The organism is Paraburkholderia sediminicola (genome assembly GCF_046027355.1).
GTDB lineage: Bacteria > Pseudomonadota > Gammaproteobacteria > Burkholderiales > Burkholderiaceae > Paraburkholderia > Paraburkholderia sediminicola_B.
Genome location: NZ_JAQQEK010000002.1, coordinates 111,421 through 169,091, shown reverse-complemented (window position 1 = coordinate 169,091; position 57,671 = coordinate 111,421). Strand labels below are relative to the sequence as shown.

The following is a 57,671-nucleotide window of genomic DNA, read 5'->3' as shown; positions in this document are numbered from 1 at the left end:
CGCTGGCGCCGTCGCTAGACGAAGCGCCCGCTACCGACGCGGCGCATATCGGCAATCCCGGCTCGGACTTCATGGTCGATCTGCTGCGGATCGCCGGCATCGACTATGTCGCCGCGATGCCCGGCTCGACCTTTCGCGGCATTCACGAATCGATCGTCAACTACGCCGGCGATACGCATCCGCAACTGATCGTCTGCACGCACGAAGAAGCGTCGGCTGCCATTGCGCATGGCTACGCCAAAGTCGCGGGCAAGCCGATGGCCTGTCTCGTCCATAGCACGGTCGGTCTGCAGCACGCCTCGATGGCAATCTACAACGCGTGGTGCGACCGCGTGCCGATGATGGTGCTGGCAGGCAACATTGCGGACGCCGCCAAACGCCGCCCCGGCGTGGAGTGGTATCACACGGCCCAGGACCTTGGCGCGCTCGTGCGCGATTATACGAAGTGGGACGACTACCCCGTGTCGCTTCAGCATTACGCCGAGTCGTTCATGCGCGCTTACACCATGTCGGTCACCCCGCCAATGGAGCCCGTGCTGATTGTCGCGGATGCCGAACTCCAGGAGCAGCCGATTGCCGATCCGCGCGATATCCGCGTGCCCCCGCTCCGCGAAGCGACGCCGCCCGTTGGCAGCCCCGATGCGCTGGCGGCGGCAGCCTCTTTGATATGCGACGCAAAGGCGCCGGTCATCGTGGCCGATCGGGCCGTCAGGACGCAGACGGCGATGGACACGCTGGTCAAGCTCGCGGAGTCGCTCAATGCGCCCGTCATCGATCTGCTCGGGCGCATGAACTTCCCGACCAACCACTACCTCAACCACTCTTCGCTGCAGGCGCGGCTGCTCGAACAGGCGGACGTCATTCTGGCGCTGGAAGTCGGCGATGTATGGGGACTGACGGGAAGCGTGCCCGATACCATCAGCCGCCCGTCGAAGCCGCGCGCAAACAGCGACGTCAAGGTCATCAGCCTCTCCACGGCCTACCTGTACGGCAAGTCGAACATGCAGGACGCCGAGCGATATTTCGCCGCCACGCTGCCCATTGCCGGCGATGGGGAGGCGTCGCTGCCCGGACTGCTGCATGCCGTGCTCACGGCGATGACGCCGGCGCAACGCGACGCTGCTCGCGCACGCAAAGAGCCGATGCGGCAGGCGTTTGAAAGGATGCGAAATAACGCACGCGAAGCCGCGACGCGGGCATGGGATGGCAGCCCCATCAGCACCGCGCGACTGTGCCAGGAAGTCTGGAACGCCATCCGCCATGAGGACTGGGCGCTGGTGTCTCCGCCCAACCCGATCAGCATGTGGCCGCAGCGGCTGTGGGACTTCACGAAGACCTATCAGTTCATCGGTTCCGGGGGCGGCTATGGCGTCGGCTACGGCGCGCCCGCCGCGGTAGGCGCCGCCCTCGCGCATCGTGACGCCGGCCGCATAGCGGTCAACATTCAGACCGACGGTGATCTGATGGTGCTTCCGGGCGCGCTTTGGACCGCTGCCCATCATCGCTTGCCGCTGCTGACGGTGATGCACAACAACCGGGCGTGGCATCAGGAGACCATGCACATCCAGCGCATGGCGAGCCGCAGAGACCGGCATCCTGAACGCGGAACGATCGGCACGGTGCTTCACGATCCACCGATCGATTATGCGGCGATGGCGAAAAGCATGGGCATGTGGGCGGAAGGTCCGATATCGCAGCCGGCCGATCTCGGACCGGCACTCGCGCGTGCAATGGCGCAGGTTAGAAGCGGCAAGCCTGCGCTGGTGGATGTGCTGACTCAACCCAGGTAACGGAACCGTCGATGAAAGCTCATGCTGGTTCAACCGTCCGCGCTGCCCGGGTCTTTGCAGCGGCTATCGTCTGTGCATGGCCGATCCTGTCACATGCCGGCACGGATACCGATATCGAGGCCGGACGCACCCTCTACATGCAGAAAGGCTGCTACGAATGCCACGGCATATTCGGGCAGGGCAGTGTCACGACCGGACCGGCTCTGGCACCCCACCCCATACCGCTCCCGGCGATGCAAGCGTATGTGCGCAATCCCAAAGGCCAGATGCCGATCTTCAGCGAGAAAATTCTCTCGGATGACGATATCTCACGCATTCACGCGTATCTCGCTTCGCTGCCCCCGAGTCCGCCGGCCGACAGTATTGCGCTGTTGAACAACGGTATGCCGTCAGCAAGCGCACCGGCCAACGGTCCGTCGGTTCCGCGGACCTCCATGCCGGCTGCGCACGGCGCATCGATCTATGCCGCACATTGCGCGGCATGCCATGGGCAAAACGGCGAAGGCGGAGTGGGTCCGCCACTGATCGGCATTTCGAGCCGCTATCAGACAGCCGATATCGAAGCGCGCATCCGGGAACCGTCGGGCATCATGCCGAGGTTGTTTCCCAAACCTCTGAACGCCGAGGATGTTCAGGACGTGGCGCATTATGTCGCGTCCTTGAATGGGCTTACTCCGACATCCCGCCGCGATCGATAAAGTCACTGCTACGTTCATCTCATGGCGATCCCCAGTCCGCCGCACGCAGGCAATCCACCGCCACCCGTACCGGACACCATCTCATAAACCGTATCGGTACTGTACCGGCAACGCTCGCTAGAATGCTCCAATGTCCTTCCGACCGACACCGGAGCTTTCCATGTCTTATCTCAGTCTCAGCGCGCTGCCCGCCGGCATCCTGTTCGCGCTCGTCACCACCATCACACCCGGTCCGAACAACACGATGCTGCTGGCCTCGGGGGTCAATTTCGGGTTCCGTCGCACGTTGCCGCATCTGTCCGGCATCAGCGCGGGCGTCGTGCTGTTGATGCTGTCGGTCGGGATCGGTCTGGGCGAAGCCTTCGTGCATTTCCCCGTGCTGTACACGGTGCTCGAAGTCGCGAGCGTCGCGTATCTGCTGTACCTCGCATGGAAGATCGGCACCTCGGGCGAATTGAAGGTGAAAAAAGGCGAGCGCCGGCCCATGAAGTTCTACGAAGCGATCGCCTTCCAGTGGGTCAATCCGAAGGCATGGATGATGGTGCTGACCGCCGCCACGACGATCCATCTCAGCGAGAGCTACAGCATGAACGCAATCGCCATGGCGGTGATCTTCTACGTGATCGGCTTTCCGTGCATCTGCCTGTGGGCGGGTTTCGGCACCGCCATGCGGCAGGTGCTGTCGGATCCGAAGCGGCTGCGCGTCTTCAATGTGGCGATGGCTTTATTGCTGGTGCTGTCGCTGTATCCCATCGCGCTGAAGCTGATCGGGCAGTCTGCCTGAACGCGGTTGCTACAGCGAGCCCTGCCCCACCCGCTCGATGAACCGCCACAACGCATCATCCGTCGAATACGGTGCGTTGAAGCGGAACCAGGCACTTGGGGCATCATCGGGACGGAAGTAGGAGCCCGGCGCGAGCCAGATACCGTGAGTAAGCGCGGCCGTCGCCACTTCGCCGGCGCGCTCCGCTTCGATCGGCAAGCGCGCCCACAGGAACAGCCCGGCGCGCGGCCGGTGAAACAGTTCGAGACCGAGTGAATCGAGCCGTTCTTCGACGGTGGCATGCGCGAGCTTGAGACGCTCGTTGACGGCTTCCACGTGACGCGCGTAGCGCCCCTCCAGCAATACCTTGTCGACGATCCGCTCGATCGCCTCCGACGACGTCAACCCCACCGCCATTTTCGTGCGCGCCAATTCGCGCAGCACCGCGCGCTCGGCGACCACGTAGCCGCAGCGCAGCCCCGGCGTCACCGTCTTCGAAAAGCCACCGACGTACAGCACGCGCTGCAAGCCTTCCATCGCCGCGAACAGCGGCGCGCCGGTCGGCGCGAGTTCGCGACTCACATCGTCTTCGATCACCCACATGCGCTGACGCTCGGCGATCTGCAGCAGGCGGAACGCCGCCGACATGCCGAAGGTCGCGCCGGTCGGATTCTGCAGCGTCGTGTTGACGAAGATCGCCTTCGGCTTGTGCTCGGCGACCAGCGCTTCGAGCACGTCCGTATCGACGCCCGCCGGCGTGCGCGGCACGCCATGCACCACCAGGCCGGCCAGTTTGAGGATCTGCAGCAGATTGCAATAGCCGGGATCTTCGACGATCACGGCATCCCCCGCGCGCAGCAAGGTGCGCACGATCAGATCCAGCCCCTGCGTCGCGCCCTGTGTGAGTAGGATGTTGGACACATCGACCGGCAGGCCGCGCCGGTCGAGTTGTTCGGCGATCCGCTCGCGCAACGGCGCGAATCCGTACGGATGCCCGTAATCGCCGAGGCGCGCCGCCGGCACCCGGCTCATGGCCCGCAGCGCGTGCTGCAAACCGGTCTCGTTGATCCACTCGTTCGGCAGCCAGCCGCCGCCTGCCTTGATCGGCACCGAATGGTCGGCGAACACGTCGGACAGGAGCCAGGTCGCGGTGATACTCGGCGGCTGCCAGTCGGTGGCGGCGACCCGCGCGGACTGCGAGCGCGCCGCCACGCGATAGCCGGAGCCGCGCCGCGCGACCACGAGGCCCATCGACACCAGCCGGTTGTACGCCTCCGTGACCGTGAAGGTGCTCAGGTCGTGGCTTTGCGCCAGTTGCCGCACCGACGGCAGCAGCGCGCCCGCGCGCAACGATTGCCCTTCGATGGCGCGCGCGAAGCCTTGCACCACCTGCTCGACAAGCGTGGGAGCGGCGCGCCGGTCGCGCTCGAGTTGTAGTTCGATCATGGTCAGGACGAAAAAGCAGGCCGCGCAGGGCGGCTGAGCGTATGAGTACGTGCGAAATGTGGCGCCGGCGAGCTTGCCGACCCGCTACGGCAAGCATCGACACAGTTGGTGCAAATCCACCAACACAGTTAGCGCCACACTGCGTCAACTGTTTATGCCGCCATTAAACCGCGAACGCTACAGTTTCGCCATGCCCCGAAGGAAGTCCTTTTGGGGGACTACTTCGATTCAAGGAGATATTCATGACTTCGCGCCCCGTCATCGACGATCTGTCGTCTTTCTGGATGCCCTTTACCGCCAACCGCCAGTTCAAGGCCGCGCCGCGCCTGCTGGAATCGGCCAAGGGCATGTACTACCGCAGCACGGACGGGCGTGAAGTGCTCGACGGTTGCGCGGGTCTATGGTGCGTGAACGCCGGTCACGGCCGCGAGGAAATCGTCGCGGCAATCACCCAGCAACTCTCCACGCTCGACTTCGCGCCGACCTTCCAGATGGGCCACCCGCTCGCCTTCGAAGCGGCCACGAAAGTTGCGGAACTGATGCCGGAAGGCCTCGACCGCATCTTCTTCACGAACTCGGGCTCGGAATCGGTCGATACCGCGCTGAAAATCGCGCTGGCGTACCACCGTTCGCGCGGCGAAGGCCAGCGTACGCGCCTGATCGGCCGCGAGCGCGGCTATCACGGCGTGGGCTTCGGCGGCATCTCGGTCGGCGGCATCGCACCGAACCGTAAGACCTTCTCGGGCGCGCTGCTGCCGGCGGTCGATCATCTGCCGCACACGCATAACCTCGAACACAACGCGTTCTCGAAAGGCCAGCCGGCGTGGGGCGCGCACCTCGCCGAGGAACTCGAGCGCATCGTCACACTGCACGACGCGTCGACCATCGCCGCGGTGATCGTCGAACCGGTGGCCGGCTCGACGGGCGTGCTGATTCCGCCGCAAGGCTATCTGCAAAAGCTGCGCGAGATCTGCACGAAGCACGGCATCCTGCTGATTTTCGACGAAGTGATCACCGCTTTCGGCCGCGTCGGCAAGGCCACGGCGAGCGAGTACTTCGGCGTGACGCCGGACCTGATCACGATGGCGAAGGCCATCAACAATGCCGCGATCCCGATGGGCGCGGTGGCCGCGAGCCGCACGATCCACGACAGCATCGTGAACAGCGGCGCGCAAGGCGCAATCGAACTGTTCCACGGCTACACGTATTCGGCCCACCCGGCCGCGACGGCTGCCGCAGTCGCCACGCTGGACCTGTATAAGCGCGAAGGTCTGTTCGAACGCGCCGCGACGCTCGCGCCGACGTTCGAAGCCGCCGCCCATTCGCTGCGCGGCGCGAAGCACGTGAAGGACGTGCGCAACTTGGGCATGATTGCCGGCGTGGAACTCGAATCGCGCGACGGCGCGCCGGGTGCACGGGCTTATGAAGCCTTCGTCAAATGCTTCGAGGCGGGCGTGCTGGTGCGCTTCACGGGCGATATTCTCGCGTTCTCGCCGCCGCTCATCATCGACGAAGAGCAGATCGCGCACCTCTTCAAGACCGTGGGCGACGTGCTGGCTACGGTGCAGTAATCAACTCGCGATAAGCAGCAGCAAGAAGGCGGCGCGTTATTTGCGCCGCCTTTTTTTTCGAGCGCGGTATGTGCCTTACACGCTCAAACAACGCACGCCGAGGGTGGCGGCATCGCGCAACGCAGCGCGGCCGCCGTGCCGCGCGACTGCAGCGAAGCTCAGTGGTGCGTACGCGAAGCGCGCGTATGAGCGGCTTTCTTCGCAGCCGCCGAACGGCCTGCGGCGCCCTTCGTCGCGGCCGCCTTCTTCGCCGCAGCGGAACGGCTGGCGGCCGGGCGTTTGGCCGCGGCGGTTTTGGTCTGCTTCGACAGCGCCGCGCGCGATGCGCCCGCGCTGCCCTCACGCTTCAACGCATTGGTAGCGGCGCGTGAACGCTTCGCTGTCGACTCCGTGCTCTTTTTCGTGGTGCTCTTGTGCTGGCCCGCGGCGTTATCCGTCGCGGCTTTCTTGCGGGTGGCCTCGCTTGCCGTGCCCTTCTTCGGCGACTTCACGGCGACGCCCGCGCGGCGCGCTTCTGAAAGGCCAATCGCGATCGCCTGCTTGGCCGACCTGACGCCGTGCTTGCCGGCACGCACCTTGTCGACCTGTTCCTTGACGAATTCACCTGCTTGGGTGCTCGATGCTTTGCCGGCGCGTTTGTCGGCGCGAGCACGTTCGACGGTTTTCTTTTCAGGCATGACGGTTCTCCAGTTGGCTGTGGCCTATGTCATGCAGCAACGGCTGTGCCGCGCAGCGTTGCGCGAGTGAATCGGGGCGAAAATGCCGTCTACCGCGAATGTTCGGCGTCCTGACGTGGCGCAAGGAATGACCTATCCGCGCAACAAGCTTCGATAAAAATTCGACGATCGCGCTGAATCAATGCAGAACTTCAGGAAACAGGCAACGGGACTCGCGCCGCTCATCTGGACGGCGTATGGTGTTGGTAAGGGTCGGCGTGTGGTCCGGCCCGACGGGAGACGTCCATGAAGATACCTACCGTACGTGCCGGCGCGCATATCGAAGGCGTGCACTGGATCGCCGAGTACGCCGAAGACGTTCATGAGATTCGCGTCTTTCGCGAAGGCCAGGAAGTGGATGTGCACAACGCGCCTTCCACTCTGTTCGGCGACGAGGAGAATGCGGGCTCCAAAAGCACCGCGGATCATCGCGCGGTCGAAGCCGCCGTGCTGGCTTATCTGAAACGATTCGTGATCGAGCACGACGCAGAGGAGTAGTCCTCCGCTTATCGCCGTGCTTTGCCGTGCGGCGGCGGCGTTCGTTGCTCTAGATGCCTGCGGCGTCGAACACCGCAGGCATCATCAAGTTCTTACTCGGCAGGCCGCAGCTTCTTGACCTCGGCATCCGACGGCTGAACACTCGCGCCATCGATATACCGGTACGACGTCATCATGCCCTTGCCGTCCTTCAAACCCGTCACGCCGACATACGCGCCCATGGTCGACTGATTGTCCTGCGCGCGATAGCTGATCGGCCCAAACGGTGTATCCACGCCAAGGCCCTTGAAGGCGGCGGCGAGCTTATCCGGATCGACCGACCCCGCCTTCTTGATCCCGGCGGCAATCGACATCAACGCCGAATAACCCACCACCGAGCCGAGCCGCGGATAGTCGTGATACTTGGCCTGATAGGCATCGACGAACTTCTTGTTGGCCGCCGTATCGATCGAATACCACGGGTAGCCCGTGACGATCCAGCCGGTCGGCGCTTCAGCGCCCAGCGGGTCGAGATAATCCGGCTCGCCCGTCAGCAACGACACCACGCTGCGATCCTTGAAGAGCCCGCGCGTATTGCCCTCACGCACGAACTTGCCGAGATCCGCGCCGAATAGCACGTTGAAGATCGCATCCGGCTTCGCGTCGGCGATTGCCTGCGTCACCGCGCCCGCATCGACGTTGCCGAGCGGCGTGGCCTGCTCGGCGACGAACTGCACGTCGGGCTGCGCCGCCGTCAGCAGCTTCTTGAAGGTCGCCACCGCCGATTGCCCGTACTCGTAGTTCGGATAGACAAGCGCCCAGCGCTTCTTCTTCAGCTTGACCGCTTCCGGCACCAGCATCGCCACCTGCATATACGTGGAAGGCCGCAGACGGTACGTGTATTTGTTGCCGTCGGCCCACACGATCTTATCGGTCAGCGGTTCAGCGGCGAGGAAGAAAATCTTCTTCTGCTTCGCGAAGTCGGTCAGCGCAAGGCCGGTGTTCGAGAGGAAGCCGCCGAACAGCAACTGCACCTGCTCACGCGCGATCAGCTCCTGCGCGACGCGAATCGTGTCGCCCGGATTGCCGTTGTCGTCGCGCGACACCACTTCGAGCTGTTTGCCGAGCACGCCGCCCGCGGCGTTCACCTGCTCGAGCGCGAGATTCCAGCCGTTCTTGTAAGGCCCGAGAAAGGCGGGCTGTGCCTTGTAACTGTTGATCTCGCCGATCTTGATGGTCTGCTGTGCGCTCGCGCTCAAGGCGGCGAACGAGAGCACCGTCGGCACCATGAGGCGAGAGATCCATCCTGCGCGCGTGGTCATGCGTTTTCTCCGTTATCAAAAGGATTGCGGGAATGCGGTCGTTGTTATCGGGCGTTCGAGCGGCTCGCGATTCAGTCGGCCCGCGGCGTCGCGCGAATCCGGGCGACACTCGCCGTGACGTCCTGCCATGCCGGCTTGCCGCCGGCGAACTGCTGACGCAGGTACGACACGAGTTCGGCGACCTGGGCGTCGTTGAAACTGTCGCGGTAAGCCGGCATCGTACCGAGTTCGGGCCGCGCAGGCGAGCCGATGCCGTCGAGAATCACGCGAATCAGGTTATCAGGCGTCGTGCTATGCAGATTCGTGTTAAGCGCCAGCGAAGGATGCGCGCCGAACAGTTGCGGCCCGCTGCCCGTGTGATGACAGGCGGCGCACGCGCCGTCGAAGAGCCGCGCGCCGAGGCCCGCAGGCGCACCTGAAATCGCGCTGGCCTGTTCATACTGACGCGCCACCGCAGCCGGATCGGCGTTGGGTTCCAACGGATTGAGCGACGCCAGATACGTCGCCATCGCGCGAATATCGCTGTCGGGCAGCGCCGCCAGATCGCCGACGACCGGCGCCATCGGCCCGGCCGCGACGCCATGCAACGGCGCGTGGCCGTTGCGCAGATAGCTGAACAGTTCGTCCTCGCTCCAGGGTACGGGCGCGCTCGAAAGCGTCGACAACGCGGGCGCTTCCCAGCCATCCGCCATCCCGCCGCCCATGAACGCCGCGCCGGTTTTCTCGGCGCCGAATGCGTTGCGCGGCGTGTGGCACGCGGTGCAATGGCCGAGTCCGTTCACCAGATACGCGCCGCGATTCCATTGCGCGCTTTGCGTCGCGCGGGCGGTGAAGGCCGTGCGCCCGAGAAAGAGACCGTTCCATGCGGCCATCAGCGGACGCACGCTGAATGGATACGCGAGCTTCGTTTCCGGCGGACGTGAGCGCACCGGCGTTTGCGCCATCAGATAGGCGTAGAGCGCTTTCAGATCTTCGTCGGAGGTGTTCTGAAACGATGTGTACGGAAAGGCCGGATAGAGACGATGACCATCGCGGCTGATGCCTTGCCGCATCGCCCGCACGAAGGCTTCGAGCGACCAGTTGCCGATGCCGGTCTGACCGTCCGGCGTGATGTTGGTGCTGTAGACGGTGCCGAAAGGCGTGTCGAGCGGTTTGCCGCCGGCGTTCGGCACGCCATTGTGCGCGGTATGACAAACCGCGCAGTTGCCGAGCGACACCAGCAATTTGCCGCGCGCCACGAGATCCGGCGCAAACGCGCTCGCGAGCGGCGGCGTGATCGGGGCGATAGCGTGCGGCGCGAGCGACAATGCACCGAGCCAACCCGCCGCTCCTGCTGCCAGCGCGCCGAGAAACCCAAACCGCCAGCGCTTCTTTTTACGCGCCGCCTTGTCTTCGGCTTGCGCATCGGCGAGCGCGGCGCGGATCGTTTCCGGCGTGAACGGCGGCCGTCGAAAACGCACGCCCGTGGCATCGAATAGCGCATTGGCAATCGCCGCCGCGCCGGGCAGCGACGCGGATTCGCCCGCGCCCATCGGCGGCTCGCCGTGGCGCGGCATCATCACCACGTCGATCACGGGTACTTCACGGAAGGTCAGGATCGGATACGCGCCCCACTCCTGGCTCGTCACCGCGTTCTCGCCGAACGTCACGCGCTCTTTCAGCGCGCGGCTGGTCGTCTGGATTACGTTGCCGTGGATCTGATGACGCACGCCGTCGGGATTCACCATCGTGCCGGTATCCTGGCCGACCACCACGCGCGTCACCGCAAGTTCGCCGCTCTTGCGATTGACTTCGACGTCGGCGACCCACGCGGACCACGCCGCGCCGAAGCCGGGGAATTTGCTGTGCACGTAGCGGGCGTAAGCGATACCGCGACCGCGTGCGATGTCGCCCTGTTCTTCTTTCAGCTCGGTATTGCGGGGTTCCCAGCCGGCCTTTTCAGCGACGGCTTTGACCAGTTCGATCGCACGTGGATCGGTCAAATGCTTCAGGCGAAACTCGAGCGGATCGACGCCCGCTTCCGCGGCTAGTTCGTCGATGAACGACTCGTGCGCGAACGTGTTCGGCAACGCGGAAACGCCGCGCAACCACGACGCCCGCACGATCGGCGGCGTGTCGTCGCAAACGATGCGCATGGTGCGGTAGTCGTACGGCGGCACAGCCGTGCGGTCGCCCATTTCGAACACTTGCGGCTGCGCGGAGATCGTGCCGGTCAGCAGCAGCGCCAGCGTCGGCGCATCGTTCGACGGATAGCGCGTTGCAAAGTCGTACGCGGCCAGTTCGCCCTCGGCATTCAACGCGCCGCGCACGTCCATCAATTGCGCGGCGCCTTTCGGCTCCCACGCATGCTCGTCCTCGCGCGAGAGTTGCACGCGCACCGGACTGCCGGTGGCACGCGAAAGCAGCGCGGCGTCGGCGGCGACATCGTCCGCGCAATTGCGGCCGTAGCAGCCCGCCGCTTCCATCCGCACGATCTCGATGTGCGCTTCGTCCATGCCCATCAACAGAGCAAGATCGGCGCGCAGCGAATGCGGATTCTGCGTGCCCGACCAGACCTTCAACGCGCCCTCGCGATAGTCGGCCACTGCGCAAGAAGGCCCAATCGACGCATGCATCTGAAACGGCCACACATAGGTGCGTTCCAATGTGCGAGCGGGATCTTGTGCCAGGGCTGCATCAACATCGCCGTCGATCACCAGATCGCGTCGCTTGGCGGGATTCGCGCGCAAGGCCGCTTCCACTTCCTCGCTGGTTTCGAGCGACGGCAAACCTTCTACCGCTTTCCATTGCACGTGAAGCCGCTTCACGGCCTGCTGCGCGACTTCCTCACGCTCCGCCACGATGCCGACAAAATCGCGAATCACCACCACCTTGACGATCCCGGGTAAATCGCTGACGGAGTCTTCGCCCACTTGCAGCAGACTGTTGCCCATGAAGTCGCCCTGCGCGACACCGGCGTACGGCGGGCGAACCACACGGCCATGCAACATGCCCGGCACGCGCACGTCGTGGACGAAACTCAATTCGCCGGTGGCCTTCGCCGGAATATCGACGCGCGGTGCGCTCTTGCCGACGATCTTGTACGTGTCTGGCGATTTCAAAGGCGCATCGGTGGCGAGCTGCAATTCGACGCGTTTTCCGCTGATCAGATCGCCGTAGCCGATGCCCTTCGCTGCGCCGCCGTCACGCTGATAGATAACGCCATCACGCACATCGAGTTGCTCGACGCCCACATTGAATCGCGCCGCCGCTTCCGCCAGCAGAAATTGCCGCGCCTGCGCCGCGGCGTGCCTTAATGGCACAGCCGAGATCTGAATTGTCGCGCTGGCGATCGTCGGCCCCTGATTCGGCGCTTCACGTGTATGACCGAGCACGATCGACACGCGCGTCAACGGCACATCCAGTTCTTCCGCGACGATCTGCGCGAGCGCCGTCCCGATGCCCGTGCCGAGATCGACGTGACCGTTGAACGCGACCACGCTGCCGTCGTCGCGCACCACGAGGAACATATCCGCTTCGGTCGGCACGAACGATGAACGCGAGCCCGGCTGACCGATCGCCGGCTTCACCGGCGCTTGCGGCGGCCGCGTGACGATCAGCACGCTCTGCGCGTCGTAGAGCTGCTGCCGCGACGGCGGCGCGCTGCGTCGGTCGACGCTGAAATCCGGCCCGGTCATGCGCGCACTCCTTCGTGCACGGCTGATTGCGCCGCCGTTTGAGCGGCAAGCAATTCAGCGGCGCGCTGCACCGCGCGCACGATCTCGACATGCGTGCCGCAGCGGCACAGATTGCGCGACAACTCGCGCCGGATCGTCTCGACGCTCGGATGCGGATCGCGATCGAGCAGCGCCTTGGCCGTCATGATCATGCCGTTCAGGCAATAGCCGCATTGCGCGGCCTGTTCCTCGATGAACGCCTGCTGCACCGGATGCAGCGCGGCGCGCGTGCCCAGTCCTTCGAGTGTAGTGATCTCGCGGCCCAACGCGACCTTCGCGGTGGTGACGCACGCGCGCGTCGGCATGCCATCGAGCAACACCGTGCACGCGCCGCATTCGCCGAGACCGCAACCGAACTTCGGACCGTTCAGCGCGAGGTCGTTGCGCAGCAGGTAGAGCAAGGGCGTGTCGGCGGCGGCGCTGACAAGGTGCGTCGCGCCGTTCACGTTCAGCATAAGAGGCGCCGGGCGGTTCATGATCGTGCCGGCCTCGTTTTGCGGCACGTGCTCACAGCACCACCGGCACTTCGGTGGCCGGTGGCGTGTTGCGGCTGCGCCGGCAACGGATCAAGCCGTCGATCATCACCATGCCCACGCCCGGAATATCGCCAAGCTGCACGCTTTCGAGCAGCGTATCGGCCGCCGTGTGCTGCGCGCGGTCCATGAACACGAGGTCGGCGGGACGGCCCACTTCGATCAACCCCTGGCGCAGGTTGCGTTGACGCGCGGTGTTGCCGGTTGCGAAACAGAAGGCGATTTCCGCGGGCACGTCGGCGAGGCTCGAAATCAGCGCGATCATCCGCAAAATGCCGAGCGGTTGCACGCCGGAACCGGCGGGACTATCCGTGCCGAGAATGATCCGGTGCGGACACTTCAATTCGATCGCATGCCGCGCGGTCAGCAAGGCGATCCGTTCGTTGCCGTTGTGGACGATTTCCAGCGCGCGGCTCGACTGCTCGCACAGATCGCAAACATGCCGGTAAGAGAGCGACGTATGCCCGCCGTTGATGTGGCCGATCACGTCCGCGTCGGCGGCGAGCACCACGTCGCGATCGATCAGACCCGAGCCGGGAATTGACGGACCGCCCGTGTGAATCGTGCTCTGAATGCCGTACTTGCGTGCCCACGCGACCATCTGCGCGGCTTCCTCGCCGCCCTTCACGCTGCCGAGCCCGACTTCGCCGAGCAGTTTCACGCCCGCTTCCGAGAGTTCCTTGAAGTCCTCCTCGACCATGCCTTTCTCGATCACCGGCGCGCCCGCCATCACCTTCACGCCGCCGCCGACACCCGCGCCGCGCATGCCTTCGAACGAACGTTGCGCGGTAATGGCGAGCGCCTTCACGCCGAGCACGTCTTTCGGGCGGCCGGGCAAATGCACTTCGCCGGCGGAAATCATCGTGGTGACGCCACCGTTCAGATTCGATTCGATCCAGCCCATCTGATTCTGGCGCGGCGTCCAGTCGCCGAACACGGGATGCACATGCGAGTCGATCAAACCGGGCGCGACCGTCGTGCCTTTGCAATCGATCGTCGTGCGCGCGCCCTCGAGATCGCAGTCCTTTTCGCGGCCGACCGCGACGATCACGCCGTCGTCGATCACGAGCGTGTCCGCGTCGAGAATCGGCTGATCGATGTCGCCGGATAACAGCAGCCCGATGTTCGTTACCGCGAGCTTGCCCGACAAGCCTGTCAACGTCTCTGCTGCCATCTGCCTCTCCTTTCGCAACGCGAGTTTGGAACGACTACCCGGCGCCGCGAATCGCGCCACTTGGTGCGCGCCTCGCCGGCCGATGAATCACACGCTCAGATAAGCGCGCCTCACTGTTTCGTTCTGTGCGAGCTCACCGATCGTGCCGCTAAAACGGATCTGCCCTTTTTCAAGCACATACGCGCGGTCGCTGACCAGCTCGGCGAAGTGCAGGTTCTGTTCGGACAACAGAATCGACAGCCCTTCGCGCTTGAGTTCGAGAATCATGTTCGCCATCTGTTCGACGATCACGGGCGCCACGCCTTCGGATGGTTCGTCGAGCAGCACCAGATACGGATTGCCCATCAGCGTGCGCGACACGGTGAGCATCTGCTGCTCACCGCCGCTCATCTGGCCGCCCGGACGTTGCGGCATTTCGCCGAGATTGGGAAAGAGGCGGAACAGTTTTTCCGGCGTCCATTGCGGTGCGCCATCGCGTGGCGGCTGGCGGCCGGTGTCGAGGTTTTCCATCACGGTCAGATCCGCGAACACGCGCCGATCCTCGGGCACGAAGCCCATGCCCATGCGCGCGATCTTGTACGGCGGCATCGCAGTGATGTTTTGCCCACGAAAATTCACTTCGCCCTGACGGCGCGGCAGTAGACCCATCACCGCTTTCATCGTGGTGGATTTGCCGGCGCCGTTGCGGCCCATCAGCGCGACGACTTCGCCGCGCCCGACTTCGAGGCCGACGTCGAACAGAATATGCGCGCGGCCATAGAACGCGTTGAGGCCGGAGACTTTCAGCATCGGCTCGCTCATTGCAGCGCTCCTTGTCCCTGATGGCCGCCATGGCCGCCCGCCGCGTCGTGCAGTGGCGCGTGCGGCTGGAAGGTCTTGCCGGTGCCGAAATAGACTTCCTGGACGCGCGGGTCGTTGCGGATCGTGTCGGCGTCGCCCTCGGCGATCAGCTTGCCGCGCGCGAGCACGATCAGGCGATCGGCGTAGGCGAATACGACGTCCATGCTGTGCTCGGTAAACAGCACGCCAATCTTGTGTTCGGTGACGAGACGCTTGGTCAGCGCCATCAATTCATTGCGCTCCTTCGGCGCCATGCCGGCGGTGGGTTCGTCCATCAACAACAGCTTCGGGCGGTTGGCGAGCGCGATCGCGAGTTCGACGCGCTTCACGTCGCCATAAGCGAGCACGCCGCAAGCGCGGTTCGCGTCCGCGGCCATGCCGACCTGGTCGAGCAACGCGAGGGCTTCATCGGCATAGCGCGAGCCCGCGGATTTCCATAGGCCGAAGGTTTTGCGTTCGCGCGAGACCAACGCCATTTGCACGTTCTCGATCACGGTCATGGAATTGAAAGTCGCGGCGATCTGAAACGTGCGGCCCACGCCGAGACGCCAGATGTCGCGCGGACGCATGCCGACCAGTTCGTGACCGTCGAGACGAATCGATCCGGACGACGGCGGCAACTGCCCGTTGACCATATTGAAACAGGTCGACTTGCCGGCGCCGTTCGGTCCGAGCAAGGCGAGCAATTGACCGGCTTCGAGATCGAACGAGACATCGTCGACCGCTTTGAGGCCGCCGAACGATTTGGAGAGGCCGGAGACGCGCAGCAAGCTCATAGGCCCTCCTTGATCGCGGCGCGTTGGGAAGGCGAGACGGCGCTCGTTTCCGCCTGATCGACACTGTCGTCGCCGAAACGCTCGCGAATGAAGCCGGCGATCCCCTGCGGAAACGCGATCACCAGCAGCAGAATCGCGAAGCCCAGCAGCGCCTGCCAATAGTCGGTTTGGCGCGCGACGGTGTCCTGCAGCCACGTGAACACGGCCGCGCCCACAATCGGCCCGGTGAGTGTCTGCAAGCCGCCGAGCAGGACCATCACGAGGCCGTCCACGGAACGGCTCACGCTGATCACTTCCGGCGAAATCGTGCCCTTGGAGAATGCATACAACGATCCCGCGAGCCCGCAGAACAGCGACGCGATCACGAACGCGGCCCATTGCACGCGCTTCACGTCGATGCCGATCGCTTCGGCGCGCAGCACTGAGTCACGCGAGGCCCGCATGGCGTAACCCAGCGGCGAGAACAGCATCTTGCGCAACAGCCACACGCCGACCACGGCGCAGACGAGCGTCACGTAGTAAAAGGCCACCGGCGAGGACAACCAGTTCGACGGCCACAACCCGAGAATGCCGTTGCTGCCGCCCGTCACATCGTCCCACTGGAACACGACGGACCAGACGATCTGCGCGAACGCGAGCGTCAGCATGGCGAGATAGACGCCGGAGAGGCGCACGCAGAACCAGCCAAACACCAGCGCGCCGGCCACCGCCAATAGCGGTCCGAGCAGCAAGGCGGCTTCCATCGGCAGATTCAGCACTTTGAGGAACAGCGCGGCGCCATATGCACCCAATCCGAAGTACGCGGCGTGGCCGAACGAATGCATGCCGCCCGGTCCCATGATGAAATGCAGACTCGTTGCAAACAAGACGGCGATCAGAATCTCGACCAGCAGCACGGGCATGTACGGAAACGCGTTGGCCGCCAACGGCGCAAGCACCAGAACGAGCAAAGCGATGACGGCCAACCACTTGAGCCGTTTGCCCGCCGGACGCAAAGGCGTTTCCGGCGCCGCCATGCCGCGCACCGCGGCGCTCGCGCGGCCGAGCAAACCCCACGGGCGCACCACCAGCACGACCGCCATCACGACGAATTCCGCCACCAGCGTAAAGCGGCTCAACGACAAGCCGACGCCGAAGATCGTCACATGGCCAATACCGATGCACAGCGCCTTGATCTCCGCGATGATCAGCGCGGCAATGAACGCACCCGGAATCGACCCCATGCCGCCGACCACCACGACGACAAACGCGTTGCCGATCGTCTCCAGATCCAGCGACAGATTCGCCGACATGCGCGGCCCTTGCAGCGCGCCGCCCAAGCCGGCGAGAAACGCGCCGACGAAAAACACGCCGGTAAACAGCCACGCCTGATTGATGCCGAGCGCACCAAGCATCTCGCGATCCTGCGTCGCGGCGCGCACCAGCGTGCCCCAGCGCGTGCGTGTCAGCGCGTACCAGAGCAGCAGCAACACCACCGGCCCGATCACGATCAGCGCGATGTCGTAGGTAGGCAGCGGATGACCGAGGAAATCGACCGCGCCCGCCAGATGCGGCGCACGCGGTCCGAACAGGTCTTCCGGACCCCACAGCCACAGCGCGGCATCGCGAAAGATCAGCACCAGGGCAAACGTGGCGAGCAGATGGAACAGCTCGGGCGCCTGATAGATGCGCCGCAGAACGATCATCTCGACCAGCGCGCCCAGCACCGCGACCACCAGCGCCGCCGCCAGCACCGACAACCAGAACCCGCCCGCCGTGTGTCCGAAGCGGCTCGCGATGCTGTACGCGACATAGATGCCGAACATATAGAACGAGCCGTGCGCAAAGTTGACGATGCGCGTCACGCCGAAGATCAGCGACAAACCGGCGGCGACGAGAAACAGCGTCGACGCGTCGGCGAGTCCGTTGACCAGCTGTACCAGCAAATTCGAAAGCATCGCGACCCTTGGCAGTGTGCTGAACGGCGAAGGCGCGGCTTGGGCGCATTCAACGCGATCGGCAGACATTGCAGCGCGTGCGGCACCATGCGCGCACGCGTCAACGGCAGGACAATACAATACGCCCCGAAGAAAGTCCCTTAGGTCCTTTGGAGCGCCGGCGAAATCGCCTCAAACAAACTCAGCGCAAACCGTCTTCGCCTTTGATCTCGCTCACCTGCAAGCCGCCGATGCGCGGCAGCGGCCGCCCCGACGCCGTCACCGCGACGGCCACGACGATTTCATTCGCGCGCGGCGCGTCCGACACGCGCGCTTCGATCGCGTCGAAATGACTGCGCACGAAGGCGGCGTCCTTGTGGCCGAGCGGCACGTCGATCGCGGTGCCGAGCGTGCCCATTTTCTTCGCCGACGGCACCAGTGCCGCGCCCTTTTCAACCGCGACCCGCAGCGGCGCGCCGAGCTTGGGATGCAAAATCGCCGCAGCATGTTCCAGTTCGCCCGCCTCGCCGACAATGGCGGCCTTGCCGTAGCTTTGCGCCTCGCCCGGCGCGATGCCCAGCGCTTGAACACACTTGTTGCCGAGCAATGCGCCCAACTCTTCGCCGGCTTCGATCAGCGCGTCGAGTTTGGCTTCGTAACGGCCGGCATAGGGATTATCGATCACCGCGATCGCGACCGCGCGGCGCGCCGGCGGATCGACCGCCTGGCCCATTTCAATGCGTGTTTCGTCCACTTGCACGACCAGCTTGCGAAGCTTGATTGCCATTTCGCTCTCCGAGTTTCGATGCCTGTTCTGCTTCGTTTCAATGCTTCAGCGCGATGCGCCAATCAGGCGCTGCTCAGCGCAAACCGTCCTTGCCCACGATCGCCTCTTTCTCGAGTCCGCCGACGCGCGCATGCACGCGCTGCCCCGTGCTCATCACGAGGATATACACCAGCTCGTCCGCAGCGGGCGCGCCGGGCACGCGCACCTCGATCGCGTCGAAATGGCTGCGCACGTAGCTCGCATTGACGTGCGTGAGCGGCACATCGAGCGCGGTGGACGGCGCGCCGACCTTCTTGGTGGACGGCACGATCGCGTTGGTCGGCACGCCATTCTTCTCCAGCAACTCACGCATCGCATAGCCGCCGGGAACATGCCACAGCGCGCCATGTTCGAGCTCGCCTCGCGCGCCGACAATCGCACCCTTGCCGTAACTTTCGATCGATGCATGCGGCACCGCCATCGCGGCCAGCAGCCGTTGCGCCATATCGAAGCCGATCGGTTTGAGCGCTTCCATCGCGTGCTCGATGTTCGCCTCGTAGCGGCCGGCGAACGGGTTCGTCATCACCGCGGCAATCGCGCCGCGTCTGAGCGGCTGCGTGGGCGCGGGGCCGAACTCGTGGAAGATATCTTCGACGTGCGTCAGCACGCGGCGTATTTCGAACACGGAGCCTCCGTTGTGATCTGCGCGCGCTGTTTAAGCAGCCCGCTTGTGTCATGAATGCCGACGATCCGCACGCGTCCTTGCAGAAAGAGCGCGGCGCCTTCGATCAAGCCTTGTTCGAGCAGACGCTGCGCGGCTTCGACGCCACGTGCCAGCGCGAAGTCGATCAGCGGCTGCGGCAAGGACGGCACGTCGACGGTGACGAGCATGTCGCCAAGGTCGCTGTCGTCTTTCAACGACGAAGCCGGACGCCGCAGAATTTCCGCATGCTCCAGGTTGACGGCGTTGGCGATCATCGTCGCGGCGGCGTCGGCGGCGGCGGCGTTGCGCGCGAGCACGGTGACGCTGTCGGCAATGCCGAGGCTGAAGCTGCGGCCACGCCAGCCGCTCGTCGCAATGCCGCGAACCGGCAGACTGGCGTCGAGCGTCAAGTTGGCGTCGAGCGCCTGATCGCGCGACAGCCGCACAGGTGAAAACGACGCCAGGTCCGCAAACACGCCGACGCGGTATTGCTGCCCTTCGGTCAGATACAGCGCGATGTCGCCGCCGTTGTTGATGAAGGCGCGCGAGATGCCTTCGCGTGCGAACGCGGTGATCAGTTCATCGGCGACGCTGCCCGCGACCGCGGCCATCGGCGTGATGTAGCGCGCGCGGTGAGCATGGCAAGCCGACCACATACGGCGGGCAACCGAGCCTTGCAATTCAGCGTCGTTCAACGCGGCCTCGGCCGGCACGGGTTGGCGAAGCCGCTTCAGCTCGCCGACCAACTCCGGCAACACGTCGACAAAGCGCGCCCAGCACGCCTCATACGCGGCCTGCACCGCCTGCGGCACGCCGTCCGCGCTGAGGATCAGATCGATCGGCCCATGCTGCCAGTGCCAGCGGGTCGAATCGAGTCGGGTGCGGGTGGGGTTCATCGTGTCCGTTGCGTTCGTTTTTGCATGAGTTGCATTAGCGCTGTCCGCGCGGTCAGCCAAGCATCGGCGGCATGGCGAGCGGCCATGGGTTGTCGGGATTGCGCGCCAGCGTACGGCGTGCGAGCGGCGCGCCTTCCGTATGCTCCGGTCCGTTCGCGAGCACGCTCTCCAATGAACGCACCGCGTCGAGATGGCCGCCCAGATCGCAATACGCGTCGTACGTCATGGTGAATTCGATCGGCGCGACGATCGCGGGCGTCGGCACCGTGCCGAACGAACGGTCGGGCATGCGCGAGACATCGACCATCACGGTGATCCCGCCGCCCGGCCACACATAGGCCGGCGCGCCACCACAAGTTACGTTGACGAGTTTCTGTTTGATCGCACGCGTGAGCAGCACCGGATTCTCCGTGGCGCCCGCTCGCAGACTGCCGCCCGCGCCGCCGAGAAACAGCACGGTAGCGAGCGACGGCTCGCAGTTCTCGCCGATCCGCTCGACCGTGTGGCGCACCGCATCCGGCATGGCTGTGATGCGCGGCACGAGGTCCTGATCCAGTTCGTACCACTGCGCGTGTTCGCCGGTGGTCGATACCATCAGGAGGCGCATGCCAGGCTTGGCGACGGCGGGGTCGAAGCCCTCGACAATCGCGAGCGGGTCCTGAATGTCGGTGCCCCCCCAACCGGTGCCCGGATTCGCCACCTGGAAATAACGGCCCGGCGTCGACTTGCGTCCGCGAATCTTCACACCTGAGCGCGTCATGCCGAGACAACGTCCGGCTTGATGTTCGGTGAGCACGCCCGTAATGTGATCGTCGACGACCACCACTTCGTCGGCGTGACCGAACCACTGCTTCGCGAAGATGCCGATGGTGGCCGACCCACAGCCCACGCGCATGCGCTGTTCCTCGACGCCGTCGACGACCGGCGCCGCGCCCGCGCGAATCACGAGACTCGCGCCGCCGTCGATACTCAACTCCACCGCTTCCTTGTTGCCGAGCGCGAGCATCATGTCGCACGTCACGCGGCCTTCTTTCTTGCTGCCGCCGGTGAGATGATGCACGCCGCCGAGGCTCAGCATCTGCGAGCCGTATTCGGCCGTCGTCACATGGCCGACGATCTCGCCGTGGCAACGCACGTTCGATTGCTCCGGCCCGAGGAAGCGGTCGGTGTCGATCTTCACCTTGAAACTGCAATAGCTGAAGATGCCTTCCGTGACGACGGTGATCATGTCGACGTCGTCGAGCTTCGAGGCAACGATAAAAGGCGCGGGCTTGTAGTCGGGATAAGTCGAGGAAGCGCCGACGCCGGTCACGAACAATGCCTGTTCGGCAGCGGGGCCGCGCACTTCGGAAGATGCGCCAAATTCGATTGCGGCGTTCGCATTGCTCGCGCCGGCTTCGGACGTTGAAGGTGAAGACGCGCGCGACAGGAACACCACCGGATCGACGCGAATCAGGCGCCCGTCCGCGTTCGCATAGCGGTCACACGCGCCAGTCCGCCCTTCGGATATCTGGCACAGCACCGGGCAGGCATTGCATTCGATCTTGTTCGACGCCATCCGCTCGCTGCGCGGCGCCGCCTTTTCGAGCACGGTCGGACCCGGCGTCGAGGCGGTTTCGCCGTCGACGCTGTCCGCACCGAAATCGACCTTCGTATGTTCTGTCATGGTGGGGTTCCCATACGACGACATTACAATCGGTCCCGCTTCGGCTGACGAATCGTGCCTGTTTTCAGGCACTTTCGCGTGATCCGCCGATTTCCATGTTGCGGTCACTCACCGTTCGTGTAGTATCCGCTACACCAAACTCGTTAGAAATCTACTCGATCAATTTAGTCTGTGCAACGTATTTACCGGCGTGCGCGTGATTGGTGCAATGCCACATTGCCGTGTGAGTGACGCTTCAATCTACGCCGAAGTGAATGATCGCGCAGCGCATGCCGCAGCGGCCCATGCGGGCTGTATGATGAAGGCGTGTTCATGCCTTGGCCGGCTGCGGCGCATGCCGTTCAACCTGACGCTAACAAGAGATCCGAGACCGCCATGAGTCCCACCGCCGCCCGCAAGCCGGGCGCTACCGGCATCCGTGCGAAACAGGCGCAGGACACGCGCGCCAAGATTCTGAAAGCGGCCATCAAGGTCTTTGCCAAGCAGGGCTATGCGAGCGGACGCGTGGAGAGTATTTCGAAGGCGGCGCGCTCGCACGATCGCATGATTTACTACTACTTCGGCAGTAAGGAACAACTGTTCGTCGAAGTTCTCGAAACCATCTATACGCAATTCAACGAGGCGGAAAGCAAGCTCGATCTCGATCTGGCGGATCCCGTGCATGGGCTCGAACAGATGGTCGAATTCGTCTGGCAGTATTACCTCGATCACCCCGAGTTCGTCACGCTGCTCTCCAGCGAGAATCTGCACCAGGGCAAGCACGCGAAGAAATCGTCGAAGCTAAAGGAGATTTCCGGCTACGCGATTTCGGTGGTGCAAAAGTTACTGGACGCGGGTCAGGCGCAGCACGTCTTTCGTGCGGATGTCAAAGCGCGCGACGTGTATCTGATGATCGCGTCGCTCGGCTATTTCTATAACGCCAATCAGTACACGTTGGGCGCGTTTCTCGGCGAGCCGATGATGGACAAGGCGGCGCTCGCGCATTGGCGCGAGGTGATCAAGGACACGGTGTTGCGCGCGGTGCGGTTGCATTTGCCGGTGGAGAGGGAGGCGGCGGTGGTCGCGGTTGCGGTGAATGAGGCGAGCCAGAATAGCGAGGCGTAGCGCTTCACCGCAAGACGGCGTTACACCTGAAAGTGGTCTCTCAACACGCTTACGATTCGTCCGGACGCCAGGCCGTCACCGTAAGGCGACACGCCGCGCGCCATACGCTTGTATTCGGCCGGGTCGTCGAGCAGCCGTTGGGTGTTCGAGACAATGTCGGCATATTCGGTGCCCACGAGCTTGACGACCTCATGCGCTACCGCCTCCGGCCGCTCTGTCTCGCGCCGCAGGACGAGCACGGGTTTGCCGAGCGCGGGCGCCTCTTCCTGCACGCCACCGGAGTCGGTCAGGATCAGATAGGCCCGCTTCATCGCGGCAACGAACGGCAAATAATCCAGGGGTTCGCAGAGCGTGATCCGCGGATGTTTGTCGAGATGGGCGTATGCCGCCTCACGCACGTTCGGATTGGGATGAACGGGATAGAGGATATGGACGTCGGGATTGTCGTCCGCGATCGTTTTGATCGCGCGCAGAATGTTCTGAAACGCCTCGCCGAAATTCTCGCGACGGTGCGACGTCACCAGAATCAGCCGGCTGTCGCCCTTGAACGGCGCGGCGCCGTCGCACCGCCCGGCCACGTCCAGCAACGCGTCGATGACCGTGTTGCCGGTGACGAACACGCTCGTAGCATCAATGCCTTCCGCGAGGAGGTTCCGTTTCGCGGTCTCCGTCGGTGCGAAATGCCAGCGCGCAAGTCGGCTTGCAACGACACGATTCATTTCTTCCGGAAACGGATTGGAAAGATCGCCCGTTCTCAGCCCGGCTTCGACATGTCCGACCGGCACGCGCCGATAAAAGGATGCGAGCGCCGCCGTCAGTACGGTGGTCGTGTCGCCCTGCGCGAGCAGCACATCGGGCTGTTCGGCGGCAAGCACTTCATCCAGCCGGATCATGAGCCGCGAAGTCAGCATGGGCAAAGACTGATTGGGCAGCATGATATCGAGGTCGATATCGGCTTTGATCTCGAACAGACGCAACACCTGATCGAGCATGCCACGATGCTGCGCAGTTGCGAGAACGCGGCAGTCCGCCCATTCTTCGCGCTGCAACTGTTTGACGAGTGGCGCCATTTTGACCGCTTCAGGACGGGTTCCGATAGTAACGATAATCTTACGTTTTTTCACAGCGTGTTCCGATATGGGACGTGATAAAGGGTAGGCAAACGTGGTCGATGGCGGGTCTTAACGCGGTCACGCTCTACCGACGAACCGGCAGATCGCACTTCTGAGCCGCCATGTCTTCGAGCGCAGCATCATGTCCAATTGCCTCTCGACGTCGTCCGCACGTGCTCGGACTTCGGTCAGGAGCCTCGCGTGACGCTCGCCTTCGATCTGCAACCTTTCGATGCATGTATGAAGCGAGGCAGTCTCCGTGGAGAGGGCGCCACACTCCTGCTTCACTTCCTCGATTGTGTGCTCGCGCTCGGTGATTGCCTGCGTCAATTCGGCGAGCGCTTGATCCCGCTCGGCGAGTGTCTCTTGCGACCGCGTCAGTTTTTCTTTCTCTGCATCGCGTTCCGCGCGTACATCCTGCAGCGCCTTTTCCGTGGATTCGAGACGCACGTTCGTCGCAGCTTGCTCGCTATGAGTTTGAGCCAACTGCGACGCGAACTGCTGTCTGTCCGAGGCGTGCTGTTGGGCAATACCTTGACTACGCTCTTGCGCGAATGCCTCGTAGGTGTCGTCGCCAATAAAGAAATTGCGCAGATCGGGCCGGGTGTCTCCGAGCGCCGAGAGCCGCGCGTAGACGAGCAATATCTGCTTTCCGTTCCAATAGTTGATATTGATTTTCGCCGCGTCGACGACGCGGCAGGCGACAGCGGCGAAACCGGGCACCGGGCAAACGGGAATGTTGTCGAGGTCAAACGTGAAGAAATGCTCGGGAATCCGGTCATATTCCTGAAACGGCAGAAGCAGAACCAGAAAGCGCTTCGTATGCTCCGCGAGGCGTGCAACGACGTCAAACGGGCTATCGAAATGTTCCAGCGTATTCGACGAAAAAATGACGTCGTAGTCGTCCAGGTCGTCGAGCGACTGCGCTTTGAAACGCCTATGCGGAAAAGAGGCCCGGGCCTTCTCGATCGCCACTTCTGAAATATCGACCCCGGTGATGGAGTTCACGCCGAGCCATTTGCTCAGTTCATCTACCCCCTGCCCTTCCGCACAACCCCAGTCGCAGATATTCGATTGCTCCCGCAACACCAGGCCTTTGAACCAGTCCGGCATCAGCCTGGCCGCAACCGTCGCGAAAAATCGCGTTTGCCCATGTCCGCCGGCAGAGACCCAGTCAGTCGAGAAACGATGGTCCCAGTATTGCTTTGAGTTGATGTCTGTCATAAGAAGGCTTATCGGTCTGTCCATTCCATCGAATGCAATGCACGAACGCCGCCAATGCGCAAGCGTTCACGATAGGCATCAAAGAAGCCTAGTCGGCAGTGAGCGTGCTTTCGATGACTTCGCGCCAGCGGTTTTCCCATTCCTTCTTCGCAAACGCGGCCGAGGATTCGAGCCCGTGCGCTGCAAGTCTGGCGAGCTTGGCTCGATCATCGGCCAGTTCTTCGATAGCGGCAGCAAGCTCGATATAGTCCGCACGGATCAGCTTGCCGTTGTAACCGTCGACGATCAGGTTCGGCAGTCCGCCGACGTTGGTCGCTATGACTGCGTTATTGGTCGCCAGAGCCTCGATGCAGGACAGCGATGTTCCTTCCGAATACATGGTCGGCACCAGCGCGATGTGGCTATCGACATAGGCTTTGTACATGTCCTCCATGTCATATTCGATCCACGTCACCTTGCGTGGGTGACGCGCCATGAACGCTTTCACCGCTTCCGCATCACGGTCGATCGCCTGACCGCACAGGACGAGGCGAATATCCGAGCGCCGCGAAAACAAAATATCGAAGGCGTTGATGGTCAGATAGAGACCTCGCGCTTCATAAAGCCGGCGCGGCAGCAGAACGCATAACTCCTCTGTTTCGAAATTCTTCGGATTGCTCCTGAAAGACTCGAGATCGACGTAGTTCGGGACGTACGTCAGCGTATTGGCGAGTGCCCAGTCATAGGTTCGCACCCAGTTGATAAAGTTCGTATCGACACAGACGCATTGGTCGCTGTTGCGAAGTGCGCGGAACAGTGTTTCATAACGTCCCCGGTCAAACGTCGCCAGGTTATTGGACGCTCCGTCCCAATGGATGCCGTGGTTGATCGAGATGACGCGCTTGTTTTTTCCGAGCGACGCGGCAAGTTCAGTCGGCGACGCGATAATGAGATCGGCGTCCGCGCAGAATTCAGCATATTTGCTCGACATCATGTCGAAATCAAAATTGTCCACGGCGTGAACCCCCACGACCTTGACGCCCCGAAATTCGCGCTCGAAAGGCTCCAGCGCATTTTGCAGCAGGCGAACCTCGCACCCCATGCCATGGAGCACGACCGCGAGATCGTAGACGTAGCGTTCCGCCCCGCCCTTATAGACGGTTTCGCCGTTCCAGTCGTAGAAGTTGACATTGACGATGTCCACTTTCACCGTGCGTCGCGTGGAAGGGGTCATCAGCCTCGCAACGTTCCTGGCGTTGACCTGTCTGAGCAACGGCGCGTGAAGCACCGGCCAGGCGTGCGCGCGCGCGACCTCCGCGGACGCCTCGGTATACGCGGTCGACCACTGCCCGCTGGCGACTGCATCGACGAAGTCGATTCCCGAGGCGACGATGATGGCGTGTTCGTATTCCCTGATGGTCCGGGTCGGCGTTCCGATCACCGGTTTCCCTGCGGCCAGATACTCGAACAGCTTCAGCGGCGAAACGGGATCGGTTTTCTCGCTGACAATGAACGGCACGATGCCGACATCGATCCAGGCGAGATAGTGCTTCAATTCGGCATACGGTTTCGGGCCGAGGTGAATGAAATTGTCGAACGTCTTCAGACGCGCCATGCGCTCCTGAACCTCAACGGCGTACTGCGGCTCGAAAGCGACGACGGGACCGACGAACAGCAGCACGACATCGTTGAGTCGCACGATCTCGTCGAGCAAATCGAAATCGAGCAGTTCGGAAATTGCGCCGTGGTAGCCGACAACCCACCGGTTCGCCACCATCTCATACAGCTTCGCCGGCACGTCGCACCGCTCGCGCTCGCCGTGAATGAAGTCTTCGGGATAGACGCCGTTTTCCAGCAGCAAGGCATTCGTGACCTTTGCGCGGTTCGCTTCGTACAGCCGATTCGACGAGAACAGGCAGACATTCGCTATCTGCAGCAAGACCTCATGATCGCTGCGCATGACGTCGGAATAGTTCGCGAAGATGGTGAGGTCATCGAGAACATCGTAGATGGTCAATGCAGTGCGACAGATATCGGCGACGTACTTGAAGCCCGGCCAGTGAAGATAGAGCGTGACCGGTTCGTCCTGAAAATAGCCGAGGAAGTCCTCGACCATATTGGAAACGTACAGGTTGTTTGCCTTGGGCTGGATAACGGGATATAGGCCGCCGAACTCCAGCATCACGCATAGATAACCCGCCTTTGCGAACTCGGCCATGATGTGGTCGGGACGCTGCTTGAGCGAGAGATCGTAGGCGACCGGGCACAACACCACACCTCGACGGTCGGGATGGGTCGCGAGCAGGCGGCTGATCTGGTGCCTTCTTTGTTTCGAGGGGTCCTTGGCGTAGTTCCCAAAGTACGCCGCCTGGGCGCGCGTGTGGGCTTCGTAGCCTCCGCTGGCCACGGGCAGGACGTCAGTCGCGGTGATCTGCTGCATGGGAACACCGGCAGCAACCGGCGTTCGCGCTTTGCCGCGCGCCGCTAACGCGTAAACCGCGCTCGCAATCCGCCGCATTGGCGCGGTCAACTTCCACGAACTGCTTTCGAAGACTTTGCCAAGGGTGCCCTGCACCCGCTCGCGCTCGCGAACCTCGAGCGCAAGTTCGCTCGCTACGTCATTCAGCGAGCGCTTGAGGCTATGGATTTCCGACAACGCATCCGACAACCTTTTCGCAAGCGTGTAGCGATCCCTGCGCGCGAGACTCTGCTCCTCTGCAAGTTGATTGTGTTGCCTGATGAGAGCATCCGCGTCGGGGATCGAAGCGCTCAGCTTCGTGACCGATGCGTGGGTTTGTCTCCGCGCTACGTCCAGCATTGTTTCTTGTCCTTCCATGGCCAACCTCTCGAGTCGCCGTTATTCCCAATTTCTCTTTCTGGTGCTGTCACCGCCTGTCTACAGGCGTTTCTTCCATACGTATTTTTTCTGTGATGTCCGGCAGGAACAGCCCGTATCTATCGCTTTCAACATAGGAAGAGAAATAGCAGGCCCCCTCGATGTACTCGTAGTACTGCGGCACTGCCGCAGACCGGTCTTCAAGGGCTGCCACAAGCAGATATCGGCCGGTGTTGAGCTGGTTTCTCAGGCGAAACTCGATTTCGAACTCGCTGCCGTCGAAATCGAAGTCAATGCCTTTCTCGTCGTGCGTGGTTCGGACGATCAGATCCGTGCCTTTTGTGTCTTTGATGGAGAAGGCCACGCTCAGAGCACGTCGATCGATGCCTTCGGGGAGTTGGATCGCGAAACGAACGATCATCGGCTCGAATGCCGTGAACACGCTCTGGCGCCGACCGGCCGAGTCCAGGACCTGGGCCGACACGATCGATCCGATATGCGTCCCCCAGTGGTTGATGGATTCGTCATTGGCGGTCGAGGCGAGCGGCCTCGCGCTTTCCGCGATCTGATCGTTTTGCTTCGCTTCTTCAACAACACCAGCCGCGCTGTCCGCCGGCTGACTGGAAATTCCGATCGCCTCGCTTTCGCCGATGCCTTCGGACATGAACTGCGTGTATTGCGCGGTAACGGCGAACGCATTGCCCTCCATCCGAACCCGTCCGTCATCGAGCCAGACGGCACGTTCACACAAGGTTCGCACCGAGCCGACGTCATGCGACACGAAAAGAATCGTGACGCCTGATTTCTTGAGTTCCTTGATCTTGTTGAAGCATTTGGCCTGGAAGCGCGCGTCGCCCACGGCAAGGGCTTCGTCGATGATCAGGACCGCAGGGTCGACGTGAATGGCCACGGCAAACGCGAGCCGCACATACATGCCGCTCGAATAGGTTTTGACCGGCTGATCGATGAAGTCGCCGATTTCCGCAAACTGCTCGATGCTGGCGAATTTTCGTTCGATTTGGTCAGCCGTCATTCCCAGCATGGCGGCGTTCAGATAGACGTTTTCCCGGCCGGAGAACTCCAGGTTGAAACCGGCTCCCAATTCGAGCAGCGCGGCCACGCGACCGTTGATCGCGATGTCACCCTCAGTGGGACGCAGTGTTCCGCAAATGATTTGCAAAAGCGTGGATTTGCCGGAGCCATTGCGCCCGATGATGCCGACCGTTTCGCCACGCGTCACCGAAAGCGATACGTCCCGAAGCGCCCAGAACTCCCGTGAATAGCCGGTGCGTTTGGGGAAGACGATATGCTTGAGACGGTCGAGCGGCGTTTCGTATATGTCGAAGCGCTTTGAGGCATCTGTCACCCGAATCGTGGTTTCAGGCTTGCCAACTTGATTCATTTCCATGAGCACCGGCATTTACAGAACGTCCGCGAACCCTTCGCGTGTCTTCTGGAACCAGGCCAGACAGAGCCACGCGAAACCGATGCTGCATGGCAGATAGATCGCTATCCCGGCGAAGTCAGGTAGATCGCCCGTGATCATGACCGCCCGTGCCTGCTCAATGATGAAAGTCAACGGGTTGGCCAGAATGAGCGCCCTGAAAGCGGGCGTCAAAGTATTGAGGGCGTAAAAAACCGGCGACAGGAACATCAACATGGATGAAAGCAGCGTCGTGACATACGTCAGGTCACGCACGTAGACACCGGTGGCGGCGAACAGCCAACCCACACCCACGCCGACGAAAGCGAGTGGAATGAAGAGCGCCGGTAAAAAGACAATCGTCCATTGCAGCTTTCCATAGACGCACAGTGCGAAGACAATCCAGACGGCAAAACTCGTGAGGAAGTGAAAAGCCGCCGAGGCCACCGCAATCCACGGCAGGATCTCGAGCGGAAAGACGACCTTCGTCACGTAGTTGGCGTGGGTCGTGATAATGGTCGGCGCTCTATTCAGGCACTCAGCGAAGAAATTGAAAAGGATGAGCCCTGCGAACAGGATCACGGCGAACTGAAAACTGTTGTCCGTTCCAGGCCAGCGCGATTTCAAAAGTGTGCCGAAAACAACCGTATACATGGCAAGCATGATCAACGGCTGAACGATGGACCACGTCAGTCCCATCACCGAACCGCGATATCGGCTCTGTATGTCGCGTTTGGTTAGCGCGACAATAAGCTGGCGTTGTTGCCAGGGCAGTAAAAAGAGAGAACTAAAATGGGCACGAGGATGGGATTCCTCGCGGCCATCATGTTTATAGGTAAAGCTCATATTGGCAGATCGCCTTGAACGACGCCGGCTGGTTTAACGGTCAATGAAGGGGCGCGAATCATGCGGCGTCAAATGAACCTGCCAGGATTCCGCCAGTCGCCCGCCGGGGCCTGCTCCATTGCTCTTGCTAAGTCCTACGGACCAGCCAAACCCGCGCAAACGAATACCACTATCTTAAAGTGATTAAACCCACATCTAAAATGTGCAAAAGATTAATAACTTCGAATTAACTGATATTCACATTATCAGCGAATTTGATCAGCAAAATTTTTGGAAAATGCTGATATACAAACAAGAAAGGCAGGAATGTTTGCAAGAAAATTCAGCTGCAACGTAGGAATTTTCTGCAAAAATCGAGAAGAGTGGAATTCGCGGGCGAATCACGCAGTGCGCAGCGTCCCTGTCGAACGCCGCCGGATACCAGGTATCCGTATCACAGCCCGTTGCAGGCTGGATATTAGCCAAACATCGTCGATGCTTAAAGGCAGCGTGCATTCGCACGCTGCCTGGCACGTCATCTCTATTGCTTACGGCTGCGCTGCCGCCGCGTCATCTTCGCGGAACAGCTTGTCCGCAAGGTGAAACGCCGAATTCGCCGCCGGCACGCCGCAATAGATCGCGGTTTGCAGCAGCACTTCCTTGATCTGCTCGCGCGTCACGCCATTGTTCTTCGCGGCGCGCAGATGCAGTGCGAGCTCTTCGCTGCGATTGAGCGCGACCATCATCGCGATGGTCAGCAGGCTGCGCGTGTGGCGCGGCAAGCCATCACGCGTCCAGATTTCGCCCCACGCATAGCGGGTGATGAAATTCTGAAACTCTTCCGTCAACTCAGTACGGTTCGCAAGCGACCGGTCGACGTGCGCACTGCCCAGCACCGCGCGGCGCACATCGAGTCCGGCTTCATAGCGATCTTCGTCGTTCATTTCTGCTCCGTCAGGAAATCGATCACGGTCTTCGTGAAAGCGTCGGCTTTCTCGATGTTGGAAATATGCGAGGCGTCCAGTTCCACGTAACGCGCGCCGGGAATCGACTGCGCCAGTTCGCGGCCTTGCGCCGGCGTCGCGGCCAGATCGTGCGTGCCGCTAATCACCAGCGCCGGCAGCTTGATGCCGGGCGCTTCGGGGCGCAGATCGGCGGCGTCGATGGCGTCGCAATTCGAGGCGTAGCCTTCCTTGTCGGTATGCACGAACACGTCGCGAATCAGGGCCAGCACCACCGGTTCACGCTCGATATAGTCAGCCGTGAACCAGCGCGGCAGGACGGCATTGGACAGCGCGAGCATGCCTTCGGTGCGCGCTTTTGCGGCGCGCGGCACCCACACTTCCGGTGAACCGATGCGCGCCGCCGTATTGCACAGCACGACGCGGTCGAAACGGTTGCCATGACGCGCGGCCAGTGCAACGCCAGTCAGACCGCCCATGGAAATTCCGCAGAAATGCGCGCGGGCGATCTTCAGCGTATCCATCAGGCCGAGCACATCGCCGGCCAGTTGTTCGATCGTGTACGGGCCTTTCGGCGCCTCCGAGTGGCCGTGGCCGCGCGTGTCGTAGCGCAGCACGCGAAAGTGTTTCGACAGCGCCGCGACTTGCGGCGCCCACATGGACAGATCCGTGCCGAGCGAATTCGACAAGACGATCCACGGCGCGTTGCCGTGACGGTCGCCATCGATTCGATAGTGAAGCTCGGTGCCGTTGACTGCGGCGTAAGGCATGCCGGTTACTCCCTGGAATGGTCGCGCTGCGAGCGCGTGGTGTGAAGTGCCAGCGCGGCGTCCACATAAGCGTGCGCCTGGCCGACGTATTGAGCCGGATCGAGCAGTTGCTTCAGGCGCTCGAGCGGAAGATGCGCGGTGACGGCCGGGTCCGCGGCAAGCACGTCGAATAGCTTTTGGCCGTCGCGGATCGCGGCTTTCGATGCGCGCTCCACCAGATGATGCGCGTCGAGCCGGCCGATGCTGTCGCCGAGCGCGAGCATCACCGCTTCGCCGAGAATCAGGCCGTGCGTGACGTCGAGATTGGCGGCGAGGCGCGGCACGTTCACGTTCAGCCCCGCGGCGATCTGTTCGATGTTGGCAAGCGCGCCGCCGGCGAGGCGCGCGAGATCCGGCAGCGCGTCCCACTCGGCTTGCCAGCCGCCGAGCGCGCGCTCGTGCTCCTGCACCATGCCGGCGAACACCGTGGCGACCAGCCCCGGCGCTCGCGTGGCGGCCGTCAGCACGGCCGCGCAGCCGACCGGATTGCGCTTGTGCGGCATGGTCGACGAGCCGCCCTTGCCGGCCGCGGCCGGTTCAGCGAGTTCGTCGATTTCGGTTTGCATCTGCAGTGAGATGTCGCGCGCGATCTTGCCGAGCGTGCCGATCAGCATGCCGAACAGCGATGCCGTTTCGGCAATGCGATCGCGCTGCGTATGCCACGGCAGCGTCGGCACGGCGAGACCGAGTTCTTTTGCGAGCGACTGTGTGACCTGCGGCGCGGCATCGCGCAGACTCGCCAGCGTGCCCGCCGCGCCGCCGAATTGCAGCACCAGCACGCGAGCGCGCAACGCATCGAGCCGCTCGCGATGACGCAGCAGCGCGTCGAGCCACTGCGCGAATTTCAGACCGAGCGTGATGGGCAGCGCCTGCTGCAACCAGGTGCGGCCGATCATCGGCGTGGCGCGATGCGTGGTTGCGAGTTTCGCCACGGCGTCGCAGGTGGATTGCAGGCTGCTGTCGAGCAGATCGAAGGTGTCGCGCAGTTGCAGCACCGTCGCCGTGTCGATGATGTCCTGGCTCGTCGCGCCCCAATGCACGTATTTCGACGCTTCGGCGTCGGCCGCCTTGACGCGCGCGGTGAGTTGCTTGACGAGCGGAATCGCGAGGTTGCCGCCGAGCGCGGCGTCGCGTGCGAGCGCGTCGGCGTCGAGCTGGTCGGCCTGGCAAGCGGCTTCGATCGCGGGCACCGCCGTTTGAGGAATCACGCTATGCGCGGCTGACGCGCGCGCGAGCGCCGCTTCCACATCGAGCATCTTTTGCAGCGTGGCGCGCGGCGCCCAGATGTCGTTCATCGGCTGCGTGCCGCAAAGAAGGCCGGTCAGACGAGCGCTGGATTCGAGCATGATGACGTCGATGATCGAGGGAATCAGAAGTGAAGAGTACACCGCGAGACGCCGGCATTGCTGCCGGCGCCTTCGCCTTGCGGGCTCGCTCGGCCTCGCTCAGCCTTTTAAGCCGCGCGCGCCGCTTGCGTGCCGTCGATCAGCGGGACGCCGGTCAGCTTGTGCAATGCGTCGAAATCGATGTCCGAGAAAATCTCGCGCACCACGAGGCCCTGATCAGTCACATCGATCATCGCCAGGTCCGTATAGATGCGGTTGACGCAAGCCACGCCCGTCACCGGGTACGTGCATTCAGCGGCGATCTTGCTCTCGCCCTGCTTGGTCAGGTGCTCCATCATCACGTAGACCTGCTTCGCGCCGATCGCCAGATCCATCGCGCCGCCGACTGCCGGAATCGCGTCGGGCGCGCCGGTATGCCAGTTTGCCAGATCGCCCTTGGCCGACACCTGGAAGGCGCCGAGCACGCAGAAGTCCAGATGGCCGCCGCGCATCATCGCGAACGAATCGGCGTGGTGGAAGTACGCGCCGCCCGTGAGCAGCGTGACGTGCTGCTTGCCGGCGTTGATCAGTTCGTCGTCTTCCTCGCCTTTGGCGGGCGCCGGGCCCATGCCGAGCAGGCCGTTTTCGCTGTGCAGGAAGATTTCCTTGTCGGCGGCGAGGTGGTTGGCCACCAGCGTCGGCACGCCGATGCCGAGGTTCACGTAGGCGCCTTCGGGGATATCCAGCGCAACGCGCTTGGCCATTTCATCGCGGGTCAGTTTTTTCATGTCGGTCTCCGAATCAGGCGGCAGCGTCGTGAGGATTGGGCAGCGGGGCGTGGGCCGCTTGCGGTACTTCGATCACGCGCTGCACGAAAATGCCGGGCGTCACGATGTTTTCCGGATCGAGCGCGCCGAGCGGCACGACTTGCGACACCTGCACGATCGCGGTTTTCGCCGCACTTGCCATGATCGGTCCAAAGTTGCGAGCCGTCTTGCGATAGGTGAGATTGCCCCAGCGATCGCCCTTGTACGCTTTGATCAGCGCGAAGTCCGCATGCAGCGGCGCCTCCAGCACATAGTGCCGGCCGTCGATCAAGCGGGTTTCCTTGCCTTCGGCGAGCTTGGTGCCGTAGCCGGTCGGCGTGAAGAAGCCGCCGATACCCGCGCCTGCCGCGCGAATCCGCTCAGCCAGATTGCCTTGCGGCACCAGTTCGAGTTCGATCTCGCCGGCGCGATACAACGCGTCGAACACATACGAATCGGTTTGGCGCGGGAACGAGCAGATGATCTTGCGCACACGCTTGGCTTTGAGCAGCGCGGCCAGCCCGATGTCGCCGTTACCGGCATTGTTGTTGACGATGGTGAGCTCGCGCGCGCCCTGTTCGATGAGCGCGTCGATCAACTCCGACGGCATGCCGGCCGTGCCGAAGCCGCCGATCATGACGGTCGCGCCGTCGTTGACATCGGCGACGGCCGACTGAAGTGACTCGAAAATCTTGTTGATCATGTCGAATTTCCTTTTGGGGCGCTGCGTGCCGCCGGGCTGGCTGCCTTGCGGGCAGGACTCGAGCGGGACGGTCTCCGGGCCAATGCCGGCGGCGGCTCGCCAGGTGCGATGCGAAGCTGGCGCCGTTAGTTTGCTCGCTTCAAATTTGTTCGTTATATGAACATGGATTCGTTTAGCGAACGCTGAGGCGATTATGGTTGTCCTTCGTGCACGTTGTCAAGGCAGGGAATTCCCCTTAATCATAGGTTCTCGCTGCCTGCCATGCCGGTTTGTTGTTCGGGTTGGCCGGCCAAAGCGGAAGATCAGACTATCCAAACGCGAGATTGTTGGGCTAACCTCTATCTACATATCAAATACGCGCGCTGCAGGTCATAGAAGCATGTCTGAGACAAATCTGGATCTGAACCTGATCCCCTATCTGGTCGCGATGGAAGACACGCGCAATGTCAGCCGAGCCGCCGAGCAGCTCGGCGTGAGCCAGCCACGCGTGAGCACCGCGCTGGGAAAATTGCGGGAGTACTTCGACGATCCTCTCTTCGTGCGCACGTCCAAAGGCATGGAGCCGACGCCACGCGCGCTCGCCATCCTGCCCGCCGCGCGCGACGCGCTCTTGCGCATCGAGAAAGGCATGCTCGATGTACAGGAATTCGACCCGGCCACCAGCACTCACACTTTCTCGATCGCGCTCTCCGACGTCGGCGAGATCGTGTTTCTGCCGCGGCTTCTGCAACTGTTCGCCGAACGCGCGCCGTTCGCGAATCTGCGCTCGGTGTCGCTCTCGCCGTCGCAGGTGGAACGCGGGCTCGAATCGGGCGACGTCGATCTTGCCATCGGCTATTTCCCCGATCTGGCGGGCAATAACTTCTTCCAGCAACGGCTTTTCACGCATCGCTTCATCTGCCTGATGCGCACGGGCCATCCACTGGCGAAGGCGCCGCTCACGCTGGCGCAGTATGTGGCGTCGGGTCATGCCGTCGTGCGCGCCGAAGGACGCAGCCAGGAAATCCTCGAGCAATATCTGGAAAAGAAGCGCATCAAGCGCCGCGCCGTACTTGAAACGCCCCACTTCATGAGTCTGCCGTTCATCCTCGCGCGCACCGACCTGCTGGCGACCGTGCCGCATGCGATCGGCTTCGCGTACGTGTCGGAGCATGCGTCGATCACGCTGGTCGAGCCGCCGCTGCCGTTGCCGCATTTCGATCTGCGGCAGCATTGGCATCGCAAGTTTCATAACGATCCGCGCGGGAGCTGGCTACGTGGCGTGGTCGCCGAACTGTTCAACGACGCGATGGACGAATGGCCCAAATGAGCGGCGGCCTGACAACGCGGCTTAACAGCGCGCCCTGACAGCGAAAAGGGACATCGGCACGACGCGGCACAAAACATGGAACAATGGCCGCACTCATTGAACCCGCGCGCTCCGTACAGCGCCGACGCGCGATCCCGGAGGAGCGACGGATGACCAGCAGCAAGGCGAAGAAAACCAAACCCATAGCCGCAACGGAGCGCCCGAGCCGCGAGGAAGCTGAAGCAGCGGTTCGCGTGCTGCTGCGTTGGGCCGGCGACGATCCCGCGCGTGAAGGCCTGATCGACACGCCGGCGCGCGTAGTGCGCTCATACGAGGAGTTTTACGCGGGCTACCAGGTCGACCCGCGCGAAATCCTCGCCCGCACCTTCTCCGAAGTGGACGGCTACGACGAAATGATCGTGCTGAAAGACATCCGCTTCGAAAGCTATTGCGAACATCACATGGTACCGATCATCGGCCGCGCGCATGTGGCGTATCTGCCGGGGCATCGCGTGGTCGGCATCTCCAAGCTGGCGCGTCTCGTCGATGCGTTCGCCAAGCGCCTGCAGATCCAGGAAAAGATGACGGTGCAGATCGCCGACACCTTGAACGAAGTGCTGCAGCCGGCAGGCGTCGGCGTGATTCTCGAAGCCGCGCATCAATGCATGTCGACACGCGGCGTGCACAAGGCCGGCGTGACGATGGTCACCTCGCGCATGCTCGGCACGTTCCGCACGGATCCGTCGACACGCCGCGAGTTTCTGTCGATCGTCGGCAATCCGGGCGTGGTGGCGGTCGCCAATACCTGAGCGGAGTGGAAACGCGCCGTCTGCGCCTCATGCCGCGCTGCGCCTCGTTCGCATCTGGCCGAAGGTGGCCAGCAACACCGCACCCAGCACGCACGCGACACCGGCCAGTTGCGCCGCGCTGACGGGTTCGCCCAACACCATCGCGGCCAACGCCACCGCGCTCACCGGCACGAGCGCGGTCATCAACCCCGCTTCCGCGCCGCTGATTCGCGCGGCCCCCGCATACCAGAGCACGAAGCCCGCCACGGTCGGCACCAGCGCGTAATACAGCACGCCGCCGAGTGCGCTCGCATCGATCGGCAAGCCCCACGGTTTTTCGAAGCAGGCCGGCACGATCGCCACCGCGAAGCCAATACCGCACATCAACGCCGATAGCGGCAGCGGCGCCACCGCCGTGCGCAGCTTGCGATTGAGCAGAATGAACAGCGCCTCGCAGACGATCGCGAGAAACACGAGCGTGTTGCCCGCCAGCGAACTCGCCGCATGCGGCGCGGTGAACTCGCCGGGATGCACGGTGCACACCAGCACGCCCGCCGTCGCCAGCAGGATCGCGCCGATTAACGCCGGCGCGGGACGCTCGCCGAGTGCGAGCATGGCGACGCCGGCCGACACGGCGGGCAAGGTGCCGGCAATCACGCCGGCATCGGCAGCCGAGGCGAGTTTCATCCCGCTGATCAGCAACACCGTATAGCCGACGCTGCCGGCGCCCGCCTGGGCGATGACGAGCAAGGTATCGCGCCGGTCCAGACGCGGCCAACGCACGCCTCGCCAACGCATCACCAGCACGAACAGCGGAAAGGCAATCGCGAAGCGCAACGCGGTCGCGCTGAACGGCGGCAGTCCGGCCGCGATCGATTTGCTGACCACCACCGTGCTGCCGACGCCGATCATGGCCAGCGCGCAAAACAGATATCCGGCATGCCGCGAGTTCATGGTGCTGTCCTGTTGGTTGGATCGAGCACGCAGAGTAGAGGCATGGCGAGCGGCGGTCTTGAACGAAATTGCAGAGAGAAAGCGAGTCAATGAACCAGGTCAGCCGGATCACGGTGACGCCGTCAATGCTCGCCCGGCGCCAAATCCATCGAGTATCCTGAGCGAACGGAACGTCGCTCGAATGAAAGCCGACCACTCGGCCGACACACAGGCCCACACAGGCCGCCCGGGTACGCGCTTTGCAACTGCCTGAAAAAGCCCTCGCAGCGCGCCCGCTCAACCGCAAAAAAACAGGAGCTCCTCAATTGGTAGAATTTCCGTCTTCGGCGGTGTCAACCTGGGGCGGCGCGGTCGTGTTTCTCAACGTCCTGTTGACGCGCCTCGGCGTGCCGATTCCCGCGGTGCCCGTGCTGCTCTTCGCGGGCTCCGCGATCGCCGCCGGCACCCTGTCTTTCTGGCAGGTCCTCGGCGCCGCCGTGCTCGGCGCACTGATGGGTGACGGCGCATGGTTCACGGCGGGTCGCCTGTATGGCCGCAAGCTGATCGCCGCGCTCGGCCGGATCTCGCCTGCCGTCGATTCCAAGGTCGACAAAGCGCGCGCGCTGTTCGAGCGCTTCGGCGTGCCGCTCGTCTCGATCTCGAAGTTCGTCCCCGGACTCGCGCTCATCACGCCGCCGCTGATGGGCACCACCGCCGTCGACGCCCGTATCTACGCGGCCTGGGATTTTGCCGGCGCGCTCGCCTGGGCCGCCTTCTGGCTGCTCGGCGGCGCCGCCGCGGAACGGCAGCTGCATATGCTGCTCGACTTCGTCAAAGCCCGCGGCGGCACTGTCATCGACATCTTGCTGGCCACGGCTCTCGTATATCTGGTCTTCCGTCTTCAGCAACGCCGCCGCGAACGCCGCCGTTTCGCGGATGCCGCCTCGACTGCGGCGGCACGGGCAGCCGCCGGCGGCTGGCGCCGCATCGCCGCGCCCAAGGTGCTCGATGCCCGCCCGCAAGCGCCCTCTCTCGAAGCGCCGTGCCGCATTCCCGGCGCGCTCGCGCTCGATCCGCACTCGCCGGAGCAGATCGACGGCGCACTGCGGACGTACGACATGGTGATCTATTGCATTTGCCCGGACAGCGCGACCGCCTTCGAAATCACGCAGCGAATGCGCCACAACGGCTACACGCGGATTCGCGCACTGCGGGGCGGCCTCGATGCCTGGCAGCGGCGCGGCTTTCCTGTCGAACCGCTTGGACCGGCCGACGAGCCGACCACCGGCAAGCGCGCGGCGGAACCGCGCGGCGAAGCGCGCGGGGCGATCACGTTGCGCGGCTTCGCGCCACGCAGCACGCAAGGCACGTGAGCCGCGCCGATCGCGGTTCAGCCGCACGGTCCCGTCGTCCATCACGACGAACTCCGAGCCCAGCCGTCCGGTGTCGATTGGCTCCAGCAGGTGCTGAAAATATTCGATGCAAATGGCCAGCAGCGCGACGCCGGCAAACGTGCCGTCGGTCTTGTCAATGCTCCGCGTGAGACCGACAGAGACTTTGCAAAGAGACGCGTTGCGTCATAGTTTGCGCAGCAGTCCGGCCGCCGAGCGCATCCGGCGTTTGCGCTCCTTGCCGAGCCAGTGAAGCGCCGCATCGGTGTCGCCGGAGCCGGCGAGCAAAGCAGCATTGTCGCGCAACAACATTTCGCTCGCGACCACATCGTTCAGCGTACCGAAACGTTTCTGAATCTGCTTCAGGCGTTTGAGCGTGCGTTTGCGCCCGCCGCTCAGGACGGGTTCAAAAAACTCCAGCAGATAGCGCAGCTTCTTTCCCGCCTTCCTCACATTGTGAAAGGCAACGTAGTTGGAGCGCTTCGCACGACGCGCACGTTTCATCCGCTTCTTCAACGAACGCTCTGAAGTGGCCACACGTTGCTCGGCGAATTTCCGCAGCGGCATGCGTTCATGCGCGGTATTCAATTCTTTGGACGCGCTGGACAAGGCTTCGCGCAGCAGATGTTTGACGTCGGCGTTCGAGAGCGTTTCGCGGCTTGTCGACAACGCGGCGCCGCGAGCGTCCTGCAGTTTCGGCGCCATTTCGCCCGTATCGCTGCGTGCGCCGTTATCGTCGCGTATCAGCAATTCAATCAGAATGTCCCAGTCGCGCGTTTTGCCGGCGGCCGTGGCCAGATACTTATACAGCGCACGTTGCCGAGTATTCTCGCCTTTTTCGAGCAACGGCTCGAAGGCCCACCATAAGGAGCGCAAACGGCGCAGCGAGACACGCAGTTTGTGCAGCGCTTCCGGCGACGCGTCTTCGCGCACCGCGTTGGCGTATTCGATCGCGTGATCGACGAGAGGCGCCGCATACGACGCGAAGGCCTCTTGCGCAGAGTGCGCGCCGGCCGCTGGATCGCTGTCAGCGGGCCGTTTACCGACTTTCAGGCTATCGCGCGTCATTGAAGCCTCTTGAAAACACCGTATCCACAGACTAGCAAAAAAAGTTCCTGGCGGATATTCGCGCGGCTATTTCGTCGCGATACATTGCGCGCTCGCACGAGTCATGCACCTCGCGGCAGGCTTGTTCCTTTTTTGCCCTCTTCGACGGCGTTGTGCCCTGGAGCGACTATCTTTAAGAGACGCGACGGCGCTTCGCGGCGAACCGGCGCAGCAGTCCAAATGAAGGCAGTCGAGACGCGGGGCCCACTCTCAGGAGGGTGTATGCGAATACTGATTGTCGGTGCAACGGGTCTGATCGGCGGCGCGGTGGTCAAGCTGCTCGCCGCCGAACACGACATCGTCACCGCGAGCCGCAAGGGTTCCGATCTGCACGTGGACCTGTCGAACAAACCCAGCATCGAGTCGATGTATCAGCAAGCCGGCACACTCGACGCGGTCATCTGCACCGCCGGCGCAGTGAAGTTCGCCCCACTCGCCTCGCTCTCCGACGAAGATTTCTCGTTCAGTCTTGCCAACAAATTGATGGGCCAGGTCAATCTCGTGCGGTGTGGCGCGGTTCACGTGTCGCAAGGTGCGTGCTTCACACTGACGAGCGGCACACTCGCGCAGCAGCCGATGGAAGGCAGCGCGGCCGTCAGCATCGTGAATGCCGGCGTGGAAGCGTTCGTGCGCTCGGCGGCACTCGAATTGCGCGGCAAAGCCCGCGTGAATGTGGTCAGCCCGGGCTGGGTCGCCGAGACGCTCGCGTCGATGGGCCGCGATCCATCGCAAGGCGTGCCAGCCGCCGTGGTCGCGCAAGCCTACAAACGCAGTCTGGGCGGCAGCGCGAGCGGCGAAGTGTTCTCCGCTTCTTAACCGGCCGCTTGCCTGAGTTCTTTTCGGACATCTGAGCGTCTGGATCCGACAACCTCCGGACCGCCCATCGAAGCGGCGCGCAGCCAACGGCCGCGCGCCGGCCCGCGCATCAACGCGTCCCGCCTGGGCGTCACGCCACTGTCATCATTACGACACACAGTCCCCGCAGGATCGGAAACTCCGCGACAAAATTTTGGGGCTCACGTCATGCCGGAACTTTCGTATCCACAACCAGGCACTGCTAGCGGAAAGGGGCGCAACATCAGCCTCTTCATCTTCCTCGCCGTGATACTGGTGGGCGCGGTTTATTGCGCTATGCACTTAATGGACGATCTGCAACCCGTTCGCGAAAGCTCGGTAATGCCTTACCTGCTGCTCGGCATTGCGCTGCTGATCGCGCTGGGTTTTGAGTTCGTCAACGGCTTTCACGATACGGCGAACGCGGTCGCGACCGTGATCTACACGCATTCACTCGCGCCGAACCTGGCCGTGGTGTGGTCAGGCGGCTGGAATTTTCTCGGCGTGCTCACGTCGAGCGGCGCGGTCGCCTTCGGCATTCTGCAACTGCTCCCCGTCGAACTGATCTTGCAGGTCGGCAGCAGCGCGGGTTTCGCGATGGTCTTCGCGTTGCTGATCGCGGCGATCATCTGGAATCTCGGCACGTGGTGGTTCGGACTGCCGTCGTCGAGCTCGCACACGTTGATCGGCTCGATCATCGGCGTCGGCCTGATGAATCAGCTGATGCACGGCACCGACGGCACGAGCGGCGTGGACTGGAATCAGGCGCTCGGCGTCGGCAAGTCCTTGCTGTTTTCGCCGCTGGTGGGTTTTCTCGCAGCGGGACTGCTGCTGCTGATCCTGAAAGCCGTGGTGCGCATTCCCGCTTTGTATGCCGAACCGAAGGGCAAGGAGCCGCCGCCGTTCTGGATCCGCAGCCTGCTGATCCTGACCTGCACGGGCGTGTCGTTCGCGCACGGCTCGAACGACGGCCAGAAAGGCATGGGCCTCATCATGCTGATCCTGATCGGTACGGTGCCGACGGCCTATGCGCTGAACAAGGCGGTGACGCCGGCGGAAACGCAAACCTTCCTCGCCGTCGCGCATGAAACCTCGACGACGCTCGCCAAATACACCCAAGGCGCCGCGCCTTCGGCCAATCCGCGCGCCGATGTTGAAGCCTACGTGCGCACTCATCAGTTGACGCCCGCCACCTTGCCGGCGCTGCAACAACTGACCGACATCATCTCCGGCCAGGTCAGCTCGTCGGGCTCGATGGCCGCGGTGCCGCAAGGTATCGTCGACAACGTGCGTAACAACATGTACGTGGTCTCCGAAGCGATCCGCCTGATGGCGAAAAACAAGCAACCGGCCTTCTCGCCGGAGGACGCCAAGGCAATCGGCAACTTCAAGGCGCAGACCGACCACGCCACCAAGTTCATTCCGACGTGGGTCAAGGTCGCGGTGGCGATCGCCCTCGGCCTCGGCACGATGGTGGGATGGAAGCGCATCGTCGTGACGGTCGGCGAGAAGATCGGCAAGCAGCATCTGACGTACGGACAGGGTGCATCGGCTGAACTGGTGGCGATGCTGACGATCGGCGCGGCCGACATGTATGGTTTGCCGGTCTCCACGACGCACGTGCTGTCCTCGGGCGTGGCGGGCACGATGGCGGCCAACGGTTCCGGCCTGCAATGGGGCACGGTGCGCAGCCTGATTCTCGCCTGGGTGCTGACGCTGCCGGTTTCGATCGCGCTGGCAGCCGGCTTGTACTGGGTGTTCCGGGCGGTGTTTTAAACGCACGCTGCGGCCGGTTCCTCAACCGGTCGCGCCGTTCGCCCGGCATAAAAAAGCGCGGCTCGCGGCCGCGCTTTTTTCATTTCATCAACCCGTACTCTCTCGCCGATCAATACAGCTCGGGCACGATCATCGACGACGGTACCGGCTGGCGGCTGTATTCGTCGTGATAGACACGCGCGGGCAATTCGATACGCGAATGCTCGATCTCGTGATACGGCACCTGGCTCAGCAAATGATGAATGCAGTTCAGGCGCGCGCGCTTCTTGTCGACCGCCTGCACGACCCACCACGGCGCTTCGGGAATGTGCGAGCGCTGCAGCATCACTTCCTTGGCCTGCGTATAGGCTTCCCAGCGGCGGCGGCTTTCAAGGTCCATGGGACTCAGCTTCCACTGCTTCAGCGGGTCGTGAATGCGGTTCTGGAAGCGGATTTCCTGCTCTTCGTCGGTAATCGAAAACCAGTATTTGAGAATCTGCACACCACTGCGCGCCAGCATCTTTTCGAATTCCGGCACCGAACGGAAGAACTCTTCGTACTCTTCGTCGCTGCAAAAATTCATCACGCGCTCGACGCCCGCGCGGTTGTACCAACTGCGATCGAACAGCACCATTTCTCCGCCGGCCGGCAGATGCGACACATAGCGCTGGAAATACCATTGCGTGCGTTCGCGGTTGTTCGGCGCGGGCAGCGCCGCCACGCGGCACACCCGCGGATTGAGCCGTTGCGTGATGCGTTTGATCGCGCCACCCTTGCCGGCCGCATCGCGTCCCTCGAAAATCACCACGAGGCGATGGCCGGTCTGCACGATCCAGTCCTGCAGTTTGACGAGCTCGCCCTGCAACCGGAACAGCTCGCGAAAGTACATCTTGCGCGCCTCGCGATGCTCGGGCGTGAAGCCGTCCGCGCCGTCGATGATGCGGTCGTCGACCTCCATCTCGAGTTCCTCGTCGTACGCGTCGATCAGGTCCTCTTCGAAACGGCGCTGCCGTTCTGCCATCAATTCGGCTTCGGGTCTCGGATCCTGCTCTTTCATTGCGGCTCTCCTGGCAACGGAAATGGTTAGGCGCGCGGCGGCAAACGCGACGCGGACGCGTTCGATTATCGAAGCGGCAGGTGTCAGCCGTGTTACCAGTGCGGCCGCGCGCCCGGTCGATGTCCATGATAGCGAGTTTTGCCCGGCCGCCCGGCGCTAGCGCAACGGTTTCGCGAAGCTGATTTCGTGGCCGTCAGGATCGGTGATGTGAAAGTAGCGCTCGCCCCACGGCGCATCGGACGGTTCGAGCGACGGCTTGAGCCCCGCCGCCAGCGCCTTGCGATAGATCGCGTCGACGTCGGATACATAGATGATCACGCGGCCCCACCAGGCGACCGGCGCGCGCGTATCGACGATCAGGTTCAGATACGAACCGCCGAACGCAAACGATGTAAATGCCTCCTGCGGACCGCCGAATTTCATCGGAAAGCCGAGCGCTTCGTAAAACAGCACGGCGCGCGGCATATCGCGAGTGGCAAGCGTGATGGCGCTGATCGATTCGATTTGCGGTTCGGCGGGCCCATTCGACGAGGCTGACGGGGCGGGTGAGTTCATGGCGGATGTCTCCTTGGCATGGCGGGCGTCTCACGTGCCCAGCACGGTGCATGCCGTGCTGTTGGCCGCGGCGCTCGCCTGGGCTGGCTTCATTCGGAAAGTGTCTCACAGGCCGCGCCGCCGCGGCGCGCCCGGCGGGCCCTTGAAAACCTTCGCGACGCCCCGCATCTGCAATTCCGTTTATCCGGAGCATCGCCATGGGAAGCCGCCCACGCTTCGTCGATGACCTGTCGCGCGCCGCATCCGACGCCCCCGGGCCCGAGACACTCAATTCTTTATCCGACGACGCCCTGCTCGACGCCTATTCCCGCACCGTGATCGGCGCGCTGGAACGCGTTCAACAAGCAGTCGCCTTCATTGCCGTCGAACGCCGCCTGCCCGGCGAGCCGTCGGCCCGCGGCCACGGTTCGCGCGGCGGCACCGGCTCGGGCTTTCTGTTCACGCCCGACGGTTATCTGCTCACCAATAGCCACGTCGTGCATGGCGCCACCCACATCACGGTAACGCTCGCCGACGGCACGAAATTCGACGCCGATCTGGTCGGCGACGACCCTGGCAGCGATCTGGCGGTCTTGCGGATCGGCTCGCCGGAGCCACTGCCGCACGTCGAACTCGGCGAGTCGTCGAAACTGCGCGTCGGGCAGATCGCGATTGCGGTCGGCAATCCGCTCGGCCTCGCGCAAACCGTCACGACGGGCGTGGTGTCGGCGCTCGGCCGCTCGCTGCGTTCGAATTCGGGCCGCATGATCTACGACGTGATCCAGACGGACGCCGCGCTCAATCCCGGCAATTCGGGTGGCCCGCTGATCAATTCGGCGGGCCAGGTGATCGGCGTGAATACCGCGATCATTCCCGGCGCGCAGGCCATCTGCTTTGCCACGGCAATCGACACCGCCAAGTGGGTCATCATGCAGATCTTCGCGTATGGCCGCGTGCGGCGCGCCTATATCGGCGTGGCGGGCACCACCAGGCCGCTGTCGCGCCGTGTGCAGCGCTACTTCGGCTTGAGCTCGGAAAGCGGCGTGCATGTCATGGAGATCGTCAAAGGCAGCCCGGCCGCGCTCGGCGGTCTGCGCACCGACGATACGATCATCGCGATCGATACGCAGGCCGTGCAGGACGTGGACAGTTTGCAGCGCACCCTCGACGCATCGCGGATCGACAGACCGGTCAGCGTGACGGTGTTGCGCGGCGCGCAGCGGCTCGAATTGACGTTGACGCCGGTTGAGCAGGCTAGCTAAAGCAACGTTAGTCAGCAGGCCCTCGCCCACAAAAAAGCCTCGCGTTCGGTTGAACGCGAGGCTTTTTATTAGCCAGCGGCGCCTCTTATCTCAAGACGCGCCGCCCAATTCCCTGCAAAAACGCTTACTGAATCACGCGCGTCACACCTCGGCCGCGCGGATCGGCCGCGGCTTCCGGCGTATCGCCGTTGACCTTGATCGCCTGGATATCGCCGCTGAAATCCTGCCCCTTCAGCGTGTAGCCCTTGGCTTCGATCTGCTTCGCGAGTTCGCCGTCGATCGGCTTGTACGGCTCCCAGAAGATCGTGTTCGGCGGCAGCAACTGATGATGGAAACGCATCGCGGCGACAGCCTGCTGCAGCGGCATGTTGTAGTCGTAGACGTTGTTGATCACCTGGAAGATCGACGTGAAGATGCGCGAGCCACCCGGCGTGCCGATCACGAGCGATACCTTGCCGTCCTTCGTCAGGATCGTCGGGCTCATCGAGGAGAGCGGCCGCTTCTTCGGTTCGATCGAATTCGCGTCGCTGCCCACCACGCCGAACATGTTCGCGACGCCCGGCTTCGCGGAGAAGTCGTCCATCTCGTCGTTCAGCACGATGCCCGTGCGGTCGGCAATCACGCCCGAACCGAAATAGCCGTTGATGGTGTACGTGTTCGACACGGCGTTACCCCACTTGTCGATCACCGAGAAGTGCGTGGTTTCCGCTTTCTCCGGCATCGACGTGCCGAGGCCGGCCTGAATGCTCTTCGTGTCCGACGGCGCATTCGGATTCACTTCGGCGGCGCGCTTGGCGATATACGCGTCGTCGGTCAATTGAGCGACCGGCACCTTGTAGAAGTCGGGATCGCCGAGGTACTGCGCGCGGTCGGCGAACACGCGCTTTTCGATTTCCGCGATCAGATGCACGTATTGCGCGGAATTGAGCGTGACGTCCTTGAAGTCGGGCGCAATGTCGGCCTTCATCTTCAGCAGCTGCACGAGACCGATACCGCCCGAGCTCGGAGGCGGTGCCGTGTAGACGCGATAGCCGTTCCAGTCGGCCTGGATCGGCTGACGCCACACTGCTTTGTACTGTTGCAGATCGGCCTTGGTGATCAGACCGTGACCGCGCATGGACGCCGCGATCAGATCGGCCGTCTTGCCCTGATAGAAGTCTTTGGCGCCTTGATCCGAAATGCGCTGCAACACGGCAGCCAGATCCGGCTGCTTGAAGTTGACGCCCTGCTTCAGATTGCCGAAGTAGGTATCGAAGTTGGTCTTGCCGGCGAAGTCTTTCGCGGCATCGTCGCGGCGCTCCTGCAATTGTTGACTGACCTCGAAGCCATCGCGCGCGTAGTGGATGGCCGGTGCGAGCACCTGCTTCCACTTGAGCTTGCCGAAGCGGCGCTGCGCTTGCCACATGCCGTCGACGGTGCCCGGCACGCCCACTGCGCGATAGCCGAACAGGCTCATGCCTTTGATGACCTCGCCCTTGTCGTCGAGATACATGTTCTTGGTGGCGGCCAGCGGAGCACGCTCGCGATAGTCGAGAAAGTACGGCTTGCCGTCGACATAGAGCGTCATGAAACCGCCGCCGCCGATGTTCCCCGCTTCCGGATATGTCACGGCGAGCGTGAAGGCGATCGCCACGGCTGCGTCGACCGCGTTGCCGCCTTCCTTGAAGATCTGCTCGGCTGCGTCGGCGCTGAACTTGTCCGCCACCGCGATCGCGGACGCGGTGAGTACGGCCGGCTGGGCTTTCGCGGGCGGCTTCGCGAGCGCGGGCGTAGCCTCGAGAAAACCGGTTGATACAGAGACGAGTGCGACCAGCGCGAACCCGCTGGCCGACGACTTAACGTTGCGGAACAACTTCATTGCACATCCCCCAAGACGACTTTTATCCGATGAATACGAATGCCTTGGGATTTATAACATGTGAACTGCTCGCTTGCGAAGCCGCTAGATATCGTAGGGTCCATGTTGCGGCACACAAAAAAACCGGCTCGACGGCACGCAAAAAGCGTCTGTCAAAACACCCCAAGACAGGAGCGCTCAGCAAGCCGCATGCCGCGCGACACGGCGCATCGTGCGTTGCGCTTACGCGCGGCCGCGATTGCCGCGCGCAATCTCATCGCCGGCGCCATGCGGCAATCGTGCGGTGATGGGAATCGACATGAACGAGAATAGACCGACCACGAGAAAAGCCGGCCAGAAATCGGAGAACACGATGGTCGAATGACCCTGCACGTTATGTGAAATCTGCAGCACGATACCCGCGATCGTCACGCCGAGCCCCAACGAAATCTGCTGGATCACGCTCGCGACGCTCGTCGCGCGACCCACGTCGCGGCTCGGAATATCCGCGTATGCCAACGTGTTCAACGACGTGAATTGCAGCGACGGAAAGAAGCCGCCGAACAGCACGACACACCAGATCAGCCAGTGCGGCGTGCCGGGAAAGAAGAGACCGTAGACGGCGATAGCGAGGCCCGCACAGCCCGCATTGAACATCAGCACGGTGCGAAAACCAAAGCGCTCGAGAATGCGCGATGCGGCCGCCTTCATGAAGATCGAGCCGAACGCGGACGCGCATGTGATCGACCCCGACTTGAACGCCGTCATGCCGAGGCCTTCCTGCAATGCAAGCGGCAACAGAAACGGCACGGCGCCGAGGCCGATGCGAAACAGCGAGCCGCCCACCACGCTCGCGTGAAAACTCGGAATGCGCAACAGCCGCAGATCGAGCACGGGTAATTCGACGCGACTCGCGTACAGCACGTACAGCGTCAGCAACACCACGCCGACCACGCACATGCCGACCGACACCGTGTTCGACACCAGCTCGCCGCCCACCAGCGAAAGCCCCAGCATGAACAGCGACGCCCCGCTCGCGGACAAAAAGAAACCAGTCCAGTCGAGCCGGCCCGGATGCGCTTCGCGCACGTTGGCGATGTGCTTGTTCGCGAGCCAGATGCCCAGCAGGCCAATTGGAATGTTGATGAAAAAGATCAGACGCCAATGCAGATAAGTGGTGATGAAACCACCCAGCGGCGGCCCGACCACCGGTCCGAGCAATGCCGGCACCGTGAGATAGTTGACCGCGCGAATGAAGTCGGACTTCGGCACCGAACGGAAGATGATGATGCGGCCCACCGGCACCATCATCGCGCCGCCAAGGCCTTGCACGAAGCGCGCAACCACGAACGTGCCGAGCGATGTGGAAGCCGCGCACATCAGCGAGCCGGCCATGAAAACGCCGATGGCCGTGCGAAACACCGTGCGCGAACCGAAACGGTCAGCGACCCAGCCACAGATAGGAATGAAGACGCCGAGGCCGATGACATACGCCGTCACGGCAAGCTTGAGGGTGATGGGATCCTGGCCGAGATCGCGCGCCAGAACCGGCAGCGACGTCACGATGACCGTGCCGTCCACGTTTTCCATGAACATCGCACACGCGACGATCAGCGGAACAATGAAAGTGCCTAAAGCGAGAGGCATTGGCATGGCGACGGGTTGCGAGGCCGTCGGCGTAAAGCGTCGATTATGGCATCGCATCGGCAACAGATGTTGTTGCGCGAGGTCTTTTCGTACACGCGATGGTTGAGCGTGCAACGAAGCGCTGGACTATCCAAATGTTCGAGCGGTAAGCGCAAAAAGGTTGAGCCGGCATTGAGCCGGCTCAACCTTCGATACGTCAGCGACGCGGCAGACGGAGGACTTAGCGCGATGCGCTGACCAGCGGCTGCAACTGCGGCAGGATCTCGGTGCTCGCGCGAGCCACGTCGTTCGGGAAGTCGATTTCGATCCAGGGTGCGCCGGTCACGTCGGCGGTATCGAACACCTGGCTGCGCTCCAGCAACAAGTCGCGCACCGCTTCTTCGTGCGGCATGTTGGCCCGGCCGCTGTCCACATAGCCGGCCACGATCTGCGCAAAGCGTTGTGCGGTTTCCTGGCGGAAGCGGAAGAACCCGACCGATTCGCCGATGGTGTCGTACTCGAGATTGACGGCTAGCTGCTTGCGCAACTCGACCGGCACGCCGTCTTTCAGACACAGCTTGACGGGTTCGTCGCCGGCTTCGAAATCACGGTCGATCAACAGACGGTTGACCGTCTCGCCCGCCACCAAAGCGGCCAGAATGCGCTCGTCATAGAGCACGTCGGCGTCCATCAACAGCACGTCGCCGCCGCGCGTCAGCGCCTCGGCCACCGTGTGCACCGTCAGCACGCTGCCCAGGTCGTAACGCGTGTTCAACACCGTTTCCACCTTGTGCGGCCAGTTGATGCGCTCCAGTTCCGCCTGCACCGATTCCGGCTGAAAGCCGAGCGCCAGCACGACTTCCGTCACGCCGGCGGTTTCGAGCATTTGCAGATGCCGTTCGAGCAGGCTCATGCCGTCGAATTGCAACAGACACTTCGGGAACTGAGCTTCCGGCGGTTGCTGGAGACGCAGGCCGAGGCCCGCTGCGAGGATGATGGCACGCATGCGCGGTCCTTTGAAAAAATACGGAGTTTAATCGACAACCGGCACGCGCCCTGTTGCGCGGCGCCGTTGCCAGCTTCGTTCGCTGAAGTGCAAAACCAGCAGACCCGGCAAGCCTAGCAGGATTTCGCGGGCGCGCTTGGCGAGCGACAACGCCAAGGCCGCGTCCGGCGGCAAACCGACCAGCGGCGCGAGCAGCAGATAGCCGCCTTCCTGCACGCCGAGCGAACCGGGAATCATGAACGCCGCGCCGCGAATCGCTTGCCCCAGGCTTTCGAGCAACAGGGCGTCGACCCAGTCGACCGGATGACCGAGAAAGCGCAGCGCGAGCCACACCTCCACCGTGCCGACGATCCAGCCCAGCAGGCTCATCGCGAAGCTTGCCGCCACGCGGCCGCGCTCGCGGTACATGGCCTGCACGGCGGCGTCGACGGCTTCGGCACGCGTCATCAACGAAGACCAGTCGCGCTTGCCGAAGACCTTCGAGACCATGCCAAGCAAGCGGCCGAACAGACCGCGACGCTGCGCATAGTAGAAGCCGACGATCATCGCGCCCAGCACGCCGGTGGCGATCAGCGTGGCGGTCTGCAGGTCGTGCAGCGCGCCGTGTGCGGCGTACGCGCCGAACAGCAGCAGGCCGCCCAACGCGAAAATGATTTGCGCGAGTGCCTGCGCGGTCGTGCTCACCGTGATGGCGGCGGCCGCATCGCGCATGCGCATGCCACGCTGGGACAGTTGCCGCACCATCACGACCGGCCCGCCGATCTGGCCGGCCGGCAACAGACTATTCACCGACTCGCCGATCCAGCGCGCGAACAGCGCGTCGCGCAAGTTCAGATCGTGATGCACGCCGTCACGACGCGGATGGAACAACACCGAGATCGCGCCGGCATCGAGAATCAGCGGCACGACGTGGAACGCCGCGACGAGCGCGAGTCCCCAGCCGGCCGCGAGCAGCGTCGAGGCGACCGTGCCGAAACCCTGCCACGCGAGCAGGCCGACAAACAGCGCCGTCCCGATCGACAGCAGAATCAGGGCCGCGCGGCTCATGCGCGGTCCTTCCCGCGTTGGGTCATCTGACGAAAAACCTGGCGGAAGCCGAAGTACGCAATCGCGTCCTTCATGTTCGAGATGAAACGACGCCACGGCCGCATGTTCGGATCCGTCACGTATTCGAAAGTGAGCGACACGCGCATTTCGTTCGCGCCGGCGGGCGTGATGCGATGGCGCAGCTTGTCGCCGTCGAAAAACACGAGGCCGCCCGGCGGAATCTGCACCGAGCCCGGCTGATCCGCGATATCCGGATTGCGCGTATGGAGCTCATAGTCGAGCCGGCAAGACGATTCGTCGATCACGCCGAGCAGCAGCGTATAACGGCGGCCGTCATAGTACGAAGTATCGTAGTGCCAGCCGATGTGGTCGCCCGGCCGCGTGTAGTAGTACAGCGCGTAGGCATGCGGATCGTCGGCGGGCGAGAGCTGCAGTTTGTCGCCGCTCAATTGCTCCAGCCAGCCGATCAACTCCTTCGAGCGGTACAGCTCGGCGATGAACGGCGCGAGTCGGTCGATCGTATGACGGCTCACACTGCCGCCCTGCTTGTGACCCGGCAGATAGTTGCGGTTCACCTCGTCGACCAGCGAACGCGCGCTGTGCACGAGCTGCGCCGTGACCTCGGGCGCGAGAAAGTCTTCCAGATAAAGGAACGCGCCCTGCTCGGCGAAGTCCTTGCGCAGACGCGGGTTGTCGAACGCGCGCGTGCGGCTCGCGACCGCGCGGTCGGCATTCGGCGCCGGCGATACAGCCGGAGAACGTTCGACTGGAACGGGCGCGATCACGTCGTTTTCGGCCTGCGCACTCATTCGCTGGCCCACATCTGGCTGGTTTCTGAAGTGCCGGCGGCAACGGGCGCCGGGGTAGCGGCACGGCGCGCAACACGCCAGTAATCGACCACCACCCAAACAGCGAAAAGCGGCGCGCCGATCGACGCAACCACGACGAAGGGCAGCACGACGCTCGTCAGCGTGACGATCGGCAGCAGATACAAGACGTCTTCAGTTTCGAAACCGCCGACGGATGCCTGCTTCGTGCCCGCCTTGCCGGCCATTTCCTCGATGCGCATGCGCAGGAAGAAAATCAGCGCGATGGCCACGCCGGCCACGGCGCCGAGCACACCCGGCGCGACTCTCAATCCGGCGACGTGCGTGGCGCCCGCTCCCACGCCCATGCCGATGAACAACATGACGGTGACGAGGGCGTCACAAGCGAGGTCGTAAAAATGACCGATCCGGCTCGACTTTCCGCCGATGCGCGCGAGCTCGCCGTCCGTATGGTCGACGAAGTTCGACAGCACGATCAGGAAGGCGCCGGCATTGGTCCACGCAAATTCGCCGTGAGCGAGGCAGAGCGCGCCTGCCAGCCCGATCAAGAGGCGCAGCGTGGTCAGATGGTTCGGCGTGACCCACGTGTTCACGAGCGGAGTCACGAGCCGGCGGGCGAGCCGCGCGTCCCATGTTCTGGGCGGCGGAACGTTAATTGGAGGTTGGGGTCGCGAATTCATAACCCGGAAATATATACGGGATCGCAAAAGATTGCTTTCTTCCCGTACGTTTCTTTACCCTCCGTTCGTTGCCGATCCGTGCTGGCTGGAAAGCAAGATTTGCCGAATCGCGATAAAGTGCAAACCAGTTGCGCCTGTCAAGGGGATCGCTTCGATGCGCAACGTCTTTTTCGGGTCTCGAGATCACGCCACCGCCCGTTGCGAGCACACTACATCGAATCAGGTGGCCGTCCACGCTTATGAAACGCTTTCTTTCGTCTGTACTCCTTGCTCTGGTGGCCGCCGCGCTGCCGCTCGCCAGTTACGCCACCGCGCTCGACGCGCCGCTCGCCTGCAATGAAAGCGGCCATCAGTTCATTGCCGACCTCGCGGAGCAACAGATGATCGACCCGAAGCCCACGCGCGTGGAGAGCAATTCGATCAACGCCTTCTCGCCGACGTCCGGCGCGGATCTGACGGCATACGGCTTTCGGGTCTTCGCGGTGGTCGGCTACGAAAAAGACGACCCCATGTTCCGCGTCGGCGACGGCGAGCCGGTCGCGCGTTCGGCCTACGGCGTCGTGGTGTTCGGCAGCGAAGCCAAAGTGCGCAACGCGATTGCCGGCACCGGCAGCACGGCGATCGTGCATCGCGTGGCGCCGCTCATTACGGCAATTTTTTGCAAGCGGAGTTGAGGCGGCGGGTGGCCGCCGGGCTTTGTGGGAATGACCGCCCGCCCCCGCCTTCGCGTTATAACTTGATCCCCGCCGGATCCGCCGTCAGATACCCCACCGTCGCCCCGAACCGGTCCTTGTAGTTCGCCCGCACGAGCGGATCGAGCGTCGATTTGATCTTGTCGTGCAACGGACTTTCCCAATCGCCGACGTGCTGAAAGTTGCTCATCACGTAAGTCCAGCCGTTGATTTCGTCGACGGCGTGCAGGCCTGTCGACTCGGCGCCTGCCGGACACGAGAGCACGCGCGCGAGCGTCTTCGTGTCGACGTTGTACGCCCACAGGAAGTTGTTCACGTGCATGCCGCTGTCCTCGCCGATAAAGAGCGTGCGCAGCTTTTCCGAGAACTTGAGGTTGTCCGGGTTCGCAATGCGCTCGGGATTCGCCGTGTTGCCGAGCGCGTCGGCCGTTGACAGATCCTCGCCGACCAACGCCGCCGGCGCGGCCATGTCCACCGGCACCCATTCGCTGTTGATCGCGGCGCCGCCGCGGTCGCGCTGGCCGCCCTTCATGTTCAGCGCGTAGACCGCGCCGGCGTTGATGGTCTTGTCGACGGCCACGTCGGTGGACGCGGCATTGCCGCGCACCATCGACTTCTCGATGCGCGACATCGCCGAATACAGCACCTTGTCCTTGATGTTGACCGTCGTGCCTTCGAGTTTGGTGAAGCCCATGCTGCCGCCGGCCAGCGCCGCGTAGCGATGCGTCTCGAGGAACGTCGCCGCCTGCGTCATGCCGGGCTTGACGCGCACCCAGTTGAAGGTGCCGCTGTAATTGATCTTCGTGTAGGCCGGATCGAGCGGGTCTTTGGTCGCGACGTCCATGATGTCGCTCGCGCGCAGCTGGTTGGCGAGCGCCTCGATTTCGTCGCTGCTCGCGTGTCCCAGGTTGATCCACGACAGCGTGGCCGCGCCCGCGCCGCTCGCGGACACTTGCGTCCACTTCGCGACGTACAGCGTGCCCGCCGACAAATCGGCTTCGCGATCCGCGATGAACATGAACAGGCCGCCGTTGGTCGCGTCGTCGCCCATCAGGACGGTGCGCTTGTCCGGCATCACCTGAATCAACTCGTGCGAGATGCGGCCGAGGCAATAGTGCTTCCTGATCGTGCCGGTGCCGTCCGGATTGACGGTGACTTCCGGCAGATGCCCGTAGTGATAGGGGTTCGCGGTGGTTTCATCGCCATACAGGCTGCGGCTGAAGCCCTTGAACTGGCTGTTGCCGGCGATCGTGGTGGCGTCCGGCTCGTACTCTTCGCTGGACAGATGCGTGTTCCACGGCGACAGGCTCGCGCCGCAGGTAATCCACAAACCATGCGCCTTCGATGTATCGACGTTCGAATAGCCCGCCAGCGTCAGCTTGCCGGTGGCCGGATCCTGATCGAGCGTGAGCACGGCGATCGGCGACGGCAATTGGCCGTACATCGACGTCAGACTCTGATCGCGGGTCGCGTATTCGAACTGCACGACGGCGAATACCGCGTTGCCCTTGAGCCCCTTCACCGCGGGATTGTCGAGGCGTATCAGCGAGCTGCCGTCCGGGCAATCCGAGTAGAACTGGCGCTCCTTGCCCGCCACCGACTTATCGACGATCGGCTGATTGTTGATATCGAAATAGCCGCCCGCGAGAATCGTCCCGCCCTTCACGTTCGGCACGCTGTCACCGGTGACGAAGAACGGCTGATACGCCAGCTTGAACGCGCGGCTGCTGCCGTCGCTCAGTTGCACCGTCAAGGTCGAGCCGACCGTGGTCTTCGCCATGGCGGCGGGGTCGGCCAGCGTCGGCGCGGCCATGCCGGCGAATGCCGCGGAGACGAAGTTGGCGACCGGTTTGACCGGCGTCGCCAGCTCGTCGCTGCCCCCGCAAGCGGTCAGCATCGAAGCCGTGGCCAGTCCGCCGAGCGGCAGCATCGGCGCGCCCACGAGGAGTTTCAGGGCCTTGCGGCGGGAAAGGTCGAGCGGCTCTGCCATGTTGTCGTGATCCAGTGTTTGGGTAGCGTGGGTGAATGCACAGCCGGCACGCACTCAGACCCAAAACCACATGGTTCACGCTCGCGCCGCTATGACGCGAGGATTCTATGAAGCGAATATGAAAGTATATTGACAGGCTTTAGTAATGTTTTATTCAGGCCTTCGGGCGACAGCCCGGCCAGCCCCGGAGCCTGTCGCAAGCGGTAGCGGAACCGCCTTCTAACCCGGACGGCGAAACTCGTTCTCGACCCACGCCGCGGCGCTCGCCTTGCTGAGCTTGAAGTTGGGCGCGACCTGCACTTGCGCGAGCTGCTCGCCGAATGTGTCGAGCGCGGTCAGCAACGCATACGGTTCGTCTTCGTCGGGAACGATATCGAGCGTGATGTCGAGTTCGTCGTTGCCGTCCGCGCTCGCCACGCGCACTTCCTTATGCAGTTGCGCGCGCAGTTGCTGCTCATGGCGACGCAGCACTTCCGACGCGGTCTTCACCAGCGTGTTGAACGCCGATGTGTCCAGCGGCTTCGGATCCTTCTTGTTGCGGCCCATCGTCCACGGACCGACGAGCGCGGGTTCCGCTTCGCCGTCCTTGATCATTGCGACGGCCCAGCCTTCGTCGTCTTCGTTCTTGATGACGCGCGCGGTCCAGCCGTCGTCGCGCCACAGGCGTGCTTCGTGCACGGTTTCGCCCAGTTCGGACGAGCCTTCCGTCGTGAGATCTTCAGCGGTGTCGGACGATGGAAGGGGTGTATCGGTCATTACAGGTTCACTCACGTTCGCGGGGGCGGAAACACATCTCAAGCGCGCAATTCTACCCGCCTCGCACGCGGTGGATGCGGCCCTCTGACGAACGGACAAGCCGCGGCGAGCGCATTGCCAATCGGGATAATCCACTTCCCTATTCGCCGCAACCTATAAATCCAGCATAAAGAATACATAAAAAAACGCGGCTCGAAAGCCACGTATAAAAGACGAAAAAGACACCCTTGGTCAAGGGCAAAACGAATTGTACCGCCCTAATTCATCGGCATTTTTCATGCAATCCGGAAGAGTGGTTTTCAGGAAACGGATCAAATTCAGCCGCCATCTCAAAATAGATCCCAAGCCTCGCCGCTGCTGGCTTGCGACGAGTCGCCGCGGTTGGGCAACAACACGGGATTGATACCGGCATCCATCAATTCCCAAGCCAATAGATTTATCGTTTATTTACCCGCACTTACACAATTCCGTAATCACCATTACGGATTCAGGAATTCATTGTTGTGCCGCACAAAATTCGAGATAGGAAATTACGGGAATAGACTTCACGCCGGATCGTCAGGCAGCCAGCGAAATTCGCGGTGAGCACTGGAATGCGATTCTCTACGCACTGTTTCGGAGCTATCTAAACATGAAAAAAAACCTCATCGCAGCAGGCCTCCTGAGCGCGCTTGCCATCACCGCCCACGCGCAAAGCAGCGTGACGTTGTACGGGACGCTGGACGCAGGTCTCGTCTACTCGAACAACCAGGGCGGGCATAGCAGCTGGCAAGCAGGCAGCGGCGCGGCGTCCTACACCTACTTCGGCCTGCGCGGCAGCGAAGATCTGGGCGGCGGTCTGCACGCTATCTTCACGTTGGAAAGTGGCTTCGACCTGAACAACGGCCAGAACACGGAAAGCAACACGATGTTCAACCGTCAGTCTTTCGTCGGCCTGAAAAGCGACCGGTACGGCGCGCTGACCCTCGGCCGTCAGTACGACTCCATGGTCGACTACCTGGCGCCGCTGTCGGCGGCAGGCGCGGGCTACGGCAACAACCTCGCGGCTCACCCGCTCGACAACGACAACCTCGACAACTCGTTCTCGATCAAGAACGCCGTCAAGTACACGAGCGCGAATTACGCGGGCCTGAAGTTCGGCGGCCTGTACGGCTTCAGCAACTCGGCCGGTGATTTCTCCAACAACCGCGCATGGAGCGTCGGCGCTTCCTATGACAACGGTCCGTTGAGCATTGCCGCTGCTTACCTGCAACTGAACAATTCAGGCAGTTCGAACCTGAACGGCGCTGTATCGCAGGGCGATGGCACTGCGGCGGTCGCGGCCGATCTGCAACGCACCTTCGGCGCGGGCATCAACTACACGTTCGGCCCGGCAACGGTCGGT

Annotated in this window: 49 protein-coding genes (2 of these 49 only partly in view); 14 read left to right on the top strand and 35 right to left on the bottom strand. The window is 62.9% G+C overall.

What is annotated here, in order from left to right:
• From PQR42_RS04000 to PQR42_RS03990, 3 genes are all read left to right on the top strand, one after another.
• Window positions 1–1,790, top strand: partial view of a thiamine pyrophosphate-binding protein gene (locus PQR42_RS04000; protein ID WP_408382589.1) — the 3' portion only. The gene continues 148 nt to the left of window position 1, outside the view; 1,790 of the gene's 1,938 nt are visible here — the last part of the coding sequence; its start codon lies off the left edge, out of view; its stop codon occupies window positions 1,788–1,790.
• Between the two features lie 11 nt (window positions 1,791–1,801).
• Window positions 1,802–2,488, top strand: coding sequence for a c-type cytochrome (locus PQR42_RS03995; RefSeq protein ID WP_408382587.1), 687 nt, complete (start codon window positions 1,802–1,804; stop codon window positions 2,486–2,488).
• Between the two features lie 160 nt (window positions 2,489–2,648).
• Window positions 2,649–3,272: a LysE family translocator gene (locus PQR42_RS03990; RefSeq protein ID WP_408204944.1), complete on the top strand. Its 624-nt coding sequence runs from the start codon at window positions 2,649–2,651 to the stop codon at window positions 3,270–3,272.
• 9 nt (window positions 3,273–3,281) lie between these two features.
• Here PQR42_RS03990 and PQR42_RS03985 read toward each other — a convergent pair whose 3' ends face one another.
• Window positions 3,282–4,697, bottom strand: coding sequence for an aminotransferase-like domain-containing protein (locus tag PQR42_RS03985; protein WP_408204943.1), 1,416 nt, complete (start codon window positions 4,695–4,697; stop codon window positions 3,282–3,284).
• A 242-nt stretch (window positions 4,698–4,939) separates the two neighbouring features.
• On the opposite strand from PQR42_RS03985, the gene aptA reads away from it, so the two are divergent.
• Window positions 4,940–6,268, top strand: coding sequence for an omega-aminotransferase AptA (aptA, locus tag PQR42_RS03980; RefSeq protein WP_408204942.1), 1,329 nt, complete (start codon window positions 4,940–4,942; stop codon window positions 6,266–6,268).
• Window positions 6,269–6,426: 158 nt separating this feature from the next.
• Here aptA and PQR42_RS03975 read toward each other — a convergent pair whose 3' ends face one another.
• Complete coding sequence (locus PQR42_RS03975; protein ID WP_408204941.1) at window positions 6,427–6,945, bottom strand: DUF6496 domain-containing protein; 519 nt, start codon at window positions 6,943–6,945, stop codon at window positions 6,427–6,429.
• A 285-nt stretch (window positions 6,946–7,230) separates the two neighbouring features.
• On the opposite strand from PQR42_RS03975, the gene PQR42_RS03970 reads away from it, so the two are divergent.
• Window positions 7,231–7,482, top strand: coding sequence for a hypothetical protein (locus PQR42_RS03970; protein WP_007178046.1), 252 nt, complete (start codon window positions 7,231–7,233; stop codon window positions 7,480–7,482).
• Between the two features lie 92 nt (window positions 7,483–7,574).
• Here the strand turns inward: PQR42_RS03970 and PQR42_RS03965 are convergent, their stop codons facing one another.
• From PQR42_RS03965 to PQR42_RS03915, 11 genes are all read right to left on the bottom strand, one after another.
• Window positions 7,575–8,783, bottom strand: a complete 1,209-nt coding sequence (locus PQR42_RS03965) for an ABC transporter substrate-binding protein (RefSeq protein ID WP_408382585.1) — start codon at window positions 8,781–8,783, stop codon at window positions 7,575–7,577.
• Window positions 8,784–8,854: 71 nt separating this feature from the next.
• Entirely contained in the window at window positions 8,855–12,460 is a 3,606-nt protein-coding gene (locus PQR42_RS03960; protein ID WP_408493569.1) for a molybdopterin cofactor-binding domain-containing protein, read from the bottom strand.
• Window positions 12,457–12,975, bottom strand: a complete 519-nt coding sequence (locus PQR42_RS03955; protein WP_408204938.1) for a (2Fe-2S)-binding protein — start codon at window positions 12,973–12,975, stop codon at window positions 12,457–12,459. Before PQR42_RS03955 ends, PQR42_RS03960 begins: the two co-directional genes overlap by 4 nt.
• A 31-nt stretch (window positions 12,976–13,006) precedes the next feature.
• The gene (locus tag PQR42_RS03950) at window positions 13,007–14,206 is read right to left on the bottom strand and encodes an amidohydrolase family protein (RefSeq protein ID WP_408493568.1); all 1,200 of its coding nucleotides are present in this window, start codon (window positions 14,204–14,206) and stop codon (window positions 13,007–13,009) included.
• A gap of 87 nt (window positions 14,207–14,293) precedes the next feature.
• Window positions 14,294–15,007, bottom strand: a complete 714-nt coding sequence (locus tag PQR42_RS03945; protein ID WP_408204936.1) for an ABC transporter ATP-binding protein — start codon at window positions 15,005–15,007, stop codon at window positions 14,294–14,296.
• Window positions 15,004–15,822 carry an ABC transporter ATP-binding protein gene (locus tag PQR42_RS03940; protein WP_408382581.1) on the bottom strand — a complete coding sequence of 273 codons (819 nt, stop codon included), beginning with the start codon at window positions 15,820–15,822 and terminating at the stop codon, window positions 15,004–15,006. The genes PQR42_RS03945 and PQR42_RS03940 overlap by 4 nt, the downstream gene beginning before the upstream one ends.
• Window positions 15,819–17,759, bottom strand: a complete 1,941-nt coding sequence (locus PQR42_RS03935; RefSeq protein WP_408382579.1) for an ABC transporter permease — start codon at window positions 17,757–17,759, stop codon at window positions 15,819–15,821. The genes PQR42_RS03940 and PQR42_RS03935 overlap by 4 nt, the downstream gene beginning before the upstream one ends.
• 181 nt (window positions 17,760–17,940) lie before the next feature.
• A complete protein-coding gene (locus PQR42_RS03930; RefSeq protein WP_408382577.1) occupies window positions 17,941–18,525 on the bottom strand; it encodes an amino acid synthesis family protein in 585 nt (194 codons plus the stop codon).
• A 73-nt stretch (window positions 18,526–18,598) separates the two neighbouring features.
• Entirely contained in the window at window positions 18,599–19,189 is a 591-nt protein-coding gene (locus tag PQR42_RS03925; RefSeq protein WP_408204932.1) for an amino acid synthesis family protein, read from the bottom strand.
• Window positions 19,165–20,103: a UPF0280 family protein gene (locus PQR42_RS03920; RefSeq protein ID WP_408382575.1), complete on the bottom strand. Its 939-nt coding sequence runs from the start codon at window positions 20,101–20,103 to the stop codon at window positions 19,165–19,167. The genes PQR42_RS03925 and PQR42_RS03920 overlap by 25 nt, the downstream gene beginning before the upstream one ends.
• A 52-nt stretch (window positions 20,104–20,155) precedes the next feature.
• Window positions 20,156–21,769, bottom strand: a complete 1,614-nt coding sequence (locus PQR42_RS03915) for a 6-hydroxynicotinate reductase (RefSeq protein WP_408382574.1) — start codon at window positions 21,767–21,769, stop codon at window positions 20,156–20,158.
• A gap of 375 nt (window positions 21,770–22,144) precedes the next feature.
• Here PQR42_RS03915 and PQR42_RS03910 point away from each other — a divergent pair, with 375 nt between their 5' ends.
• Window positions 22,145–22,873 (top strand): TetR/AcrR family transcriptional regulator, encoded by a 729-nt coding sequence (locus PQR42_RS03910; RefSeq protein WP_408382572.1) that lies wholly within the window; start codon window positions 22,145–22,147, stop codon window positions 22,871–22,873.
• A gap of 20 nt (window positions 22,874–22,893) precedes the next feature.
• Here PQR42_RS03910 and wecB read toward each other — a convergent pair whose 3' ends face one another.
• The 10 genes from wecB to PQR42_RS03860 all read right to left on the bottom strand — a co-directional run bounded on the left by wecB (window position 22,894) and on the right by PQR42_RS03860 (window position 34,877).
• Window positions 22,894–23,997, bottom strand: a complete 1,104-nt coding sequence (gene wecB / locus PQR42_RS03905) for a non-hydrolyzing UDP-N-acetylglucosamine 2-epimerase (protein ID WP_408382570.1) — start codon at window positions 23,995–23,997, stop codon at window positions 22,894–22,896.
• Window positions 23,998–24,063: 66 nt separating this feature from the next.
• Window positions 24,064–25,209: a class I SAM-dependent methyltransferase gene (locus PQR42_RS03900; RefSeq protein ID WP_408382568.1), complete on the bottom strand. Its 1,146-nt coding sequence runs from the start codon at window positions 25,207–25,209 to the stop codon at window positions 24,064–24,066.
• Window positions 25,210–25,297: 88 nt separating this feature from the next.
• Window positions 25,298–28,006 (bottom strand): glycosyltransferase, encoded by a 2,709-nt coding sequence (locus PQR42_RS03895; protein WP_408382566.1) that lies wholly within the window; start codon window positions 28,004–28,006, stop codon window positions 25,298–25,300.
• Window positions 28,007–28,073: 67 nt separating this feature from the next.
• Window positions 28,074–29,444 carry an ABC transporter ATP-binding protein gene (locus tag PQR42_RS03890; protein WP_408493567.1) on the bottom strand — a complete coding sequence of 457 codons (1,371 nt, stop codon included), beginning with the start codon at window positions 29,442–29,444 and terminating at the stop codon, window positions 28,074–28,076.
• Window positions 29,445–30,293, bottom strand: a complete 849-nt coding sequence (locus PQR42_RS03885) for an ABC transporter permease (protein ID WP_408382562.1) — start codon at window positions 30,291–30,293, stop codon at window positions 29,445–29,447. It abuts the gene before it with no gap.
• A 527-nt stretch (window positions 30,294–30,820) separates the two neighbouring features.
• Window positions 30,821–31,216, bottom strand: coding sequence for a 4-carboxymuconolactone decarboxylase (gene pcaC / locus PQR42_RS03880; protein WP_132378192.1), 396 nt, complete (start codon window positions 31,214–31,216; stop codon window positions 30,821–30,823).
• Complete coding sequence (gene pcaD, locus PQR42_RS03875; protein ID WP_408204923.1) at window positions 31,213–32,004, bottom strand: 3-oxoadipate enol-lactonase; 792 nt, start codon at window positions 32,002–32,004, stop codon at window positions 31,213–31,215. The genes pcaC and pcaD overlap by 4 nt, the downstream gene beginning before the upstream one ends.
• A gap of 5 nt (window positions 32,005–32,009) precedes the next feature.
• Window positions 32,010–33,389, bottom strand: coding sequence for a 3-carboxy-cis,cis-muconate cycloisomerase (locus tag PQR42_RS03870; protein WP_408383015.1), 1,380 nt, complete (start codon window positions 33,387–33,389; stop codon window positions 32,010–32,012).
• A gap of 107 nt (window positions 33,390–33,496) precedes the next feature.
• Window positions 33,497–34,156 (bottom strand): 3-oxoacid CoA-transferase subunit B, encoded by a 660-nt coding sequence (locus PQR42_RS03865; protein ID WP_408204922.1) that lies wholly within the window; start codon window positions 34,154–34,156, stop codon window positions 33,497–33,499.
• Between the two features lie 13 nt (window positions 34,157–34,169).
• Window positions 34,170–34,877, bottom strand: a complete 708-nt coding sequence (locus tag PQR42_RS03860; RefSeq protein ID WP_408382559.1) for a 3-oxoacid CoA-transferase subunit A — start codon at window positions 34,875–34,877, stop codon at window positions 34,170–34,172.
• Between the two features lie 379 nt (window positions 34,878–35,256).
• On the opposite strand from PQR42_RS03860, the gene PQR42_RS03855 reads away from it, so the two are divergent.
• Together PQR42_RS03855 and folE are read left to right on the top strand one after the other, a co-directional pair.
• On the top strand, window positions 35,257–36,186 hold the full coding sequence (locus tag PQR42_RS03855; protein ID WP_408382557.1) for a LysR family transcriptional regulator: 930 nt from the start codon (window positions 35,257–35,259) through the stop codon (window positions 36,184–36,186).
• Between the two features lie 149 nt (window positions 36,187–36,335).
• Window positions 36,336–36,974 (top strand): GTP cyclohydrolase I FolE, encoded by a 639-nt coding sequence (gene folE, locus PQR42_RS03850; protein ID WP_408204919.1) that lies wholly within the window; start codon window positions 36,336–36,338, stop codon window positions 36,972–36,974.
• Window positions 36,975–37,001: 27 nt separating this feature from the next.
• On the opposite strand, the gene PQR42_RS03845 is transcribed toward folE, so the two are convergent.
• Window positions 37,002–37,907 carry a DMT family transporter gene (locus PQR42_RS03845; protein WP_408204918.1) on the bottom strand — a complete coding sequence of 302 codons (906 nt, stop codon included), beginning with the start codon at window positions 37,905–37,907 and terminating at the stop codon, window positions 37,002–37,004.
• Window positions 37,908–38,212: 305 nt separating this feature from the next.
• Between PQR42_RS03845 and PQR42_RS03840 the strand changes: the two genes are divergently transcribed.
• Window positions 38,213–39,259 carry a VTT domain-containing protein gene (locus tag PQR42_RS03840; protein WP_408204917.1) on the top strand — a complete coding sequence of 349 codons (1,047 nt, stop codon included), beginning with the start codon at window positions 38,213–38,215 and terminating at the stop codon, window positions 39,257–39,259.
• A 204-nt stretch (window positions 39,260–39,463) separates the two neighbouring features.
• Here the strand turns inward: PQR42_RS03840 and PQR42_RS03830 are convergent, their stop codons facing one another.
• The gene (locus PQR42_RS03830) at window positions 39,464–40,345 is read right to left on the bottom strand and encodes a CHAD domain-containing protein (RefSeq protein ID WP_408204916.1); all 882 of its coding nucleotides are present in this window, start codon (window positions 40,343–40,345) and stop codon (window positions 39,464–39,466) included.
• Window positions 40,346–40,606: 261 nt separating this feature from the next.
• On the opposite strand from PQR42_RS03830, the gene PQR42_RS03825 reads away from it, so the two are divergent.
• Both PQR42_RS03825 and PQR42_RS03820 read left to right on the top strand, forming a co-directional pair.
• Window positions 40,607–41,200 (top strand): short chain dehydrogenase, encoded by a 594-nt coding sequence (locus tag PQR42_RS03825; RefSeq protein ID WP_408204915.1) that lies wholly within the window; start codon window positions 40,607–40,609, stop codon window positions 41,198–41,200.
• A gap of 207 nt (window positions 41,201–41,407) precedes the next feature.
• Window positions 41,408–42,994, top strand: coding sequence for an inorganic phosphate transporter (locus tag PQR42_RS03820; RefSeq protein ID WP_408382555.1), 1,587 nt, complete (start codon window positions 41,408–41,410; stop codon window positions 42,992–42,994).
• Window positions 42,995–43,103: 109 nt separating this feature from the next.
• On the opposite strand, the gene ppk2 is transcribed toward PQR42_RS03820, so the two are convergent.
• Window positions 43,104–44,030, bottom strand: coding sequence for a polyphosphate kinase 2 (gene ppk2 / locus PQR42_RS03815; RefSeq protein WP_408204913.1), 927 nt, complete (start codon window positions 44,028–44,030; stop codon window positions 43,104–43,106).
• Window positions 44,031–44,186: 156 nt separating this feature from the next.
• Window positions 44,187–44,585, bottom strand: coding sequence for a VOC family protein (locus PQR42_RS03810; RefSeq protein WP_408204912.1), 399 nt, complete (start codon window positions 44,583–44,585; stop codon window positions 44,187–44,189).
• Window positions 44,586–44,782: 197 nt separating this feature from the next.
• On the opposite strand from PQR42_RS03810, the gene PQR42_RS03805 reads away from it, so the two are divergent.
• The gene (locus PQR42_RS03805; RefSeq protein WP_408382553.1) at window positions 44,783–45,826 is read left to right on the top strand and encodes a S1C family serine protease; all 1,044 of its coding nucleotides are present in this window, start codon (window positions 44,783–44,785) and stop codon (window positions 45,824–45,826) included.
• Window positions 45,827–45,950: 124 nt separating this feature from the next.
• On the opposite strand, the gene ggt is transcribed toward PQR42_RS03805, so the two are convergent.
• The 6 genes from ggt to PQR42_RS03775 form a co-directional block, all read right to left on the bottom strand.
• The gene (gene ggt, locus PQR42_RS03800) at window positions 45,951–47,684 is read right to left on the bottom strand and encodes a gamma-glutamyltransferase (RefSeq protein ID WP_408382552.1); all 1,734 of its coding nucleotides are present in this window, start codon (window positions 47,682–47,684) and stop codon (window positions 45,951–45,953) included.
• A 222-nt stretch (window positions 47,685–47,906) separates the two neighbouring features.
• A complete protein-coding gene (locus PQR42_RS03795) occupies window positions 47,907–49,310 on the bottom strand; it encodes an MFS transporter (RefSeq protein ID WP_408204909.1) in 1,404 nt (467 codons plus the stop codon).
• Between the two features lie 220 nt (window positions 49,311–49,530).
• Window positions 49,531–50,295 (bottom strand): phosphocholine cytidylyltransferase family protein, encoded by a 765-nt coding sequence (locus PQR42_RS03790; RefSeq protein ID WP_408204908.1) that lies wholly within the window; start codon window positions 50,293–50,295, stop codon window positions 49,531–49,533.
• 27 nt (window positions 50,296–50,322) lie between these two features.
• Window positions 50,323–51,342, bottom strand: coding sequence for a lysylphosphatidylglycerol synthase domain-containing protein (locus PQR42_RS03785; RefSeq protein ID WP_408382550.1), 1,020 nt, complete (start codon window positions 51,340–51,342; stop codon window positions 50,323–50,325).
• Window positions 51,339–52,151, bottom strand: a complete 813-nt coding sequence (locus tag PQR42_RS03780) for a HalD/BesD family halogenase (protein ID WP_408382548.1) — start codon at window positions 52,149–52,151, stop codon at window positions 51,339–51,341. The genes PQR42_RS03785 and PQR42_RS03780 overlap by 4 nt, the downstream gene beginning before the upstream one ends.
• The gene (locus tag PQR42_RS03775) at window positions 52,148–52,849 is read right to left on the bottom strand and encodes a CDP-alcohol phosphatidyltransferase family protein (protein ID WP_408382546.1); all 702 of its coding nucleotides are present in this window, start codon (window positions 52,847–52,849) and stop codon (window positions 52,148–52,150) included. The genes PQR42_RS03780 and PQR42_RS03775 overlap by 4 nt, the downstream gene beginning before the upstream one ends.
• A gap of 239 nt (window positions 52,850–53,088) precedes the next feature.
• On the opposite strand from PQR42_RS03775, the gene PQR42_RS03770 reads away from it, so the two are divergent.
• Window positions 53,089–53,523: a hypothetical protein gene (locus PQR42_RS03770; protein WP_408175213.1), complete on the top strand. Its 435-nt coding sequence runs from the start codon at window positions 53,089–53,091 to the stop codon at window positions 53,521–53,523.
• A 55-nt stretch (window positions 53,524–53,578) separates the two neighbouring features.
• Here the strand turns inward: PQR42_RS03770 and PQR42_RS03765 are convergent, their stop codons facing one another.
• A complete protein-coding gene (locus tag PQR42_RS03765; protein WP_408382544.1) occupies window positions 53,579–55,531 on the bottom strand; it encodes a PhoX family protein in 1,953 nt (650 codons plus the stop codon).
• A 219-nt stretch (window positions 55,532–55,750) separates the two neighbouring features.
• Window positions 55,751–56,287, bottom strand: coding sequence for a hypothetical protein (locus PQR42_RS03760; RefSeq protein ID WP_408382542.1), 537 nt, complete (start codon window positions 56,285–56,287; stop codon window positions 55,751–55,753).
• A gap of 631 nt (window positions 56,288–56,918) precedes the next feature.
• On the opposite strand from PQR42_RS03760, the gene PQR42_RS03755 reads away from it, so the two are divergent.
• On the top strand, window positions 56,919–57,671 hold the 5' portion of the coding sequence (locus PQR42_RS03755) for a porin (protein WP_408382540.1). It continues 399 nt past the right edge of the window; 753 of the gene's 1,152 nt are visible here — the first part of the coding sequence; its start codon is at window positions 56,919–56,921; the stop codon falls past the right edge of the window.

Excerpts from the sequence above, each read along its gene's own strand:
- PQR42_RS03970 (WP_007178046.1), top strand. The coding sequence starts at position 7,231 with ATGAAGATACCTACCGTACGTGCCGGCGCGCATATCGAAGGCGTGCAC.
- PQR42_RS03960 (WP_408493569.1), bottom strand. The coding sequence starts at position 12,460 with ATGACCGGGCCGGATTTCAGCGTCGACCGACGCAGCGCGCCGCCGTCG.
- PQR42_RS03900 (WP_408382568.1), bottom strand. The coding sequence starts at position 25,209 with ATGACAGACATCAACTCAAAGCAATACTGGGACCATCGTTTCTCGACT.
- PQR42_RS03890 (WP_408493567.1), bottom strand. The coding sequence starts at position 29,444 with ATGCCGGTGCTCATGGAAATGAATCAAGTTGGCAAGCCTGAAACCACG.
- PQR42_RS03770 (WP_408175213.1), top strand. The coding sequence starts at position 53,089 with ATGAAACGCTTTCTTTCGTCTGTACTCCTTGCTCTGGTGGCCGCCGCG.
- PQR42_RS03855 (WP_408382557.1), top strand. The coding sequence starts at position 35,257 with ATGTCTGAGACAAATCTGGATCTGAACCTGATCCCCTATCTGGTCGCG.
- PQR42_RS03975 (WP_408204941.1), bottom strand. The coding sequence starts at position 6,945 with ATGCCTGAAAAGAAAACCGTCGAACGTGCTCGCGCCGACAAACGCGCC.
- PQR42_RS03805 (WP_408382553.1), top strand. The coding sequence starts at position 44,783 with ATGGGAAGCCGCCCACGCTTCGTCGATGACCTGTCGCGCGCCGCATCC.
- PQR42_RS03765 (WP_408382544.1), bottom strand. The coding sequence starts at position 55,531 with ATGGCAGAGCCGCTCGACCTTTCCCGCCGCAAGGCCCTGAAACTCCTC.
- PQR42_RS03825 (WP_408204915.1), top strand. The coding sequence starts at position 40,607 with ATGCGAATACTGATTGTCGGTGCAACGGGTCTGATCGGCGGCGCGGTG.
- PQR42_RS03895 (WP_408382566.1), bottom strand. The coding sequence starts at position 28,006 with ATGCTGGACGTAGCGCGGAGACAAACCCACGCATCGGTCACGAAGCTG.
- pcaD (WP_408204923.1), bottom strand. The coding sequence starts at position 32,004 with ATGCCTTACGCCGCAGTCAACGGCACCGAGCTTCACTATCGAATCGAT.
- PQR42_RS03930 (WP_408382577.1), bottom strand. The coding sequence starts at position 18,525 with ATGGCAATCAAGCTTCGCAAGCTGGTCGTGCAAGTGGACGAAACACGC.
- PQR42_RS03785 (WP_408382550.1), bottom strand. The coding sequence starts at position 51,342 with ATGAGCCGCGCGGCCCTGATTCTGCTGTCGATCGGGACGGCGCTGTTT.
- PQR42_RS03790 (WP_408204908.1), bottom strand. The coding sequence starts at position 50,295 with ATGCGTGCCATCATCCTCGCAGCGGGCCTCGGCCTGCGTCTCCAGCAA.
- aptA (WP_408204942.1), top strand. The coding sequence starts at position 4,940 with ATGACTTCGCGCCCCGTCATCGACGATCTGTCGTCTTTCTGGATGCCC.
- PQR42_RS03910 (WP_408382572.1), top strand. The coding sequence starts at position 22,145 with ATGAGTCCCACCGCCGCCCGCAAGCCGGGCGCTACCGGCATCCGTGCG.
- PQR42_RS03760 (WP_408382542.1), bottom strand. The coding sequence starts at position 56,287 with ATGACCGATACACCCCTTCCATCGTCCGACACCGCTGAAGATCTCACG.
- PQR42_RS03870 (WP_408383015.1), bottom strand. The coding sequence starts at position 33,389 with ATGCTCGAATCCAGCGCTCGTCTGACCGGCCTTCTTTGCGGCACGCAG.
- PQR42_RS03830 (WP_408204916.1), bottom strand. The coding sequence starts at position 40,345 with ATGACGCGCGATAGCCTGAAAGTCGGTAAACGGCCCGCTGACAGCGAT.
- PQR42_RS03820 (WP_408382555.1), top strand. The coding sequence starts at position 41,408 with ATGCCGGAACTTTCGTATCCACAACCAGGCACTGCTAGCGGAAAGGGG.
- PQR42_RS03985 (WP_408204943.1), bottom strand. The coding sequence starts at position 4,697 with ATGATCGAACTACAACTCGAGCGCGACCGGCGCGCCGCTCCCACGCTT.
- pcaC (WP_132378192.1), bottom strand. The coding sequence starts at position 31,216 with ATGAACGACGAAGATCGCTATGAAGCCGGACTCGATGTGCGCCGCGCG.
- PQR42_RS03945 (WP_408204936.1), bottom strand. The coding sequence starts at position 15,007 with ATGAGCGAGCCGATGCTGAAAGTCTCCGGCCTCAACGCGTTCTATGGC.
- PQR42_RS03955 (WP_408204938.1), bottom strand. The coding sequence starts at position 12,975 with ATGAACCGCCCGGCGCCTCTTATGCTGAACGTGAACGGCGCGACGCAC.
- PQR42_RS03915 (WP_408382574.1), bottom strand. The coding sequence starts at position 21,769 with ATGACAGAACATACGAAGGTCGATTTCGGTGCGGACAGCGTCGACGGC.
- ggt (WP_408382552.1), bottom strand. The coding sequence starts at position 47,684 with ATGAAGTTGTTCCGCAACGTTAAGTCGTCGGCCAGCGGGTTCGCGCTG.
- PQR42_RS03780 (WP_408382548.1), bottom strand. The coding sequence starts at position 52,151 with ATGAGTGCGCAGGCCGAAAACGACGTGATCGCGCCCGTTCCAGTCGAA.
- PQR42_RS03810 (WP_408204912.1), bottom strand. The coding sequence starts at position 44,585 with ATGAACTCACCCGCCCCGTCAGCCTCGTCGAATGGGCCCGCCGAACCG.
- PQR42_RS03795 (WP_408204909.1), bottom strand. The coding sequence starts at position 49,310 with ATGCCTCTCGCTTTAGGCACTTTCATTGTTCCGCTGATCGTCGCGTGT.
- PQR42_RS03845 (WP_408204918.1), bottom strand. The coding sequence starts at position 37,907 with ATGAACTCGCGGCATGCCGGATATCTGTTTTGCGCGCTGGCCATGATC.
- PQR42_RS03860 (WP_408382559.1), bottom strand. The coding sequence starts at position 34,877 with ATGATCAACAAGATTTTCGAGTCACTTCAGTCGGCCGTCGCCGATGTC.
- PQR42_RS03885 (WP_408382562.1), bottom strand. The coding sequence starts at position 30,293 with ATGAGCTTTACCTATAAACATGATGGCCGCGAGGAATCCCATCCTCGT.
- folE (WP_408204919.1), top strand. The coding sequence starts at position 36,336 with ATGACCAGCAGCAAGGCGAAGAAAACCAAACCCATAGCCGCAACGGAG.
- PQR42_RS03935 (WP_408382579.1), bottom strand. The coding sequence starts at position 17,759 with ATGCTTTCGAATTTGCTGGTACAGCTGGTCAACGGACTCGCCGACGCG.
- PQR42_RS03995 (WP_408382587.1), top strand. The coding sequence starts at position 1,802 with ATGAAAGCTCATGCTGGTTCAACCGTCCGCGCTGCCCGGGTCTTTGCA.
- PQR42_RS03965 (WP_408382585.1), bottom strand. The coding sequence starts at position 8,783 with ATGACCACGCGCGCAGGATGGATCTCTCGCCTCATGGTGCCGACGGTG.
- ppk2 (WP_408204913.1), bottom strand. The coding sequence starts at position 44,030 with ATGAAAGAGCAGGATCCGAGACCCGAAGCCGAATTGATGGCAGAACGG.
- PQR42_RS03920 (WP_408382575.1), bottom strand. The coding sequence starts at position 20,103 with ATGAACCCCACCCGCACCCGACTCGATTCGACCCGCTGGCACTGGCAG.
- PQR42_RS03990 (WP_408204944.1), top strand. The coding sequence starts at position 2,649 with ATGTCTTATCTCAGTCTCAGCGCGCTGCCCGCCGGCATCCTGTTCGCG.
- PQR42_RS03775 (WP_408382546.1), bottom strand. The coding sequence starts at position 52,849 with ATGAATTCGCGACCCCAACCTCCAATTAACGTTCCGCCGCCCAGAACA.
- PQR42_RS03865 (WP_408204922.1), bottom strand. The coding sequence starts at position 34,156 with ATGAAAAAACTGACCCGCGATGAAATGGCCAAGCGCGTTGCGCTGGAT.
- PQR42_RS03940 (WP_408382581.1), bottom strand. The coding sequence starts at position 15,822 with ATGAGCTTGCTGCGCGTCTCCGGCCTCTCCAAATCGTTCGGCGGCCTC.
- PQR42_RS03950 (WP_408493568.1), bottom strand. The coding sequence starts at position 14,206 with ATGGCAGCAGAGACGTTGACAGGCTTGTCGGGCAAGCTCGCGGTAACG.